At 69.8% G+C, this 57,054-nt stretch carries 46 protein-coding genes (1 of these 46 only partly in view); 14 read left to right on the top strand and 32 right to left on the bottom strand.

Features of this window, described 5'->3' with window-relative positions:
- Positions 1–749: the beginning of a TonB-dependent receptor gene (locus tag VDQ83_RS04675; protein ID WP_455434043.1), read on the bottom strand. The gene continues 2,137 nt to the left of window position 1, outside the view; the window shows 749 of its 2,886 coding nt (coding positions 1–749); its start codon is at positions 747–749; the stop codon falls past the left edge of the window.
- A 514-nt stretch (positions 750–1,263) separates the two neighbouring features.
- Here VDQ83_RS04675 and VDQ83_RS04670 point away from each other — a divergent pair.
- From VDQ83_RS04670 to VDQ83_RS04660, 3 genes are all read left to right on the top strand, one after another.
- Entirely contained in the window at positions 1,264–1,485 is a 222-nt protein-coding gene (locus VDQ83_RS04670; RefSeq protein WP_455434042.1) for a hypothetical protein, read from the top strand.
- A gap of 8 nt (positions 1,486–1,493) precedes the next feature.
- Entirely contained in the window at positions 1,494–3,461 is a 1,968-nt protein-coding gene (locus VDQ83_RS04665; protein WP_455434041.1) for a transglycosylase SLT domain-containing protein, read from the top strand.
- A gap of 85 nt (positions 3,462–3,546) precedes the next feature.
- The gene (locus VDQ83_RS04660; RefSeq protein WP_455434040.1) at positions 3,547–4,782 is read left to right on the top strand and encodes a multifunctional CCA addition/repair protein; all 1,236 of its coding nucleotides are present in this window, start codon (positions 3,547–3,549) and stop codon (positions 4,780–4,782) included.
- Positions 4,783–5,001: 219 nt separating this feature from the next.
- On the opposite strand, the gene VDQ83_RS04655 is transcribed toward VDQ83_RS04660, so the two are convergent.
- From VDQ83_RS04655 to VDQ83_RS04610, 10 genes are all read right to left on the bottom strand, one after another.
- Positions 5,002–5,808 carry a fructosamine kinase family protein gene (locus VDQ83_RS04655; RefSeq protein ID WP_455434039.1) on the bottom strand — a complete coding sequence of 269 codons (807 nt, stop codon included), beginning with the start codon at positions 5,806–5,808 and terminating at the stop codon, positions 5,002–5,004.
- 194 nt (positions 5,809–6,002) lie between these two features.
- Positions 6,003–7,148, bottom strand: a complete 1,146-nt coding sequence (nagA, locus tag VDQ83_RS04650) for an N-acetylglucosamine-6-phosphate deacetylase (RefSeq protein WP_263395726.1) — start codon at positions 7,146–7,148, stop codon at positions 6,003–6,005.
- A complete protein-coding gene (locus tag VDQ83_RS04645; protein ID WP_455434143.1) occupies positions 7,148–8,176 on the bottom strand; it encodes an SIS domain-containing protein in 1,029 nt (342 codons plus the stop codon). Before VDQ83_RS04645 ends, nagA begins: the two co-directional genes overlap by 1 nt.
- 8 nt (positions 8,177–8,184) lie before the next feature.
- Positions 8,185–9,252, bottom strand: coding sequence for a LacI family DNA-binding transcriptional regulator (locus tag VDQ83_RS04640; protein ID WP_263395727.1), 1,068 nt, complete (start codon positions 9,250–9,252; stop codon positions 8,185–8,187).
- A gap of 42 nt (positions 9,253–9,294) precedes the next feature.
- Entirely contained in the window at positions 9,295–10,575 is a 1,281-nt protein-coding gene (locus tag VDQ83_RS04635; RefSeq protein ID WP_309914043.1) for a sugar MFS transporter, read from the bottom strand.
- A gap of 40 nt (positions 10,576–10,615) precedes the next feature.
- The gene (locus VDQ83_RS04630) at positions 10,616–11,338 is read right to left on the bottom strand and encodes a GntR family transcriptional regulator (protein ID WP_263398522.1); all 723 of its coding nucleotides are present in this window, start codon (positions 11,336–11,338) and stop codon (positions 10,616–10,618) included.
- A gap of 104 nt (positions 11,339–11,442) precedes the next feature.
- Positions 11,443–12,597, bottom strand: coding sequence for an acyltransferase family protein (locus VDQ83_RS04625; protein ID WP_309914040.1), 1,155 nt, complete (start codon positions 12,595–12,597; stop codon positions 11,443–11,445).
- The gene (locus VDQ83_RS04620; RefSeq protein ID WP_455434038.1) at positions 12,594–14,900 is read right to left on the bottom strand and encodes an alpha-N-acetylglucosaminidase; all 2,307 of its coding nucleotides are present in this window, start codon (positions 14,898–14,900) and stop codon (positions 12,594–12,596) included. The genes VDQ83_RS04625 and VDQ83_RS04620 overlap by 4 nt, the downstream gene beginning before the upstream one ends.
- A gap of 64 nt (positions 14,901–14,964) precedes the next feature.
- Positions 14,965–17,844, bottom strand: a complete 2,880-nt coding sequence (gene galA / locus VDQ83_RS04615) for a beta-galactosidase GalA (RefSeq protein ID WP_455434037.1) — start codon at positions 17,842–17,844, stop codon at positions 14,965–14,967.
- A gap of 82 nt (positions 17,845–17,926) precedes the next feature.
- Positions 17,927–20,626 (bottom strand): TonB-dependent receptor, encoded by a 2,700-nt coding sequence (locus VDQ83_RS04610; protein ID WP_455434036.1) that lies wholly within the window; start codon positions 20,624–20,626, stop codon positions 17,927–17,929.
- A gap of 727 nt (positions 20,627–21,353) precedes the next feature.
- On the opposite strand from VDQ83_RS04610, the gene VDQ83_RS04605 reads away from it, so the two are divergent.
- The 3 genes from VDQ83_RS04605 to VDQ83_RS04595 all read left to right on the top strand — a co-directional run bounded on the left by VDQ83_RS04605 (position 21,354) and on the right by VDQ83_RS04595 (position 26,830).
- Positions 21,354–21,704 carry a hypothetical protein gene (locus VDQ83_RS04605; protein WP_455434035.1) on the top strand — a complete coding sequence of 117 codons (351 nt, stop codon included), beginning with the start codon at positions 21,354–21,356 and terminating at the stop codon, positions 21,702–21,704.
- Between the two features lie 79 nt (positions 21,705–21,783).
- A complete protein-coding gene (locus VDQ83_RS04600; protein WP_455434034.1) occupies positions 21,784–24,414 on the top strand; it encodes a TonB-dependent receptor in 2,631 nt (876 codons plus the stop codon).
- A gap of 97 nt (positions 24,415–24,511) precedes the next feature.
- The gene (locus VDQ83_RS04595) at positions 24,512–26,830 is read left to right on the top strand and encodes a beta-N-acetylhexosaminidase (RefSeq protein WP_455434033.1); all 2,319 of its coding nucleotides are present in this window, start codon (positions 24,512–24,514) and stop codon (positions 26,828–26,830) included.
- A 30-nt stretch (positions 26,831–26,860) separates the two neighbouring features.
- Here the strand turns inward: VDQ83_RS04595 and VDQ83_RS04590 are convergent, their stop codons facing one another.
- Both VDQ83_RS04590 and VDQ83_RS04585 read right to left on the bottom strand, forming a co-directional pair.
- On the bottom strand, positions 26,861–27,277 hold the full coding sequence (locus VDQ83_RS04590; protein ID WP_455434032.1) for a VanZ family protein: 417 nt from the start codon (positions 27,275–27,277) through the stop codon (positions 26,861–26,863).
- Positions 27,274–28,458, bottom strand: a complete 1,185-nt coding sequence (locus VDQ83_RS04585) for a class I SAM-dependent methyltransferase (protein ID WP_455434031.1) — start codon at positions 28,456–28,458, stop codon at positions 27,274–27,276. Before VDQ83_RS04585 ends, VDQ83_RS04590 begins: the two co-directional genes overlap by 4 nt.
- A 54-nt stretch (positions 28,459–28,512) precedes the next feature.
- Between VDQ83_RS04585 and VDQ83_RS04580 the strand changes: the two genes are divergently transcribed.
- Positions 28,513–29,247 carry a pteridine reductase gene (locus VDQ83_RS04580; RefSeq protein ID WP_455434030.1) on the top strand — a complete coding sequence of 245 codons (735 nt, stop codon included), beginning with the start codon at positions 28,513–28,515 and terminating at the stop codon, positions 29,245–29,247.
- 127 nt (positions 29,248–29,374) lie between these two features.
- On the opposite strand, the gene folK is transcribed toward VDQ83_RS04580, so the two are convergent.
- A complete protein-coding gene (folK, locus tag VDQ83_RS04575) occupies positions 29,375–29,917 on the bottom strand; it encodes a 2-amino-4-hydroxy-6-hydroxymethyldihydropteridine diphosphokinase (RefSeq protein WP_455434029.1) in 543 nt (180 codons plus the stop codon).
- 96 nt (positions 29,918–30,013) lie between these two features.
- Here folK and VDQ83_RS04570 point away from each other — a divergent pair, with 96 nt between their 5' ends.
- Positions 30,014–30,853, top strand: coding sequence for a 20S proteasome subunit A/B (locus tag VDQ83_RS04570; protein WP_263395740.1), 840 nt, complete (start codon positions 30,014–30,016; stop codon positions 30,851–30,853).
- A gap of 156 nt (positions 30,854–31,009) precedes the next feature.
- Here the strand turns inward: VDQ83_RS04570 and VDQ83_RS04565 are convergent, their stop codons facing one another.
- The 5 genes from VDQ83_RS04565 to VDQ83_RS04545 all read right to left on the bottom strand — a co-directional run bounded on the left by VDQ83_RS04565 (position 31,010) and on the right by VDQ83_RS04545 (position 35,935).
- Complete coding sequence (locus VDQ83_RS04565; protein ID WP_455434028.1) at positions 31,010–32,524, bottom strand: response regulator; 1,515 nt, start codon at positions 32,522–32,524, stop codon at positions 31,010–31,012.
- A 6-nt stretch (positions 32,525–32,530) separates the two neighbouring features.
- The gene (locus tag VDQ83_RS04560; protein ID WP_179567317.1) at positions 32,531–32,971 is read right to left on the bottom strand and encodes a response regulator; all 441 of its coding nucleotides are present in this window, start codon (positions 32,969–32,971) and stop codon (positions 32,531–32,533) included.
- Entirely contained in the window at positions 32,968–34,779 is a 1,812-nt protein-coding gene (locus VDQ83_RS04555) for a sensor histidine kinase (protein ID WP_455434027.1), read from the bottom strand. Before VDQ83_RS04555 ends, VDQ83_RS04560 begins: the two co-directional genes overlap by 4 nt.
- Before the next feature lie 197 nt (positions 34,780–34,976).
- Positions 34,977–35,351 carry a hypothetical protein gene (locus VDQ83_RS04550; protein WP_309914007.1) on the bottom strand — a complete coding sequence of 125 codons (375 nt, stop codon included), beginning with the start codon at positions 35,349–35,351 and terminating at the stop codon, positions 34,977–34,979.
- Positions 35,352–35,545: 194 nt separating this feature from the next.
- Positions 35,546–35,935 (bottom strand): BON domain-containing protein, encoded by a 390-nt coding sequence (locus VDQ83_RS04545; RefSeq protein ID WP_263395745.1) that lies wholly within the window; start codon positions 35,933–35,935, stop codon positions 35,546–35,548.
- Between the two features lie 158 nt (positions 35,936–36,093).
- Between VDQ83_RS04545 and VDQ83_RS04540 the strand changes: the two genes are divergently transcribed.
- Positions 36,094–37,137, top strand: a complete 1,044-nt coding sequence (locus VDQ83_RS04540; protein WP_455434026.1) for an oxidoreductase — start codon at positions 36,094–36,096, stop codon at positions 37,135–37,137.
- A 13-nt stretch (positions 37,138–37,150) separates the two neighbouring features.
- Here VDQ83_RS04540 and gnd read toward each other — a convergent pair whose 3' ends face one another.
- Together gnd and VDQ83_RS04530 are read right to left on the bottom strand one after the other, a co-directional pair.
- Positions 37,151–38,095: a phosphogluconate dehydrogenase (NAD(+)-dependent, decarboxylating) gene (gnd, locus tag VDQ83_RS04535; RefSeq protein WP_309913998.1), complete on the bottom strand. Its 945-nt coding sequence runs from the start codon at positions 38,093–38,095 to the stop codon at positions 37,151–37,153.
- A 69-nt stretch (positions 38,096–38,164) separates the two neighbouring features.
- Positions 38,165–39,478, bottom strand: coding sequence for a hypothetical protein (locus VDQ83_RS04530; RefSeq protein ID WP_455434025.1), 1,314 nt, complete (start codon positions 39,476–39,478; stop codon positions 38,165–38,167).
- 207 nt (positions 39,479–39,685) lie between these two features.
- On the opposite strand from VDQ83_RS04530, the gene VDQ83_RS04525 reads away from it, so the two are divergent.
- The gene (locus VDQ83_RS04525) at positions 39,686–40,573 is read left to right on the top strand and encodes a TIGR01777 family oxidoreductase (RefSeq protein WP_455434024.1); all 888 of its coding nucleotides are present in this window, start codon (positions 39,686–39,688) and stop codon (positions 40,571–40,573) included.
- Between the two features lie 245 nt (positions 40,574–40,818).
- Here VDQ83_RS04525 and VDQ83_RS04520 read toward each other — a convergent pair whose 3' ends face one another.
- The 6 genes from VDQ83_RS04520 to VDQ83_RS04495 form a co-directional block, all read right to left on the bottom strand.
- The gene (locus VDQ83_RS04520; protein ID WP_263395750.1) at positions 40,819–41,187 is read right to left on the bottom strand and encodes a glycine zipper 2TM domain-containing protein; all 369 of its coding nucleotides are present in this window, start codon (positions 41,185–41,187) and stop codon (positions 40,819–40,821) included.
- A gap of 142 nt (positions 41,188–41,329) precedes the next feature.
- Positions 41,330–42,061 carry a DUF2242 domain-containing protein gene (locus tag VDQ83_RS04515; RefSeq protein ID WP_455434023.1) on the bottom strand — a complete coding sequence of 244 codons (732 nt, stop codon included), beginning with the start codon at positions 42,059–42,061 and terminating at the stop codon, positions 41,330–41,332.
- A 78-nt stretch (positions 42,062–42,139) separates the two neighbouring features.
- Positions 42,140–43,204: a DNA methyltransferase gene (locus tag VDQ83_RS04510; protein ID WP_455434022.1), complete on the bottom strand. Its 1,065-nt coding sequence runs from the start codon at positions 43,202–43,204 to the stop codon at positions 42,140–42,142.
- Positions 43,197–44,273: a hypothetical protein gene (locus VDQ83_RS04505; protein WP_455434142.1), complete on the bottom strand. Its 1,077-nt coding sequence runs from the start codon at positions 44,271–44,273 to the stop codon at positions 43,197–43,199. The genes VDQ83_RS04510 and VDQ83_RS04505 overlap by 8 nt, the downstream gene beginning before the upstream one ends.
- A 38-nt stretch (positions 44,274–44,311) precedes the next feature.
- On the bottom strand, positions 44,312–45,736 hold the full coding sequence (locus VDQ83_RS04500; protein WP_309913982.1) for a nicotinate phosphoribosyltransferase: 1,425 nt from the start codon (positions 45,734–45,736) through the stop codon (positions 44,312–44,314).
- A 64-nt stretch (positions 45,737–45,800) separates the two neighbouring features.
- Complete coding sequence (locus VDQ83_RS04495; RefSeq protein WP_455434021.1) at positions 45,801–46,856, bottom strand: bifunctional nicotinamide-nucleotide adenylyltransferase/Nudix hydroxylase; 1,056 nt, start codon at positions 46,854–46,856, stop codon at positions 45,801–45,803.
- A 376-nt stretch (positions 46,857–47,232) separates the two neighbouring features.
- On the opposite strand from VDQ83_RS04495, the gene VDQ83_RS04490 reads away from it, so the two are divergent.
- Together VDQ83_RS04490 and VDQ83_RS04485 are read left to right on the top strand one after the other, a co-directional pair.
- Entirely contained in the window at positions 47,233–47,616 is a 384-nt protein-coding gene (locus tag VDQ83_RS04490) for a VOC family protein (RefSeq protein WP_455434020.1), read from the top strand.
- Positions 47,617–47,924: 308 nt separating this feature from the next.
- Positions 47,925–48,809, top strand: a complete 885-nt coding sequence (locus VDQ83_RS04485; protein WP_455434019.1) for an endonuclease/exonuclease/phosphatase family protein — start codon at positions 47,925–47,927, stop codon at positions 48,807–48,809.
- 22 nt (positions 48,810–48,831) lie between these two features.
- On the opposite strand, the gene VDQ83_RS04480 is transcribed toward VDQ83_RS04485, so the two are convergent.
- A complete protein-coding gene (locus VDQ83_RS04480) occupies positions 48,832–49,752 on the bottom strand; it encodes a LysR family transcriptional regulator (RefSeq protein WP_455434018.1) in 921 nt (306 codons plus the stop codon).
- 85 nt (positions 49,753–49,837) lie between these two features.
- Between VDQ83_RS04480 and VDQ83_RS04475 the strand changes: the two genes are divergently transcribed.
- Complete coding sequence (locus VDQ83_RS04475) at positions 49,838–50,581, top strand: sulfite exporter TauE/SafE family protein (RefSeq protein WP_455434017.1); 744 nt, start codon at positions 49,838–49,840, stop codon at positions 50,579–50,581.
- A gap of 611 nt (positions 50,582–51,192) precedes the next feature.
- Here the strand turns inward: VDQ83_RS04475 and VDQ83_RS04470 are convergent.
- From VDQ83_RS04470 to VDQ83_RS04455, 4 genes are all read right to left on the bottom strand, one after another.
- Positions 51,193–53,370, bottom strand: a complete 2,178-nt coding sequence (locus tag VDQ83_RS04470; protein ID WP_455434016.1) for a carboxy terminal-processing peptidase — start codon at positions 53,368–53,370, stop codon at positions 51,193–51,195.
- Between the two features lie 247 nt (positions 53,371–53,617).
- Complete coding sequence (gene lipA / locus VDQ83_RS04465; protein WP_263395761.1) at positions 53,618–54,634, bottom strand: lipoyl synthase; 1,017 nt, start codon at positions 54,632–54,634, stop codon at positions 53,618–53,620.
- 22 nt (positions 54,635–54,656) lie between these two features.
- Complete coding sequence (gene lipB / locus VDQ83_RS04460) at positions 54,657–55,343, bottom strand: lipoyl(octanoyl) transferase LipB (protein WP_286038054.1); 687 nt, start codon at positions 55,341–55,343, stop codon at positions 54,657–54,659.
- Positions 55,344–55,357: 14 nt separating this feature from the next.
- On the bottom strand, positions 55,358–55,636 hold the full coding sequence (locus VDQ83_RS04455) for a DUF493 family protein (RefSeq protein ID WP_263395762.1): 279 nt from the start codon (positions 55,634–55,636) through the stop codon (positions 55,358–55,360).
- Positions 55,637–55,913: 277 nt separating this feature from the next.
- Here VDQ83_RS04455 and VDQ83_RS04450 point away from each other — a divergent pair, with 277 nt between their 5' ends.
- Positions 55,914–56,972 carry a lipid A deacylase LpxR family protein gene (locus VDQ83_RS04450; protein WP_309913955.1) on the top strand — a complete coding sequence of 353 codons (1,059 nt, stop codon included), beginning with the start codon at positions 55,914–55,916 and terminating at the stop codon, positions 56,970–56,972.
- Positions 56,973–57,054 lie beyond the last annotated feature (82 nt).

The following is a 57,054-nucleotide window of genomic DNA, read 5'->3' as shown; positions in this document are numbered from 1 at the left end:
ACCGGATACAGCGACTGCTTGCGATCGCGCGCGTAGATCGGGTCCTGCTTGGTGTAGCTGGCGCCCAGGAACAGACTGGTGCGCTCGGTACTGTGGCCCCAGGCCAGGTCGAAGCCCTTGCTGGCGCCGTCGCCCTTGTCGTACTGGCCGTAGTTCAGCGTGACCTGGCCGCCGTCGAACTTGCGCCGGGTGATGATGTTGACCACGCCGGCGATGGCATCGGAGCCGTACAGCGACGAGGCGCCGTCCTCCAGCACTTCGATCCGCTCGACGATGGCCAACGGGATGGTGTTGAGGTCGGTGGACGAGCCCACGCCCGAGGCCGAGGACTCGTTGACCCAGCGCATGCCGTCGACCAGCACCAGCACCCGCTTGGAGCCCAGATGGCGCAGGTCCACCTGCGCAGAACCGGCGCCGACGCCGCTGCCGTCCGGCGGGAAGCCGAAGTTGCCGGAGGAGTTGAACTTGGCGTTCAACGCCGAGCCGGACGCGGTGAGCTCCTGCAGCACGTCGCCGATCGAGTTCAGCCCGGTGCGTTCGATGTCGGCGCGGCTCAGCGTCTGCACCGGCACCTGGCCTTCCAGCTCGGCCCTGCGGATGCGCGTGCCGGTGACCTGGACGCTGTCCAGGGTGGTGGCCGACTCGGGGGCAGCGGGCGCGGCCTGCTGGGCGATGGCCAGCCCGGGCGAACCGGCCAGCAAGGACAACGAAACGGCGAAAACCAAAGGATGGCGGTGCAGGAAATTCATCCGTCTCTCTCTCCAGAAAGGATGTGGGTCGGCCGCTGCGACCCCCTGCACCGCGACGGCGTGACCCACTTTGTAAACAAAACGTAAACGCTAAGCAAGCGCCAGGAGCCGGATTCGGACAGTCCCGGACCGACTGGACGACTTCGTAGACACGACGGCGGCGTGGCCGGGCGCGCCTGCAGGCAGCGCGGGACACGCCATGTCATGCGGACGCGCGCGGAAACATGCCGCAGCAGCGACATTCCCGCTGGTGGCGCGAGCGATCCGGCCGGGCGCTGTCCCCGGCAGTGTCGGTCGGGCCGCTGCGAGTCAAGGACGCGATCGGCCCATGGCGCAGCGACGCGGCGGCCGAGGCAGCAACGCCTGTTGCGCCTGTTGCCATGCACGGCGGAGGCGGGCCGATGCAGCACGAAGAGCGGCTTGCGGCGGACGGCGTCGCCGGGCATGGAACGCATTCCCGCATCTGCTCCACGCCCAATCGGTCCGGCGCGCGATGGCCGTGGCGGCATCGCCCATGCGCGCGCCACCCAGCACCGCGCAGGCTGCTGCCCACCGCAAGGCACAGCCGGCGCAAGGTCTCGATCCCGCGATTCCCGTCAACGTGTCTGTTCCGATCGACATCGCTGCACAGGCCGCCGCATGCCTCAGCGAACGCGCCAGCGCGGCGCGGTCCACCTACGCTGGCGAAGCCGCCGCGCTCTTTCCCGGCGCGTCGATTCATCGACGTTCGGTATAGTCCTGCGCATGAAATTGCGCACGTCTCTCCTGCTGCTCGCCGCCGCGTTATGCGGCACCGCTCCCGCCCTCGCCCAGAATCTGGATGCCCAGCGTCCGGCGCTGCGCGCGGCGATCGACGCCGCCGAGCGCGGCCAGTTCGATCCCGCCCAGGCAGCGGCATTCAGGCAGCATCCGCTGTACGGCTGGCTCGAATACGCCAACCTGCGCCGCAATATCGACCGCGTCTCCGACGCGCAGGCGCAGGATTTCCTCAAGCGCTACGCCGGGCAACCGGTGGCCGAGAGTTTCCGCACGCTGTGGCTGCCGGCGCTGGCGCGGCGCCAGGATTGGCCGGCGCTGCTGGCCAACTGGAAGCCCACCGACAACACCGGCCTGCGCTGTGCCCAGCTCAATGCGCGCCAGGCCACCGGCCGCGCCGATGCGCAATGGGTCGACGAGGCGCAGGCGTTGTGGCGCAGCAGCGGCAAGTCGCTGCCGGATGCCTGCGACTCGGTGTTCGCGGTGCTGCAGGCGCGCGGCGGCATGACCGACGCATTGCGCTGGACGCGCGTGGAAGCGGCGGCCGACGCGCAGCAGCCGGCGGTGATGCGCAGCGCCGCGCGCGGCCTGCCCGCCGCCGAGCTGGCCCTGGCCAACGACTACGCGGCGTTCCTGGACGCGGTGCATACGCGTGCGCTGACCTGGCCGAAGACCGAGCGCAGCCGCAAGGTGGCGGTGGACGGCCTGGAAAAACTGGCCAAGACCGATCCGGATGCGGCCGAGCGGCAGTTGCCGCAGTTCGCCCAGGCGCTGCAGCTGAGCGAGGCGCAACGCGGCGAGGTGCTGTACCAGATCGCGCTGTGGACCGTGGCGTCCTACGGCCCGGATTCGGCGCGCCGGCTCAACGCGGTGCCCGAGTCCGCCTACGACGAACGCCTGCACGAGTGGCGCGCGCGCGAGGCGATGTCGCGCGGCGACTGGCCCGCGGCGCTGGCGGCGATCCGCAAGATGGCGCCGGCGCAGCGCAGCGATTCGCGCTGGCAGTATTTCGAGGCGCGGCTGGCGGAGAAGACCGGCAATGCCGGCGAGGCGCAGCGGCTGTACCGCGAGGCGGCCAAGTCCGCCACCTTCCACGGCTTCATGGCCGCCGACCGGCTCAAGCAGCCGTACGCGCTGTGTCCGTGGGAGCCCAACGACAGCGCGCAGGCACAGGCCGCGGTCGCGCGCGATCCGGCATTGGTGCGCGCGCTGGAACTGTTCAAGATCGAGCGCGCGTCCTGGGCGGTGGCCGAATGGAACGACGCGCTGAGCCGCTTCGACGACACCCGGCGGCGCATCGCGGTGGAAGTGGCGCGCGACAACGGCTGGTTCGACCGCGCAGTGTTCTCGCTGGGCAAGTCGCCGGACGAGCAGCGCCTGTATTCGCTGCGCTTCCCGTTGCACCACGACGCCACCATCCGCCGCGAAGCCGGCAAGAACGCCATCGACCCGGCCTGGGTCGCCGCCGAAATCCGCGCCGAGAGCATCTTCAATCCGAACGCGCGTTCGCCGGCCAATGCGATGGGCCTGATGCAGGTGCTGCCGGCCACCGGCGCCAGCGTCGCCAGGAACCTCGGCCTGGCCGGATACGGCGGTGCCGCCAGCCTGTACGACCCGGACACCAACATCGCCATCGGCACCGCCTACCTGCGCCAGCTGCTGAATACCTACGGCCTGCCGTACCTGACCATCGCCGCCTACAACGCCGGCCCCGGCCCGGCGCAGCGCTGGCAGAGCCAACGCCCCGGCCACGACGCCGACTTCTGGATCGAGACGATCAGCTACAAGGAAACCCGTGAGTACGTCGCACGCATCCTCGCCTTCAGCGTGATCTACGACTGGCGCCTCAACGGCGACGCGCTGCCGGTCAGCGACCGCATGCTCGGCAAGCTGGACGCGCCGCGCAAGAAGTTCGTCTGCCCATCCACCGGCGCCAACGCCGGGACCGGACAATGAGTCCCCGCTCCGCTGCGCAGGAGCGGCGCGACACCTACGCAGCCGCTGTTCCGGGTCCCCGGGCCCCCGTCCCCGGTCCCGCCCGATGAAGACCTACCTCGTCGGCGGCGCCGTCCGCGATAGCCTGCTCAAGCAGCCGCCAGGTGACCGCGACTGGGTCGTGGTCGGCGCCACGCCGCAGCGGATGCTGGAACTGGGTTACAAGCAGGTCGGCCGCGATTTCCCGGTGTTCCTGCATCCGCACAACGGCGAGGAATACGCGCTGGCGCGCACCGAGCGCAAGTCCGGGCGCGGCTACCACGGCTTCGTCGTCGACGCCGACCCGTCGGTGACGTTGGAAGAAGACCTACAGCGGCGCGACTTCACCATCAACGCGATCGCCCGCGACGAGGACAGCGGTGCGCTGGTCGATCCCTACGGCGGCGTGCGCGACATCGAACAGCGCGTACTGCGCCATATCGGCCCCGCGTTCGGCGAAGACCCGCTGCGCGTGCTGCGCGCCGCGCGCTTCATGGCGCGGCTTGCCCCGCTGGGTTTCAGCGTGGCGCCGGAAACGCTGGCGCTGATGCGCCAGATGGCGGCCAGCGGCGAACTGGACACGCTGGTGCCCGAGCGCGTGTGGCAGGAACTGCGGCGCAGCCTGGCCGCGGCGCAGCCGTCGGCGTTCCTGCGCACGCTGCACGACGCCGACGCGCTGCGCAGCGTGCTGCCGGAACTGGACGCGTTGTACGGCGTGCCGCAGCGCGCCGAATACCATCCCGAGATCGATACCGGGCGCCATCAGGAACTGGTCAGCGACATGGCCGCGCGGCTCGCGCCGGGCGATGCGCTGATCGGTTTCGCCGCACTGACCCACGACCTGGGCAAGGCGCTGACGCCGGAAGCGGAATGGCCCCGCCACGTGATGCACGAACAGCGCGGCGTCACCCCGCTGCGCGCACTGTGCGAGCGCCTGAAGCTGCCGCAGGAACACCGCCAGCTGGCCGAGATCGCCTGCCGCGAGCACCTGAACGTACATCGCCTGGCCGAGCTGCGCGATCGCACCGTGCACGAACTGCTGCAGCGCTGCGACGGCTTCCGCAAGCCCGAGCGCATCGCGCAACTGGCGCTGGTGTGCGAGGCCGACAAGCGCGGCCGCCTCGGCAGCGAGGACGCCGACTACCCGCAGGGCCGCGAACTGCAGCGCCTGCACGCCGCCGCGCTGGCGATCAACGCCCGCGACCTGGCCGCGCAGGGCCTGAGCGGCCCGCAAATCGGCGAAGCATTGGCGAAGGCGCGGATCAAGGCGATCGCCGCAGCGCGCGCCGCGCTCGCGGACTGACGCGGCCAGGCCTCACGCCACATATCTCGCAGTTTGGCCCAGGCGCTTGTTCCGTGATTCTGGGAAACCCTGTAGGAGCGGCTTCAGCCGCGACAGGTCGTCGGCGATCTCGATCGGCAACAGGTCGCTCGGATATCTGTCGCGGCTGAAGCCGCTCCTACAACAAACCGCCGTCGCAGATGTCTTGGCCGAATTCGCCAGCCGCGCGCACCGCGGCCATCAATAGCGCGCCAGCACCGCACGCACCGCTCGCAGATAGCCGCTACCGAACAGGTTGAGGTGGTTGAGCAGGTGGTAGAGGTTGTACAGCGGCGCGCGTTCGCGCCAGTCCGCCGCCAGGGGCGCGTGCTCGGCATAGCCGAGGAACAGCTGCGGGTCGGGGTCGCCGAACAGCAGCAGCATCGCCAGCTCGGCCTCGGCCCAGCCGTAGTGCGCCGCGCCGGCATCGATCAGCGCCGGCAGTCCGTCACCGGCGCAATGCAGGTTGCCCTGCCATAGATCGCCGTGCAGCAGCGCCGGCGGCTGCGCCGGGATCAGCTGCGGCAGGCGTGCGTACAGCCGTTCGAGGCGCGTCATGTCGGCAGGTACCAGCGCTGCGTTGCGCAGCGCGCGCTCTGCCTGCGGGCGCAACCGTCGCTCGACGAAGAACCGATACCCATCGCTGTCGGTACGGTTGTCCTGTGGACCATCGCCGATATAACCGTCCTGGTCGAAACCGAAGCGCTCGCTGCGTACGCGGTGCTGGCGCGCCAGGCCCTCGCCGGCGAGTCGGGCGAAGTGCGGATGCGGCGCTGCCGCGCCCAGGTCTTCGAGCAACAGCCAGTCTTCGCCATACGCATAGATCTGCGGCACGCGCAGACCACCGGCAACGCGCAGTGCGTCCAGGCCGCGCACTTCAGCGGCGAAGAAGTCGGCCGGCATCGCGCGGCGGCGTTTGCAGATTGCGCGACGGCCGTCGCGCAACGTCAGCCGGTGCAGGCCGTCGCTGCGCGGCAGCGGGAACGGGACGCTCGTGGTCGATTGCATCGCACGAGGCTAGAGCGGCTTCGGTCAAGGCGATGTCGCGTGCGACATGCGACATCGGTCGCGGCGCGCGTCACCGGCAGGGCGGCGACGGCCGGCGCGCTCTACAACGCAGGCACGCAGTCTGCGCCCGCAGCGCAACGCGCGACGCCTGGCTGGCGTTGCCGCCGGGCGTCGGACATCGCCGATCTGCCGTTTTACTCCATCGCTCCGGCGATCCAGGTGTGCCGCACCTGCAGCGCGTCGTCGAGCAGCACCAGGTCGGCCTGGTAGCCCGCTGCGATGCGGCCGTAGCGGTCGTCCAGGCCCACGCATTGCGCCGGATACAGCGAGGCCATGCGCGCGGCTTCGTCGAGCGTCACGCCCAGCCACTGCACGCTGTTGCGCACCGCGCTGGCCATGTCCAGCGCCGAGCCGGCCAGCGTGCCGGCGGCGTTGCGCACCACGCCATCCACGGCGGTGATGGTTTCGCCGTACAGGTCGAAGCTGGGGCTGTCGGCGCCGACCATCGGCATCGCGTCGGTGACCAGGAACAGCGTGCCGCGCGGCTTGGCCGCCAGCGCCACGCGCAGGCTGGCCGGATGCACGTGCACGCCGTCGACGATCAGGCCGCACCAGGCGTGGCGGTCTTCCAGCGCCGCGCCCACCGCGCCGGGATCGCGCCCCTGCAGCGGCGACATCGCGTTGTACAGATGGGTGAAGCCGCAGATGCCCGCGTCCAGGCCGGCGCGAATCTCGTCGTAGCTGCCGGCGGTGTGCCCGGCGAACACGCGCGCGCCGGTCGCCGCCAGGGCGCGGATGCTGTCGGCCGGCAGGCGCTCCGGCGCCAGCGTGATCAGGGTGACGCCATTGTCCAGCGAGGTGGCCAGCGCCAGTTCCTCGGCATCGGGCACGCGGAACTTGTCGACGTTGTGGGTGCCCTTGCGCGCCGGCGCCAGGTACGGGCCTTCCAGGTGGATGCCGAGCACGCCCGGCACGCCGTCGGCGATCGCCTGGCGGGTCGCGGCGATCGCCGCGCGCATCACCGCCACGTCGTCGCTGATCAGCGTCGGCAGGTAGCCGGTGGTGCCGTAGCGGCGATGCGCCTGGCCGATGCGGCGCAGCGCGTCGGCGTCGGTGTGGTTGTTGAACAGCACGCCGCCGCCGCCGTTGACCTGCAGGTCGATGAAGCCCGGCAGCAGCGTGCCGCCGCCCAGGTCCAGCTGCTGCGCCGCCGCGGCCACGCGCGCGTCGCCGTCGTCGAGCACCGCGGCGATGCGTCCGCCGTCCAGCAGCACGCTCACGCCATCGAGGAATCCGTCCTCGCCGAGTACGCGCGCATTGCGCAGCGCCGTCGTCGTCATTACACCGTCTCCGTCACTTTGTTCAGATGCGGCGGCAGGTCCGGGTTGTAGCCGCGGCGCAGCGCCAGCGCGTTGATCGCGCGGTAGAAACTCTGGATGGTCAGCAGCGGCGCGCACACCGGGTGCGGCGCGGCGACCAGCGGCAGGTCGCCGTCGGCGCTGGCCAGCCACACCTGCGCGCCGCGGCCGCGGAACTCTTCGGCCAGGCTGCGGGTGCCGGGGCCGGTCTCGTCCGGCTGGGCGAAGGCCAGCACCGGGAAGCCGGGGCCGACCAGCGCCATCGGCCCGTGCTTCACTTCCGCCGAGCTGTACGCCTCGGCATGCAGGCCGCAGGTTTCCTTGAACTTCAGCGCCGCCTCCTGCGCGGCGGCCAGGCCCAGGCCGCGGCCGAGCACGAACAGGTTGTGCGCATCGGCCAGGCCGTCGGTGAGCGGGCGCCAGTCGGCCTGCCAGGCGGCGCGCAGCGCCTGCGGCAGCGCGTCCAGCTCGGCGAGCAGCGCCGGGTCGTTCTTCCAGTACGCGCCGAGCTGCAGGATCGCCGCCAGCGAGGCCAGGTAGCTCTTGGTCGCCGCCACGCTCTTCTCCGGGCCGGCGCCGAGCGGAATCACCGTGTCGGCCAGCTGTGCCAATGGCGAATCCTCGACGTTGACCAGCGCCACCACGCGCGCGCCGGCGGCCTTGGCCGCTTCCGCGTTGCGCAGCAGGTCCGGGCTCTTGCCGGACTGCGAGATCACCACGTACAGCGCGCCGCGCAACTGCAGCGGCGAGGCGTACACCGAGCCCACCGACGGCGAGGCCGAGGCGGTGACCACGCCGAGCTGGGTCTCGAACAGGTACTTGGCGTAGGTCGCGGCGTGGTCGGAACTGCCGCGCGCGCAGGTGACCACGAACGGCGGCGGATCGGCGCGCAGCGCCGCGGCCAGCGCGCTCACCACCGCATGGTTGCGCGCGAACTGCGCGGCGACGACGTCGGCGGTTTGCGCCGCTTCGCGGAACATCAGGGTTTCGGTTTCGGTGGGCAATGCCATGGGCAGGGTCATGTGGGATCGGGGGAAGGAGAGCGGCGGGAGTGCGGCTGCATCGGCGCGGTGGAGCCGCGCACCACCAGCTGCGGCACGAAACCCTGGTTGTGCATCGGCGCCGGATGCTCTTCGTAGGCATCGCTGCGCAGCTGGCTGATCAGCAGCCGCGCGGCATGGCGGGCGATGTCCTCGGTGGCCTGCTTGGCGGTAGTCAGCGCCGGCCACGACTGGCGCGAGAACGGGCTGTCCTCGAAGCCGGCGATGGACAGGTCGTAGGGCACGTTCATGCCGGCCGACTTGGCCGCGGCCAGCACGCCGGCGGCGATCTCGTCGTTGGAACCGAAGATCGCGGTCGGCGGTTCGCGCAGCGCCAGCAACCGCCGCGCGCCGCGGAAACCGTCGTCGAAGGTGTAGTCGCCGGGAATCACCAGGTGCTTGTCCAGGGTGATGCCGTAGTCCTTCAGCGCCGCTTCGTAGCCGGCATAGCGCTCGCCGCTGGAGCGGTGCGAGGTACCGCCCCACAGGAAACCGATGCGCTGGTGGCCGAGCTGGATCAGGTGCTCGGTGACCTCGTAGGCGGCGTCGCGGTCGTCGACGTAGACGCAGGGGCCGTCCTTGGGATCCTCGGTGGCGGCGATGATGCGCACGGTCTTGATCCCACGCGCGCTCAACGCCGCGACCAGTTCGGCGCGCTCGGACATCGGCGCGGTCAGCACCAGTCCGGCCAGGCGCGAGCGCTGGGTCCACTCGGCCAGTTCCTCGGCCAGCATCGGCGAGGTCGAGTCGCAGGGATGGATCTGCAGGCCGAAGCCGGTCTCGCGGCACGCCGCCAGCACGCCGTTCTGCACGCCGATGATGTGGTACGGATTGGGGTTGTCGTACACCAGCCCGATCACGAACGGGGTGCCGCTGCGCAGGTTGCGCGCCGACGGATCCGGCTCGTAGTCCAGCTCGGCGATGGCGTGCAGCACGCGTGCGCGCGTGGCCTGCATCACCGACGGTTCGTTGTTGATGACCCGCGACACGGTCTTCAGCGACACCCGCGCCCGTTCGGCGACGTCTTTGATGGTGGGTCTACGCATGCTGCGGTCCTGCACGTCGGGAAGTGTGCCCATGATGCGCGATCACGCGCCGGCCGAGGCCTGGCCGGCGCGGTGGCCGATCAGGGAATAGAACAGGATGTACAGATAGCAGGGCACCATCAGCAGCAGGAACACCAGCTGGAAGTCGAAGTGCTGCTTCAGCACCGCGAACAGCTGCGGGATGATCGCGCCGCCGGCGATGCCCATCACCAGCAGCGCCGAGCCGATCTCGGTGTGGCGGCCCAGGCCCTTGATCGCCAGCGGGAAGATCGCCGGCCACATCATCGCGTTGGCGAAGCCCAGCGCGGCGACGAAGGCCACCGACACGTAGCCATGGGTGACGTAGGCGCCGAGCGAGAACAGCACGCCCAGCAGCGCCGAGACGCTGAGGTAGCGCGCCTGCGAGATCACCTTCGGGATCAGCAGCAGGCCGGCGACGTAGCCGGCCAGCATCGCCGCCAGGGTGAACGAGGTGAACAGCTTGGTCTGGTCCAGCGGCAGGTGGAAGCCGTTGCCGTAGGTGCCGATCGCATCGCCGGCCATCACTTCCACGCCCACGTACACGAACAGGCACAGCACGCCCAGCCACAGGTGCGGGAACTGGAAGATGCTGGTCTTCTGCGCGGCATTGCCGGCGGCGGCCGGCGTGGCGTTGGCTTCGGACGCCTTCAGCTCCGGCAACGGCGAGAACAGCACGCCGATCGCCACCAGCACCAGCACTCCGGCCATCACCAGGTACGGCAGGTGGATCTTGGCGGCGAACGCATCGAGCAGCACGTCCTTGGCCACCGGGTCGGCGGCCTGCACCTGCATGGACAGGTCGCCGACGCCGTGCAGCACCAGCGTGCCGATCAGGAACGGCGCCAGGATGCCGGCGATCTTGTTGCAGATGCCCATCACCGCGATGCGCCGCGCCGCGCTCTCGATCGGGCCGAGGATGCTGATGTACGGATTGATCGCGGTCTGCAGCAGCGCCAGGCTGCTGCCGATCACGAACAGGCCGGCCAGCGCGCCGGGATAGAAACGCTGCGTGGCGAACTGGCCGAACGCCGCCGCGCCCACCGCCATCACCACCAGGCTCAGCGCCAGGCCCTTCTTCATGCCGGTGCGCTTGAGGATCCACGACGACGGCAGCGCCAGGAAGAAATACGACAGGTAGAACACCATCAGCACCAGGAACGCGTTGACCTCGTTGAGGTCGAACGCCAGCCGCACGAAGGTGATCAGCGGGCCGTTGATCCAGGTGAAGAAGCCGATGATGAAGAACAGCAACCCGACGATGGCGATCGAGGCGAAGGGACTGGCAGGCCGTGCGGTGGTCATGGGCGGGCGGGCTCCGGGAAGGCGCGTGGGTTCGGACGGATCAGCGTCGCAGTTCGGCGACGAAGTCGTAGTAGTCGTTGTGGCAATAGGTGTCGGTCAGTTCGATCGCACTGCCGTCGCGGGTGTAGCCGACCCGCACCACGTGCAGGATCGCCTCGCCTTCCTTCATCCCCAGGTGTCCGGCCAGCCGCGCCGGCAGGTTGATCGCGCGGAAGTACTGCAACGCGCGCACCACCGGGTGGCCGTGCTCGTCCAGGTGGGCGTACAGCGAATCGCCGATCGCCAGCGGATCGGGCACGACGCGCTGCGGCAGCACCGCCTTCTCGTAGGCCATGACCCGGCCGTCGGCGCTGCGCAGGCGGGTCAGCGACGCCACCACGGTGTCCGGCGACAGGCCCAGGCGCAGGATCTCCTCGCCGTGGGCCGGGCGGATGCGCCGCTCCAGCCAGCGCGTGCCCGGTTCCAGGCCCTTCATGCGCAGGGTCTCGCTGAAGCTGGCCAGGCCACTGAGCTGGTGCTGGATATGCGAGGTGATGAAGGTGCCGGCGCCCTGCCGGCGCGAAACCAGGCCCTGTTCGACCAGCGCATCCACCGCCTGGCGCAGGGTCACCCGCGACACCTGCAGTTGCTCGCACAACTGGCGTTCGGCCGGCAAGGCCTCGCCCGGCTTCCACTGCCCGCCCTTGATCGCCTCGACCAGCTTGCTCGCCAGTTGCAGGTACAGCGGGGTCGGGGCGCTCGGGTCCACCGCCAGGCCCGCCAGTCTGGGGTCGGCCTCCGGCTTGGGCTTGGTCATCGTGCTCGCTCCAGACCGCATGAATTCGTTAGGTCCAATATAGTACCAATCCGCGACCCGTGCACGCCGGGTCAGAGCCGCAGGTACAGCCGCCGGCGGTCCATCCACCAGCCCACCGCCCAGCACAGCAGGGTGTAGGCCAGCGCGCAGGCCAGGCTGCCCCAGGGCCCCGGCACCAGCCGCTGGAACACCGCGATACCGACCCACTGGTACAGGCCGTGCCCGCTGCTTCCGACCGGCAACAAGCCGAGGCTGATCACGAACAGCTCGGAGAACAGGTAGATCGCCAGCGGATTGCGCCCGAGCACGGTGAAGAAGCCGCTGCCGGCCTGCCAACGCCGCACTTCGATCGCCCACAGCAGCGCGCCCAGCAACAGCAGGTCCAGGCCCACGGTCAGCAGCACGAACGAACCGGTCCACAGCTTCTTGGACAGCGGGAACCACGGCTGCCAGGCCAGGGCCAGCACGACCAGCGCGACGCCTGCCAGCGACAGCCAGCCGGCCGTACGCGCCTGCTTGCCGACGCGGCGCACGTACAGGCCGGTCAGGTAGCCGGCGATGACGTTCACCGTGGCCGGCAATGTGCCGAGCAGGCCTTCCGGATCGAAGCCGCCGTCCTTGCGGTACAGCTGCGCCGGATCCAGCAGCCACAGGTCCAGGCGCGTGCCGGCGTTGCCGAGCTTGCTCAGTTCCGCGCCCGGCTGGCCCCACAGGTACAGCGCCGCCCAGTAGCCGAGCAGCAACGCGACGCAGGCGCCGAGCAGGCCGCGCGGCGGCAGCCAGCGGCACAGCAGCGCCGCCAGCGCGTAGCACAGCGCGATGCGCTGCAGCACGCCCGGCACCCGGGTCTGGTCGATCGCGGTGAAGGTCCAGCTGCCGTCGGCGCCGTGGTGCACGAACGGAAACCAGTACATCAGGAAGCCGAGCAGGAAGATCAGCGCGCTGCGCTTGCCGACCCGGCGCAGGAACGCGCCGAGCGGCTGGCCGCGATCCAGCGCGAAGCTCATCGCGTTGCCGACCGCGAACAGGAACGACGGGAACACCAGATCGGCGGCGGTGAAGCCGAACCATGGCGCATGCCGCAGCTGCGCGAACGCATCGGCGCCGGCGCCGGGCGTGTTGACCAGGATCATCAGGAAGATGGTCAGGCCGCGGAAAACGTCCAGCGACAGGAAGCGCTCGCGCGACGGCGCCGCGGCGGGAAGGGTCACTGACGCGGCGCTCATCGGGCATCCACCTCGTGCAGCAGGGTGCCTACCGCAGCGACCGGGTCGTCCGGCGTTTTACGCGTGTGTGGCGTCTCGCGCTTCACCCAGGCCTGCTCCCACGCGCGCAAGCGCTGCTGCAGCGCCGCCTCGTCCACGCTGCCGCCACCGACTGCCGCATCGCGCAGCGCCTGCATCGCCAGCGCCCAGCGCGGCAGATAGTAGTCGGCGTACATGCCTTGCCAGGCCTTGGACGCGTAGTCGCCGAGATTGCCCTCGCCGCCCCACACGCTGACCTGCGCCTTGGCGTCGCGCCGGTAATAGGCCGCGTCCTGCGGCGTCTTCGCATAGCCTTCGGCATCGCCGAGCCAGCTCGACAGGGTTTCCTGCTGGCCGCCGACCAGGCCGTCGAGTTGCCGCACCGCTGCCTGCACGCGGGCGAACGCGGCGTCGCCGGCGGCGACGTCGCCGCGCTTGTACGCGGCCACCGCCTGCTGCAGGTGCGCGTCGACGCGGCCGCTGGCGTAGTGGCGGGCGAAGTCGACCAGATCGTAGCGGTACAGCGGCGCGTCGGCGTACTCCGGCGCCAACGCCAGCAACTGGTCCAGCGCGCGGCGCAGGCGCGGCGGATCGCCGGGTGCGCCTTCGAATTCGCCGATGTCCAGCGTCGGCCGCTTGAACAGCAGGTACGCCCCGGCACGGCTGCGCCACCAGCGCGGCGTCCAGTAGCGGGTCGACAGCACCGAAGCCTGCAGGTCGTCCCAGGCCGCGCGCAACGCCGGCGAGGTATGCCCGTAGCGGGCGCGGGTGTAGTCGCCGAGCCATTCCTGCAGCGGACGCTCCTGCGCACCCCAGGCCAGCGCGTACATGTATTCGTAGACCACCGAGTTGTTGTGCAGGCCTTCCGGAAACGCGCCGAAGCCGACCAGCTGCCGCTTGTCCTTGTCGGCGAGCAGCGCGCGCAGGTCGTCGCGATAGAACGCCAGGTCGCCGTACACCGGGTTGCTGCCGCCGTAGTTGTGCACGTAGCCGTAGATCCACTGCTTGCCGTCGAACGCCTCGGACAGTTTCCAGGTGCCCGGGTAGCGATCGTTGCCGATGTCCAGCACCAGCAGCTTGTCGTTGGGCACCTCGCGCAGGAACGCGGCGATCGCCTGCGGCGTCCAGAAGTGGCGGTCGGCGCCGAACAGCCAGCCCTGCATCACCCACACCGCGTCGGGATTGGCGCGATGGATCGATGCGTAGAGCGCGCGGCCGTAGTCGGCCAGGCGCTTGTCGCGCTGCGCCGGCGATACCTCGGGCGTCGCGGGAGCGGTCTTGTCGGTATGGGCGGTGTTGGCGGTGCTGTCGCCATAGCTGGCCAGGCGCGCGTCGCTGCCGTCGGCGGCGATCGGCGGCAGCATCTCGTTGAACGCATCGGCCAGGTAGTAGGTGCCCTTGCCGTAGGTGCGGTCGTAGAGCTGGATGAAACGCTGCGCGATCTTGGCGAACAGCGGGTCGGCCGGATCCAGCCAATAGGTCTCGTGGAAGCCTTCCCAGGCACGCATGCGGTAGATGCGGGCCTGCGGGTGCGTCTGCGCGAACGCCTTCGGCACGTAGCCGGCGAAGGCCGGCAGCACCGGCTTCATGCCCAGCGCGCGCATGCGTTGCAGGATGCGCAGCTGCAGGGCGTGCTTGTCCTCGATCCACTGCTGCGGCAGCGGCGCGTCGTAGCCTTCGATGTTGCCCATGCGCTGCCACGGCGTGAACGCCGGGCCGGAAAAATACTGCGCCAGGTCCGCGTCGGCGACGCCGAACTCGCGCCACAGCGCCTGCCACACGTAGTCCTGGCCTTCCATCGCCAGCGGCATGTCGACGCCGTGCAGCGCCATCCAGTCGATCTCGCGTTCCCAACGCGCCCAGTCCCACCACGGCGTGGTGTAGCCGTAGGTGCAGACGTTGAGATAGGCGCGGTAGGCGAACGGAGTGACCACGCGCTGTCCGCGGAAGTCGGCGTAGGCGGCGGGCAGCGCGACGCGACTGCCTTCCCAGCTCACCGAGGCGGCGCCGATCGATTGCAGATAGCTGTACGCGCCATGCGCCAGCGCCACTTCCGAAGAACCGGACACGCGCAAGGTGCCGGCATCGGCGCCGACCTGGTACCAGTCGTTGCCGCCGCCGCGCGGCTGCCGCTGCAGGGCCAGCGCGGCCGCGCGCGGGCCGAGCGTGCGCAGCAGCACGCCGCGCGCGGCGTCGCCCGGTGCGTCGGGCGCGGGCGCCGCGAATGCCGCCGGCGCCAGCAACGCGCAGGCCAGCAGCAACGCGGCGCTTCCACGCCGCAGCATCGGCAGGGCATTTGCGATGGCACGCGAGTGCGGGAAGACACGGCGGAAAGCTCGTTTCATTCGGTCAATACTCCACTGTCGCTACGTCGTCGAAGCCGAAAGGCGTTCCGGCCGTCACCTGCATCACCACCGCCAGCACCCGTTCGCCGGCCGCGGCCGGCAGCGTCACCTGCGCATGCTGCCCGGCGGCGACGCTGGCGACCAGGCGCCGGTCCAGATACACCTGCGCCGCGCCGGTCGCGCGGCCGAGCCGCAGCCGGCCGCCGCGCTGCTGGATTCCGGCCCACGGCGTGAACGTCGCCCGGTACAGCACATAGCCATCGCGCTCGGCGCGCGTCTCCAGGTTGCCCGGCTGGCAGAAGCTCCAGCTGTTGTTGTCGTTGGGCGCGCGCGGCAGCGCCGGGTCCGGCGGCGCGGCGAACGGCAGCGTACGCCGCCATCCAGGCACCACCATCGCTGCGGCGGCGGGAGGCAGCGACAGCGGTGGCGCCGCCGCCTCCAGGTCGATCGTCGCCTGCGCGGCGCGCAGGCCCGGCGCGCGCGCCTGGATGCGCAGCCGGCGCTGGCCGCTGCCGGCCTCGACGATGGCCTGTGCCAGGCCGTTGAACAGCTGCACCTGCGGCACGTTGTCGGCGGCGTGCCGGTTGGGGTCGCCATTGCCGACGCCGAGCAGGCGCCCGCCGTCGACCTGCAGCGCGATCTGCGCATCGGCGAACGGCACGTGGCGGCCCTGCGCATCCACCGCCTCCAGGGTGATCGGCTGCGCGTCGCGGCCGTCGCCGCGCATCCGCGCGCGGTCCGCGGTCAGCCGCAGCGCGACCGGCGCGCCGACCGTCTGCACCCGCTGCCGCGCCACCTCGCGGCCGTCGCGATAGGCCACCGCCTCCAGCACGCCCGGCGCATACGGCACCTGCCAGGCATTCATCTCGACCCGGTCCACCGCCTGCCGCCCCTGCGACTGCCCGTTGAGCCACAGCTCCACCTGCTGCGCGTTGCAGAACGCCATCACCTTGATCGGCACGCCCTCGCGGCCCGGCCAGTTCCAGTGCGGCAGCAGCTGCAGTATCGGCGCGTCGTCGATCCACTGCGCCTGGCGCAGCCAGTACGCGCCCTTCGGGAAACCGCACAGGTCCATGATGCCGAAGAACGAGGACACCGACGGCCATTCGAACGGGGTCGGCTCGCCGCGGTAGTCGAAGCCGGTCCAGACGAAACTGCCGGCCAGATACGGGCGCTCGTTGACCAGCTTCCAGGACGTGCGATGGGTGTTGCCCCACGGCGCGGCGACCGAGTCGTCCTCGGCGATGACGTGCGCGTCCATGTCGGTGAACCAGGCGCCGCGGGTCTGGAAGGCGCTGGTGTCTTCGCTGGACAGCAGCGGCGTATGCGGCATCGCCGCGTGCACGCGGTCGTAGTTGAACTGGCGGTAGTTGAAGCCGACCACGTCCACCGCATGCGCCGCATTGCGCTGGGTCAGCATGCCGTCGTTCATCGCCGCGGTCACCGGGCGGCTGTCGTCCAGTTCGCGCACCAGCGCCACCGCGCGGCGCACCATCTGATAGCCGGCGGCGGTGCCCTGCATCGGCTCTTCGTTGAACACCGACCACAGGAACACGCAGGCACGGTTGCGGTCGCGGCGCACCAGCCAGCGCAGCTGCGCGGCGTAGTCCGGCGCCGGATTGAACACGCGGTTCTCGGCCATCACCAGCATGCCCAGGCGATCGCAGACGTCGAGCAGTTCGCTGGCCACCGCATGATGCAGGCGGATCGCATTGCAGCCCAGCGCCTTGAGCCGGCGGATGCGGAACTCGTGCACGCTGTCGGGCACCGCCACGCCGACCCCGGCATGGTCCTGGTGCAGGCAGGCGCCCTTGATCTTGAGCGGCCGTTCGTTGAGGAAGAAACCCTGTTGCGCGTCGAAGCGCAGCGTGCGAAAGCCGATCGCGCACTCGCGGCGGTCGCGCTCGCGGCCGGCGCCGCGCAGCACCGCCGCGACCCGGTACAGGTGCGGCGCGGCCACGTCCCAGCGCTGCGGCTGGCGCACCTGCAGTTCGACCTGCGCCAAGGCCTGCGCCAATGCGCCCACCTGCAGCGCGCTGCCGCCCTGCGCCACCACCGCGCCATGCGCGTCGTACAGCGTCACCTCGAGCAGCGCCGCTTCGGCCTGCTCGCCGGCATTGGCGACGCTGACCGCGACCGGCAGCGTCCAGCGCTGGTCATCGACCAAGCGCGGCACCGCATGCACCCCGTCGCCGACGATATGCAGCGCATCGCGCACAACAAGCCAGGTGTGCCGGTACAGACCGGCGCCTTCGTACCACCAGCCATCCATCGCCTCGGCGTCCACGCGCACGGCAATGCTATTGAGATCCTGCCCGTAGCGCGCGATCGCGCTCAGGTCGATGGCGACGCCGTCGTAGCCGCTCCAGCTGCGCGCCATCAGCAAACCGTTGATCCAGACTGTGGCGCGGCTGGAGATGCCGTCCAAGCGCAGTTCCAGCGCCTTGCCGCGCAGCGCCTCGTCCAGCCGCAGGCTGCGCCGGTACCAGGCGATGCCGCGGCGGCGATAGCCTTGCGCCACGTTGGCGCTGGCCTCGATCGGCTGCTCGATGGCGAAATCGTGCGGCAGGCGCAACGACCGCCACTGGCTGTCGTCGAAATCGCCCGCGGCCGCGCCCCAGGCCTTGCCGGCCTTGGCGTTGTCGTAGCTGGCGTCCTGCCCGGTGATCGGCGGAAACGCAATGTCGCCAGCGTGGAAACGCCAGCCGTCGTCCAGGCAGAACACGCCCGGATCGACCGCCAGCGTCAATGGCGACACCGCCGCTGCGCGGCCACCGGTACCGGCGAATCCGGCATCGGCCGCACTGCCCGCCCAGCTCCAGCGCGGCGCCGCCAGCAGCAGCCCGGCGCTGGCGCCGCCCACCAGGAATTGTCGTCGTTGCATGCGCCTGCCCTCGGATCGACCGCCCGGCGCCACCGCGGCGCCGGGCCTGATGCGGGTTATCCCGCAAGCGCCTGCACGGACCTCACAGGATGTCCCACTGCATCGACACGTAGAAGCTGCGTCCGGTGACGCCGGTCATCTGCCAGCGCTCGCTGATGTCCTTGTACGCCTCTTCCTTCTTGTCGGTCAGGTTGAGCCCGCCGAGCTGGAAGCTGAGCTTGTCGGTGGCCTGGTAGCCGAGCACCGCGTCGAACTGGGTGCGCGCCTTCATGGTGTGGCCTTCGCGGGCGAAGAAGCTGTCGCTGCTGTCCTGCTCGTACTCGCTGCGGTGGTTGAGCGACAGGCGCGCGGAGAACATCTCGTTCTCCCAGTAGCCGGTGGCGTTCCAGGTCTTCTCCGACAGGTTGCGGATCTTGAAGTCGGTGTCGCGCTGCGGGATCACCCGGGTGAAGTTGGCGGTCAGGCCGAAGCCCTGGATCGGCAGCCAGGCATCGAAGGGTTGCGTCCAGCCCAGTTCGTAGCCCTTGATCTTGACCTTGCTCGGATCGTTCTGGGTGGCGGTGATCTCGTAGATGTTGCCGCTGCCGTCCACGCAATCGCCGGCACTGTTGCCGGACAGCGCCGCGCCGTTGAACGTGGTCGGGCAGACGATGCTGTTGAAGGTGCCGTTCTTGACCTGCTTCCAGAAGCCGGCCAGGGTCAGGCCACCGCCTTGGCCGTAGTACCACTCCAGGCTGAGGTCGGCCTGGTTGGCGGTCAGCGCCCTCAGGTCGGTCTGGCCCAGCGACACGTCGTAGGTGGTGGTGCCGCCGGTGTTGCTGCCCGAGGAGATGGTGGTGGCGATGGCGGTGTTGCTGTCCAGGATCGGGCGCACCAGCGCCTTGCCGGCGGCGAAGCGCAGCAGCAGGTCCTCGCGCATGTCCAGCACCAGGTTCACGCTCGGCAACCAGTTGTGGTAGTCGTACGGCGCGCGCGCGGTGCCGACCACGTCGTTGGCGTCCTCGCTGAATTGCGAGGCGGTGGTCAGGTAGGTGTCGGTGGTGCGCTTGGTGTTCTCGTAGCGCACGCCGACGTTGCCGCGCAGGCGCATGCTGCCGATCTCGGTGTCGATCTTGGCCAGCGCGTAGGCGGAGAAGATGTCGTTGCGGATGTGGTAGCTGGCCTGCGGCGCGAACAGCACCGGCACGGTGATGCCCGAAGCGGCCAGCGCCTCGGCGTAGGCGTACACGTCCGGCGCCACCCAGCCGGTCTGCGAGGCCAGATTGCCGTCGAGGAAGTTGCTGACGTTGGAACTGGCCGCCGACAGCTCCGGGAACATCGCGTAGCCGGACACCGCGCCGGAGTTGACCAGGTACAGGAAATCGCGGCGCCAGACGTTGCGGTCGAAGGTCTCGCGGCGGAACTTGGTGCCGAACTTCACCGAGTCGAGGAAGCCGGCGCCGACGTAGCGCTCGGCGTCGAACTGCAGCGACCACTCCTTGTTGCTGAGCTTGGTGATCGCACCGTTGGGATACTCGTCGCGGACCAGGTTGGCCTGGTCCCAGGCGCTGGCGTCGTTGGCGTCGGCATCGGTGGTCAGCGAGATCGCGCCGGGGTTGGACATGTCGAACAGCGTCGCCGACGGCAGGCGGCCGAGGATCACCGCGCGCTCGTCCTCGTCGGTCTTGCCTTCGGTGTAGTTGGCCACGCCGCTGAAGGTCCACGCATCGCCCTTCCACTTCGCGTCCCAGGTCACCAGCTGCGAGGTGAGATCGTGGCGCTCGAGCTGGCGGTTGTTCTCCAGCCAGTAGTTGGACGCCGACACCTTGGTCGCGGTCAGGCCGTCGGTCTCCAGCACGCTCAGGAAATTGCGGTCGAAGGAATAGACCAACTGGTTCATGTCGTTGTCGGTCTTGTCCTGCGAGTACAACGCGGTCAGGTTCATTTCCAGCCGGTCGTTGGGCTTCCACTGCAGCCCGGCGGTGAGCATCTTGCGGTCGGTCTCGCGCTCGATCGAGCGGTAGCGCGGGCGGCGCGGGATGTACAAGGTGCCGTCGGCGGTGTCCTGGGTGTACCAGCGGTCGATCCACAGGTAGTCGGCGCGGTCCTTGAGCTTCTGGTAGCCGGCGTTGACGAACACGCCCAGTTCGCCGCCGTCGGCGAGCTGGAACTGGTCGATGTAGGTGAGCACCGCCTTCGGCGTCGGCGCGCCGCCGGCGAATTCGGAGTATTGCTCCTTGGCCGACAGCAGCAGCTTGCGCTCCTTGTAGTCCAGCGGCTTGGTGGTCTCGATGTTGACCGTGCCCGACAGCCCGCCGGCATCCATGTCCGCCGACGGCGACTTGATCACCTCGATCGCCGCGGCCACTTCCGGCTGGATGATGTCGTAGCGGAAGCCGTCGGTGAAATCGGCGCTCTTGATGGTCTGGCCGTTGATCGTGGTGGCCGAATACTGCGGGCCCAGGCCACGGATGCTGATGGTCGAACCGCGGCCGTTGATGGTGGAGATCTGCACGCCGGGAATGCGCTGGATCGCCTCGGCGATGTTCTCGGCCGGGAACTTGCCGATGTCCTCGGAAGAGATGCCGTCGGTCATGCGCGCGTCCTCGCGCTTGTTGTCCAGCGCGGTGATCAGGCTCTTCTGGTACGAGCTGGTCACGGTGACCGTATCGAGCTGGGAGACCGGTGCGGGCGCGGGCGCGTCCTGCGCCTGCGCGCCGCTGCTGAGCAGGCCGAGGGCGATGGCGGTGGCGAGGACGGACAGGGAACAGCAGTGCGGACGGGAGCGAGCGACATGTGGCATTGGGCTATCCTGGTTGATGGCTGATCGGCACGACGACGTCTGACATCCAGCGGCTGCGAGCGGACAGCGCGCTCCATCCCGCCCGGCGCGATGCGCAGGGCGGTGCCGTCCGTTCGGGCACGGAATCGATGAAGCGTTCTGTCTGTTTCCTGCGCCCCGTGGTGCGAGAGGCGCGTCCCCATCCCTTCCCCGGATGGGTGATGTGCATGCGGCTGCTGGACTGATCGATCCCGAATTGGCAGAGACCAATTCCAGGCAGCTCGATTCTTATGGTCTTAGAAAGATTATGTCAACGCCGCGACACGGGCGGGCGCCAAATGGCGTCTGGACTTGACCTGGAAATCAGAATAAACCCTTAAAAATCAATCGAATTTAAGTCGAAAATATTTTTCGTGCAGCTGCTTTCACGCATCGTTGTCACGATACCTTTGACGCACCAATTCTACGAATGAGACCAATTTTGTGCGCCACAACATAACTGCGCACCGTTCTCATCTGCAGGCTGTCGCCCAGGCGCTGCGCATCTTCACAAGTCATTGAAAATAAAAACCTTTAGGCAAGGCGATCAAGTGTCGCCCGGTCCAAGCACGCGTTTCGGCCGACCGAACCAGCACCAGACAAATTTTCCGACGAGGACTTGACATCGTTGTCATGGCCTCGTAAGAATCGGTCCGCACAGGGGTGGGGCCGCGCATTCGCGGTGCACAGCGGGGCATGGGAGAGGCATGTGATCGCACTGATCCGTACACGCGTTTCGCGTGCCGCATTCGGCACGCCAATGGAATGCCTGGAACTGCGCTGCAGCCTGATCGGCAGTGCGGCCGGCGCGCTGGCGCCGTCCGCCGCAGCGGGCGGCAGCGTCGCAGCGCCGGTTGCTGCGCCTGGGTGCGGCCACCTCGCCGTGCCCGGCAGCGTCCTGCCGCACCTCCAGCCTGTCCTGATCGACCGCTCACGCCCGCCAACGCAGCAGACACCGAGCGCTGCGCTGCGGCGCATCCCGCCGATGCACGCAATGCCGAACCGCCGTCGCCGCCATCCGCTGGCCGCGCACCGGAGGACGCCACCCATTCACCCGTAGTAAGACCACAGGCAGATTCGGCGTGCGCAAACGCGCGTGCGCTGCGTCATCCACCGATTGAATGATGAGGAGAGACATCATGCAATACCGCCATTCCGTCTTGTCGGCCGCCATCGTCGCCACCCTCGCCTTCGGCGCGCAGGCGCAGCAGGCGACCACCGCCGCCACCGACCTGGACACCGTCCAGGTCGTCGGCATCCGCGCCAGCCTCGAGAAGTCGCTGGACACCAAGCGCAACAACGTCACCATTTCCGAGGCGATCACCGCCGAGGACATCGGCAAGTTTCCGAGCACCAACGTGGCCGAGGCGTTCTCGCAGATTCCCGGCGTGACCCTCGACCGCCGCTTCGGCCAGGGCGAGCGCGTCAGCATCGACGGCACCGATCCCAGCCTGAACCTGTCGTTCCTGGACGGGCACCCGGTGGCGCAGGCGATCTGGCTGTATGGCGAACAGCCCAACCGCGGCTTCGACTACACCTTGCTGTCGCCGCAGATCCTCGGCCGCGCCGAGATCATCAAGTCGTCCGAAGCGCGCCTGACCGAAGGCAGCCTCGGCGGCACCGTGCTGATGCACAGCCGCCAGCCGCTGGACCTGAAGGCCAACGAGATCGCCGGCTCGGTGGGCTACAGCTACAGCCAGCAGGCCAGCGAGGGCAAGCCGAACGCCTCGCTGCTGTACAGCTGGAAGAACCCGGAGGAGACCTTCGGCATCGCCGTGTCCGCGCAGCACTACGAAGAGCGCGTCGATCGCCAGGGCATGGAGGTGTTCGGCTACGCCAAGGCGTCCACCTTCACCAACGCCACGGGCGTGCCGGCCGATGCCGACGTGCCGAACTCGGTCAACGCGGCGTGGTTCCAGCAGGACCGCAAGCGCGACAGCGCGGTGGTCAACCTGCAGCTCAAGCCCAGCGATGCGCTGGAGTTCAACCTCAGCGGCCTGTACATCAAGGAGAACTTCGACAACTACAACCAGTCGATGTACAGCTTCCTGACCTGGAACCAGGGCACGGTCGACGCCGTGGACGCGCTCGGCAACGTGCGCAACGGCGTGGTCCGCAGCGGCCATTCCAGCGCCAATGCCAACCCCGACGGCGGCACCGTGATCTACGACAACAACGTGCGCCAGTCCGAGGTCACCACCAAGGGCCTGGACCTGCGCGGCGCCTTCCGCGGCGAAGGCTGGGGCGTGAGCGGCCAGGTCGGGCAGAGCAAGTCGGAGAACAAGAACCTGGCGCAGTACTTCATCGAGCCGTTCTACAACGGCGGCTTCAGCTGGGACCTGGACCGCGGCATCCGCTTCGACGATGCGGCCGGCGCACGCGATCCGGCCAACTGGGGCTCGGCCGGCGGCTGGTTCGGCAACAACGGCATCTTCGCCACCGAGAGCAAGGACACCTACGGCCAGCTCGACTTCAACGTGCAGTTCGACGGCGTGTTCAACCAGTTGCTGTTCGGCGTGCGCCAGGGCAAGCACAAGGAGAACTTCGAACTCAACGTGTACGGCGGCGTCACCCCGGGCACGCTGGCCGACGTCGGCACCCTCGGCCTGACCGACATCCAGGGCTTCTATCCCGACCACGGCCGGCACGTGCAGGCCGGGCGCGGCAACGTGATGGACTGGATCCGCAACAGCCCGGTGGACTACGGCAATCCCGATCCGGCCAGCTTCCTCAACAACAGCTGGGCGCTGGAGCAGACCAACAACGCCGCCTATGCGCAGCTGAACTTCTCCGAAGGCGGCCTGCGCGGCAACCTCGGCGTGCGCTACGTGGACTCCAAGACCGAGGGCAGCGGCTTCGTCTACAGCGGCACGCCGACCCTGGACGACCTGGACAGCAAGTGGCAGACCCGCACCCAGAAGGAGAACTTCGTGCTGCCGTCGTTGAACCTGGTCTACGACACCAGCAGCGACTGGGCCTTCCGCTTCGCCGCGGCCAAGGTCATCGCGTGGGCGCCGTACAACCAGATGGTCAACAACACTTTCTTGAACGACACCACCCTCACCGGCAGCGGCGGCAACGCCGAGCTGTCGCCGTACGAGTCGTGGAACTTCAACCTGTCGGCCGAGTACTACTTCGCCGAGCAGTCGGTGGTGGCCTGGTCGATCTTCTACAAGAAGATCGACAACTACATCGACACCTCGGCCACCATCGAGCGCCAGTACAACTCGATCCGCGACACCTCGCCGCAGACCTGGGCGCAGATGCTCGGCAGCAACGGCTGCACCGCCGACGGCTACTGCGACTACAGCATCCAGCGTCCGCGCAACGCCGGCGACGGCAAGGTCAAGGGCTTCACCATCGCCTACCAGCAACCGTTCGGCGACAGCGGCTTCGGGCTCACCGCCAACTACACCTACGCCAACGGCGAGAACAACACCGGCGACGCCCTGCCCTACCAGTCGCGCAACGCCGTCGCCTTCAGCCCGTACTACGAGAAGGGACCGCTGAACGCGCGCATCACCTACAACTGGCGCGACAGCTACCTCGCCGGCGGCTACGTGGCTGGCGCGGCGCCGGCCAGCGTCGACGACTACGCCGACCTGGGCGCGAGCATCGGCTATGCGATCAACGAGCAGTGGTCGCTGCAGGTGGACGCGCAGAACCTGCTGGACGAGGACTACTTCCAGTACCTGGGCGATACCGATCACCCGGTCGGGCGCTACAAGAACGGGCGCCGCTACATGGCCACCGTGCACTTCAAGTTCTGATCGCTACAGCGCGTGCGCGCCGTCTAGACCCGCAGCGGGCCCGGATTCGTCCGGGCCCGTTCTGCGTGCGGCCGGGCATGCCGACAGGAGACGCCGAATGACCCGTTCCACTCGCAACACCTTCTTCCCGTTGGCGCGCTGGACCGCGGCCATGCTGATCGCGTTGGCCGCCGCGCCGATGGCCGCCGTCGCCGCGACGCCGTTGCCGTTGATCCCCGCGCCACAGCAGGCGCGCGTCGGCGGCGAAGGATTCGCGCTCGACGCCAGCGTGCGCGTGTACGCCGACGACCCGCGCGCGGCCGCGACCGCCCGGCAGTTCATCGATGGCCTGGCGCGCGGCAGCGGCGTGAAGCTGCAACTCGCGCCGCCCGCCAGCCGACCCGGCGCGCGCAGCATCGTGTTCGCGCTCGACCCCAAGGCCAGCGCGTCGCCGGAAGGCTACGTGCTCGACATCGGTGCCGACGGCGTGCGCGTCCGCGCCGCCGATCCGCGCGGCCTGTTCTATGCGGCGACGACGCTTTGGCAGCTCGCGCCGGCCGCCGGCCAGGCGCGCGCCGCGGTGCTGCCGGGCGCGCACATCGTCGATGCGCCGCGCTTCGGCTGGCGCGGGCTGATGCTGGACTCGGCGCGGCAGTTCCAGAGCGTGGAGCAGATCGAGCAACTGCTCGACGCGATGGCGTTGCACAAGCTCAACACCCTGCACTGGCATCTCACCGACGACCAGGGCTGGCGCATCGAGATCCCGAAGTACCCGAAGCTGACCCAGATCGGCGGCTGCCGGGTCGCGGCCGGCGACGCCGGCGTCGGCGCCGACGGCCGCCCGCTGCGCAGCTGCGGCTTCTACAGCCAGGCGCAGATCCGCGCGCTGGTGGCCTACGCCGCCGCGCGCCACATCACCATCGTGCCGGAGTTCGACCTGCCCGGGCACGCCACCGCCGCGCTCGCCGCGTACCCGCAGTTCGGCTCGATCGACACGCCGCTGCAGGTCTCCAACGAATGGGGCGTGCACGCCAACCTGTTCAACGCCAGCGAGCAGACCCTGGCGTTCTTCGAGGACGTGCTCGGAGAGATGATTGCGCTGTTCCCCGGCACCTACATCCACGTCGGCGGCGACGAGGCGGTCAAGGACCAGTGGAAGGCCTCGCCCGCGGCGCAGGCGCGGATCAGGGAGTTGGGCCTGGCCAACGAAGAGCAGTTGCAGGGCTGGATCATCAAGCGCCTGGAGCGCTATCTCGATGCGCACGGACGGCGCCTGATCGGCTGGGACGAGATCCTCGCCGGCGGCCTGCCCGAGCGCGCCACGGTGATGTCGTGGCAGGGCATCGAAGGCGGCATCACCGCCGCGCGGCAGGGCCACGACGTGGTGATGGCGCCGGTCACCGACCTGTATCTGGACTACCTGCAGACCGCCTCGCCCGACGAGCCGCCGGGACGCCCGGCGCTGAACGACCTGCGCAAGGTGTACGCGTTCGATCCGGTTCCGGCGGTGCTGGACGCGGCCCAGCGCAAGCACGTGCTCGGCCTGCAGGCCACCGCGTTCTCCGAGCACATGCGCAGCTGGGCGCGGCTGCAGCATGCGGTGTTCCCGCGCATCGCCGCGGTCGCCGAGACCGGCTGGACGCCGGCGCAAGGCAAGGACTACGACGGCTTCCTGCAGCGCCTGCCGGACCTGCTGGCGCACTACCGCGCGCTCGGCATCGCCTACGCGGCCACGCCGTTCCAGCCGCAGTTCGAGGTGCGCGGCGACGGCGCCGCGGCGCAGGCCACGGTAGCCCTGGCCACCCCGCTCGGCTATCGCGACATCCGCTATACCACCGACGGCAGCGCGCCGAGCGCCACCTCGGCGCGCTACACCGAACCGCTCACGGTCGCGCTGCCGGCCACGATCGCCGCGCAGGCCTTCGCCGACGGCATGCCGCTCGCCGACGCGGTGCGCCGCCGCGTTGACCTGGCCGCGCTGCGCAGCCGCCGCGACGAAGACCTGGCGATGTGCAGCGGCAAGCTGACGCTGCGGCTGGAGGACGACGGCCCGCGCGACGGCGAGCGCGCGATCTTCGACGTGGACATCTTCGATCCGTGCTGGACGTGGCGGCAGGCCACGCTGGACGGCATTGGCACGCTGCAGGTCCGCGCCGGCCGCCTGCCGTACTACTTCCAGCTCGCCCACGACGAGCCGCACCGGCGCTTCCGCCCCGCGCGCGCGCCGCACGGCGAACTGGTGGTACGCGACGGTTGCGACGGCCGCACCCTGGCCAGCGTCGCACTGCCCGCACGACCGGACGCGGACGGCTTCGTGACCCTGCGCGCGCCGCTGCCGAAGGACGCGCCGCGCGCCGCCGACCTGTGCGTCTACTTCACCGGCGACACGCGCCCGGCGATGTGGGTGCTGGACCGGCTGACGCTGCAGCCGCGCTAGGCGCGCAGGCCATCGGGGCTGCCGCGTCGCTCAGGGGGGCGCGCGGCGGCCGAACAGGCACCGATCCAGCCACAGCATGCAGTTGCGCAGCGGCGTGGGCAGCAGCGCCATGCCTGCCGCCACGCCCACGCTGTTGGCCAGCGCGTCGCGCGGGTCGGCCATGCGGTCCGTGGTCAGCGCGCCCTGCGCGAACTCGATGCCGATCCCCAGCGCGACCAGGCCCAGCGCCGCCAGCAGCAGCGCGCGTGGCCGTGCGAACAGCTGCACCGCGCCCCACGCGAGCAGGAAGTAGGCCAGGAAATGCTCGATCTTGTCGCTGCCCGAGGGCAGTTCCGGGATCTGCGGCGGCGGTCCCAGGCAGACCGCGATCACCGCGGCGATCGCCAGCAGCCACAGGCCCAGCCAGGGCACCGGCCGCCGGAAATCGCGCAACGCGCGCGCGCTCACAGGCGCCAGGTCAGGTCGCCGACCAGGAACGCCGGCGCCAGCGACACGTCGCGCTCGAAGCCCATCACCTGGAAGCGCTCGCCCATCTCGCTGGGCAGGGTCAGCCGCTTCACCTGCTCGCGCAGGCGCAGGCAGCCGCGTTCGTCGCTGCGCGCCTCGGCCTCGGCCAGCAGCGCGTCCATGCCGTTGCCGAGCAGGAAGCTGGCCTGGGTGCAGTAGCCGCCCAACTCGAACCCGGCGCCGGTGCCGGCCTCGGCCAGCGCGGTGAAATCCACCGACGCGGTCAGGTCCTGCAGGCCCGGCCAGCGGTACAGATCGGCATGGGTGCGGTGCCGGTAGAACGCGCGCAGGGTGCCGTCGTCGCGCTGCGGCAGGTAGAACTCGCCGCGCGGATAGCCGTAGTCGACGAACAGCATCGCGCCGCTGCGCAGGCCGCCGGCCACCGCCTGGATCCAGTACGGCAGCTGTGGCAACAGTTCGGAACGATAGCCGTCGGCGAACGGCGCCTGCAGGTAGCGTTCGACGTGGCGCACCGCCGCCGCCAGCAGCGGATCGGCCGGCTGCTCGCCGCGGCGGAAGCGGCCTTCGCCGTCCAGGGTCACGGTTTCCTCGAACACCTCGCCCTCGCGCAGCACGAAACGCGGCGTCGGCAGCGCATCGATCACCTCGTTGGCGAACAGCACCCCGTTCCAGTCGTCCTCGAACGGCCGGTCCAGCCACTCCACCAGGTCGAACACCGGCGGGATCAGCGCGCGTTGCAGGCGCTCGCGCTGGCGCGCGCGCAGGTCGGCGCTGGGTTCGAGGATGGCGTAGCGCTCGGGCAGCGCGTCCAGCGCCAGCAGGCGCTTGAGCATCACCTCGGCGAACGCGCCGCTGCCGCCGCCGACCTCCAGCATCCGCGCCTGCGGCCCGAGCTGCTGCAGCACCGGCGCCAGCGCGTTGGAGACGGTGGCGGCGAACAGCGGCCCCAGCTCCGGCGCGGTGACGAAATCGCCTTCCTCGCCGAACTTGCTGCTGCCGGCGCTGTAGTAGCCCAGGCCCGGCGCGTACAGCGCCAGCTCCATGAACCGCGAGAACGGGATCGCACCGCCGCCGCTGGCGATCTCGGCGCGCAGGTGCGCGGCCAGGCGTTCGCTGTGGGCGAGCGCGTCGGCGTCGGGCGTGGGAAAGTCGATAGGCATACGGCGCTGGATTACGTGGACAATGCACAGCATAGCCGAGCACGGAAGACCTACATGACCGAGACCAAAGTCGTCCTGATCACCGGCAGCGCACGGCGCATCGGCGCCGGCATTGCGCGGCGTCTGCACGCGGTGGGCTACCGCGTGGCGCTGCACGCGCACACCTCGCGGGCCGACCTGCAGGCGCTGACGCAGGAACTGGAAGGCGTGCGCGCCGGCAGCACCCTGACCCTGCACGCCGACCTGCGCGACGCCGTGCAGCTGCCGGCGCTGGTGGCGCACTGCGTGCAGCGTTTCGGCCGGCTCGACGCGCTGGTCAACAACGCCTCCAACTTCTACCCCAGCCCGCTGGCCGAGGCCACGCCGGCGCAGTGGGACGACCTGTTCGCGGTCAACGCGCGCGCGCCGCTGTTCCTGGCCCAGGCCGCGGCCGCGCAGCTGCGCGAACACCATGGCGCGATCGTCAACATCACCGACCTGCACGCCGAACAGCCGCTGCGCGCGCACCCGCTGTACTGCGCGGCGAAGGCGGCGCTGGCGATGCTGACCCGCTCGCTGGCGCTGGAACTGGCGCCGCAGGTTCGGGTCAACGCCGTCGCCCCGGGCGCGATCCTGTGGCCGGAGGCCGGCAAGGACAGCGCCGCGCAGCAGGCCCTGCTGGCACGCACCCCGCTGGCACGCATCGGCCAGGTCGAGGAGATCGCCGAAGCGGTGCGCTGGCTGCTCGACGACGCCGGCTTCGTCACCGGGCAGACGTTGCGGGTGGATGGGGGAAGGGGATTGAGTTGAGAGTCGGGACCGGGGACCGGGGACCAGGGACCCGGAGGTCAAAGCACGGTGAGAGAAAGAACGTGGCACGTGCCGCACGCGTCGCGACGCGCGCCGGGGTTTCGCTTTGGAGATCCCCAATGGGGTGTTAGAAGCTCCCCGCCGACAATGCCCCGGGTCCCGGGTCCCCGGTCCCCGGTCCCGGCTCTCCAAGCTCCACCACCTCGAACGCCTCCCCGAACTGCGCATGCGCCCGCCACAGTTCGCCCAGGCGACGGCCGCTGACCGGGTCGACGAAGTCGGCGGCGATGTCGGCCAGCGGCTTGAGCACGAAGGCGTGACGCAGTTCCGGGCGCGGGATGCGCAGGTGGCCGGGGCCTTCGACGATGCGATCGCCGTAGAACACCACGTCGATGTCCAGGGTCCGGTCGCTGAAGCGCGGCCCGCTGCGGTCGCGCCCGTGGGCGTCTTCCAGCGCATGCAGCCATGCATCCAGCGGCGCCAGCTCCCAGTCGGTGTGCAGCGACACGGCATTGTTCAGGAACGCCGGACCGTCGAATCCGACCGCCGCGGTGCGGTAGGTCGGCGACACCGCGATCGGGCCGAAACGCTGCCGCAGCGCACCTATCGCGGCATGCAGGTGATGTTGCGGGCGCAGATTGCTGCCCAGGCTGAGGAGCACGGTGGTCATGGGATATTCGCGCATGCCGCGGCCGCGAGCGTCAACCGGTAGCCAAGCCCGTCCCCCCCGCATAGAATCGAAACGCACTGATCTTCCGGCAGCGACATGACTTATTGCGTAGGCATCGAAGTGGACGAAGGCCTGATCTTCGCCGCAGACACGCGCACCAACGCTTCGCTGGACGACGTACGCGTGCATCGCAAGCTGCATGTGTTCGAGTATCCGGGCCAGGCGGTGTTCGTGCTGATGTCGGCTGGCAACCTGGCCACCACCCAGCTGGCGATCTCCAAGCTGCAGCGCGACGCCGACGATCCGGACGCGCCGCGCAGCCTGCGCTCGTTCCGGCACCTGTTCGAGGTCGCCGAGTACGTCGGCGAGGTGCTGGTCTCCAGCCAGGTCAAGCTGTCCGACCAGTCCCAGCACAGCGGGGTCAGCGTGCAGTCCACGCTGATCCTGGGCGGGCAGATCGCCGGCGAGCGGCCCGGGCTATACATGATCTATCCGCTGGGCAACGCGATCGCCACCTCGCCGGAGACGCCGTATCTGCAGATTGGCGAGTCCAAGTACGGCAAGCCGATCCTGGACCGCATCATCCGTCCGGAGATGCAGCTGGAGGACGCCGCGCGCACCGCGCTGGTGTCGCTGGATTCCACCATCCGCTCCAACCTGTCGGTCGGCATGCCGATCGACCTGGCGCTGATCCGCCGCAACGACCTGCGCGTGACCCAGCGCCTGCGCCTGGAAGCGGACACCCCGCTGTACTCGGAAATCCACGACACCTGGTCGCGCAAGCTGGAGAACGCGGTACGCACGCTGCCGCGCTTCCCCTGGGAGCCGGCGCTGACCACCGAAAGCGAAACCGACAACCGCGGCGCCCTGCCGCCGCTGCCCCCGCGCCGCGTACCGGCCAGGCGCGACCCGGAAGACCAGTCGTCCCAGCAGTGAAGCTGGGATTGGGAATTCGGGATTGGGGATTCGCAAAAGCGGCGTCCAGGCGTCTGATCGCCCGCGCTGAAGTGCTTTACCTTGCGTGCAACGGTGGTGTCGTTGTCGCTGTTGCCTGAAACGAATCCCGACTCCCCAATCCCGAATCCCGGCTCTTCAGCCACTCTCCAACGCATGCGCCACCGCGCGGAACACGCGCTGCATCTCCAGCGGCTTGCGCAGCACGTGCACGGCGATGTCCTGCGGGAAGTGGTCGCGCTGCAGCGCGGTGCCGGCGTCCTCCAGCACGATCGCCGGGCCGCGGTAGTCCATGTCCTGCAGCGCCAGCAGCAGGCTCACCGCCGACAGCAGGATGATGTCGCTGTCCACGATCACCAGGTCCGGCATGCCGTGTTCGCGCACCTCGCGCAGCGCTGCGGCGCCGTCGGAGGCCGGCTGCGGCCGGTAGCCCTGGCTGGACAAGGCGTTGCCGAGCAGCGACAGGCGCGTGGCCTCGCCGTCGACCAGCAGCACGCGCTGGCCCTTGCCCATCGGGATCGTCGGTTCCGGCTCGGCCGACGGCGCATGGCCGCGCACCGGGATCAGCAACTCGAAGCAGGTGCCCTCGCCCGGGGTGCTGTCCACGGCGATGCTGCCGCCGTAGCTCTCGACGATGCGCTTGCACGAGATCAGGCCCAGGCCGGTGCCGTCGGGCTTGGTGGTGAAGAACGGGCTGAACAGGCGCGCCTGGGTCTCCGCATCCATGCCCTGGCCGTCGTCGCGAACCAGGAGCCGTACCTGCTCGCTGCCGTCGGCGCCGATCGCCGGCGCCGCCGAAAACACCAGCGTGCCGCCGCCGGGCATCGCCTGGATCGCGTTCAGGCCGAGGTTGAGCAGGCATTGCTGCAGCTCGGTGTAGTTGGCCTCGATCGACAGCTCGGCGTCGGCCACCTCCACCTGCAGGCTCACCCGCTCGGGCAGGCTGCTCTTGAGCAGCATCTGCACCGCCTGGAACAGGCCGGCGATGGACACGCGCTCGCTGGGCTTGCGCGAGCCGCGCACGAACGACAGCATCGACTCAGCCATCTCGTGGCCGCGCCGGCCGCACTCGGCGATTACCTCAGCCAGGTGCCGCAGCTGCGGATCGTCGCTGCGCCCGATGATCAGTTCCGGCACGATCAGCAGCGGCTGCAGGATGTTGCGCAGGTCGTGGCTGAGGCCGGCGGCCAGCATCGCCAGGCTCTCCAGCCGCTGCGCGCGCATCAGCTCGCCTTCCACCCGCTGCCGCTCGCGCTCGGTGCGCGCCTCGCGGATCGCACGCGCCACCGCCGACGGCAGCCGGGTCGGGTTGTGCTTGATGATGTAGTCGTTGGCGCCGTCGCGCAGCGCCTCCACCGCGGTCTCCTCGCCGATCGTGCCGGAGACGAAGATGAAGGGCACCGCGTTGCCGTGCTCGCGCAGCACCCGCAACGCCTGGTGCCCGGAGAATCCCGGCATGCTCAGGTCTGACAGCACGATGTCCGGCGCGAACTCGTGCAGCGCCTCGCGCAGCGCGGACTCGCCTTCCACGCGGCGGAAAGTCGCCTCCAGGCCTGCGTCCAGCAGTTGGTCGGACAGCAGCTCGGCATCTTCCGGCGAATCCTCGACCATCAGGATCCGGATCGGTCCGAGCTTGGTGCCGGTCATGGGCATGTGCGCTTACTCTTTGTCCGGCGCCTGGTTGATCACCGCCCAGAACGTGCCCAGGGTCTTCACCGCGGTGAAGAACTGGTCCACGTCCACCGGCTTGACCACGTAGGCATTGACGCCCAGATCCCAGCTGCGCGCCAGGTCGCTTTCCTCGCGCGAGGACGACAGGATCACCACCGGCAGGCGCTTGAGCGACTCGTCGGTGCGCACCAGCTTCAGCACTTCCAGCCCGTCCATGCGCGGCATCTTGATGTCCAGCAGCAGCACCGCCGGCAGGCCTTCCTCGCGGTCGGCGTAGGCGCCGCGGCGCAGCAGGTAGTCCATCGCCTCCACGCCGTCCTCGACATGGACGATGGGGTTGGCCAGGCGCGCGTCGCGCAGCGCATCGACCGCCATCTCGGCATCGGCGGGGCTGTCTTCGGCAAGCAGGATGGTGCGGATGGCGGTCATGCGGTCAACTCGTTGGTGGGCGCTTCGAGCGCGGGGGGTAAGACGAAATGGAAGGTCGCGCCCTGCTCCGGCGCCGCATCGGCCCAGATATGGCCGCCATGGCGGCTCAGCACGCGGCGCACGCTGGCCAGGCCGATGCCGGTGCCGCTGTACTCGCTGGCCTTGTGCAGGCGCTGGAACACGCCGAACAGCTTGGCGGCGTAGGCCATGTCGAAGCCGGCGCCATTGTCGCGCACGCTGAAGTGGTGGCTGCCGTCGGGCTGCAGCTGGTAGCCGACCTCGATCACCGCGACCTCGCGCTTGGCGCTGTACTTGACCGCGTTGCCGAGCAGGTTCAACCACAGCTGGCGCATCATGTTCTCGTCGGCGACCAGGATCGGCAACGGGCTCACGTTCCACTCGATGCGGTGGCCGCTGCCGGCGTTGTCGGACTGGAAGTTGGAATCCAGCACCGCGCGCGTCTCCGCCACCAGCGACTGCATGTCCACCGCCTGCAGGCGCAGCGCGCTGCGGCCCAGCCGCGAGTAGACCAGCAGGTCGTCGATCAGCGAGGCCATGCGCCGCGCCGAGGTGCCGATCACTTCCAGGTAGTGGCGGCTCTTCTCGTCGGCGGCGTCGCCGAGGTGGCGCGCCAGCTTGTCGGCGAAGCCGGCGACATGCCGCAGCGGCGCGCGCAGATCGTGCGAGACCGAGTAGCTGAAGGCCTCCAGCTCGCGGTTGACCTCCGAGATCTGCTCCACCTTGCCCTCGAGCTGCCGGTTCAGGATCTGGATGCGCTGCTGGCTGGCCTTCTGCAGGCTGATGTCGCTGACCGTCATCAGCACGACTTCGTCGTCGCTGTCCGGCAGCGGCATGCGCCGCGCGTTCAGCAGCATGGTGCGGACGACGCCGTCGGCGCCGGCCTGCTCGTGTTCGAAGTCCCACAGCTCGCGTCCGCGCAACAGCACGTCGGCCAGGCGCTGGCGCACGATGGGGTCCTGCCAGGCGCCATCGCCGACGTCGTCGAGCATCTTCGGCGCCCGCTCCGGGTCCAGCCCGTACAGTTCGCCGAAGGCCGCGTTGTACATCATCATGCGCTGCGTGCCGTCGAGCAGCACGATCGGCTCGCGCACCGTCTGCAGCACCGCGGCGGCGCGGGCATTGGCGCGCAACAGGTGCCGCTCCGCGTCCAGGCGCCGGCCGATCTGCCGCTGCAGCAGCCAGATCACCAGGGCCAGCAGCAGCAGCTGCACGCTCAGCGAGACCCAACTGATCACCGAGGTGAGCGTGCGCCGCCCTTCGGCATCGGCGGTGCGTTCGGCCAGCAGCGCGTCCTCGCGCTGCTGCAGTTCGGCGATCAGGCCACGGACCGGATTGTCCGCGGTCATCTCCTGGATCAATGCGCGCGCCTGCTCCGGGTCGCGGTTCTGCGCGATGCGCACGGCCAGCAGGCTGCGGCGTTCCAGGGTGCTCTGCAAGCGGCCGATGCGCACCTGCTGATCGGGGTTGTCACGGGTCAGGTCGACCAGGCGCGCGATGGTCGGCGCGATCGCGGCACGCGACTCGGCGAAGCGCACGCGCAGGATCGGCGACTCGACCGCGTGCGACATCGCCATCGCCGCCGACTCCATGTCGCGCATGTGCGCCTCCAGACCGCGCAGCGTCGCCGTGACTTCCTGGCTGTGGCCGACCCAATCGGCCGCGCGCAGGGTGCTGTCGCTCATCTGCCGCAACAGCAACGAAGGCAGGATCACGATCAACACCACCGCCAACGCCAGCAGCGGCAAACGCCAGCGGTCCCATGCATCATGTTTTGCGGTGATCTGCATACCTGTTCGTGCGAAATTGGAAACGACAGCGGCACCGAGGGGCGGCAACGTCGCCGCTTCCAACGGTCCCGGATGAATGGCTCAGGCGTCGCGTCGTGCCCCACCGCGCGCCTGAATACGACTTTATTCTAATGCCCGGAAACAAAAAACGGGCGGCTGCGAGCCGCCCGTGGTCGACGCCGATGTGCCGCAGGCAATCAGGGTCGACGCGCCGCGGCCGGCAGCGCGCGGGCGCTGGCCCCGGTGGTCGCGCCGATCAGCGTCCACGACGACATCCCGGCCCGCACCAGCAGGAAATCGGCATGGCTGCGCAGGCGCGCGCGCTCGGCCTGGGTCAGTTCGGTCTCCAGGCCCTGCATCAGCCTGGTGAAAGCCGGCCAGAATCCGGCATCGTCGTGGAAGGTGGCCAGCAGCATGCCGAGCTGCGATTCCAGCTGGCGCGTGGCCAAGGTCAATGAGGACGGCCGCAGCGGCAGCTCGGCCGAGGAAGGCACGTCCACCGCGCCGACGGCTGCGGTCTGCGACGCCGCGTGCGCGTGACTGGGCGCGGCATGGGAGTAAGCATCCAACATAGCGATTCGCCTGGTAGCCGACATGGCTTGATGATCGCTGAATGCATGTCAATACGATGCGAAACGGTGCAAATAATAGAGGCCATGCACCGGCGTGGCGCAAAAAAGAACGCACCCCGAAGGGTGCGTTTCTCCTACTGCGGCAGCCGGGCGCGCCTCGTCTCGCGCCCCGCATGCGCGGTGATCGCGACGGATCAGTGCTTGGCGGCGCCAGTCACTTTCAGGCCGGAAGCGTCGACCTTCTTGACCCCGTCGATCATCTTGGTGACCGACACCGCCTTGTCGCGCTGGGTCTTGTTCTCGACCGCACCGGACAGCTTGACCGTGCCGTTCATCGTCTCGACCTTGATGTCGGTACCGGAGACGTCCTTGGTCGCGAGCAGATCGGCCTTCACCTTGGTGGTGATCCAGGTGTCGGTGACCGGCTCCTTGGAATCGTGCTTCATGCCGTCGCCATGGGCCATGGCGTCATGGTCCTTGCTGGCGGCGGTCGGCGGATCGACGGCGAGCGCCTGGCCCGCGGCCAGGGTCAGACCGAATGCGAGTGCAGCGCTGAGCAGCGTGGGTGACGTGAACTTTTTCATGATGTCCTCCTCCCTTGAAGGTGTGTGGCGCAGTCTCTGCAAGACCGCGTACAGGCGACGTGACCGGCGAATGCCGACAGCGTGAAAGGCGTGCACGCGACGTGAAGGCGGTTGCCCGGATACTGGCGCCCTCTTCGTTACGGGTACCTGCCGCTGTCATGGACCAGCCCTTCAATCTCGCCCTGCTCGGCTACGGCTTCGTCGGCCGCGTGTTCCATGCGCCGCTGATCGCGCACACGCCCGGCCTGCGCCTGCACACCATCGTGTCCAGCCGCCATGACGAAGCCGCCGCGGCCTATCCGCAGGCGCGCATCGTCGCCGACGCGCAGCAGGCCTTCGCCGACCCGCAGATCGATGCTGTGGTGGTCGCCACGCCCAACCAGACCCATGCGCCGCTGGCGCTCGCGGCGCTGGCCCAGGGCAAGCACGTGCTGGTGGACAAGCCGTTCACCCTGGACGTGGACCAGGCGCAGCAGGTGCTCGCGCAGGCGCAGCGCGCCGGGCGCATCGTCAGCGTGTTCCAGAACCGGCGCTGGGACGGCGACTTCCTCACCGTGCGCGGGCTATTGGATGCGGGCACGCTGGGCGAGGTCGCCGAATTCCATTCGCACTTCGATCGCCACCGCCCGCAGGTCGGCGACCGCTGGCGCGAGCATGCGCTGCCCGGTTCGGGGCTGTGGTTCGACCTGGGGCCGCATCTGCTCGACCAGGCCCTGCAGCTGTTCGGCCTGCCCGAGGCGATCCAGGCCGACCTTGCGCAGCAGCGCCATGGCGCGCAGGCCACCGACTACTTCCACGTCGTGCTGCGCTACCCGCGGCTGCGCGCGGTGCTGCATGCCGGCTCGCTGGTCGCGGCGAACGGGCCGCGCTTCGCCGTGCATGGCGAGCGCGGCAGCTACGTCAAGCACGGCCTGGACACGCAGGAGGCGCAGCTGCGCGCCGGACTCACCCCGGCCGCGCCGCAGTGGGGCGAAGACCCGGTCGCCGGCCAGCTGACCCTGGTCGGCGCCGACGGCAACGCCAGCGCGCAGGCGCTGCCGACGCAGCGCGGCGACTACCGCCACTGCTATGCCGGCTTCCGCGAGGCGATGGCCGGGCGCGCGCCCGCGCCCGTGGATGCGGCGCAGGCGCTGGCGGTGATGCGTTTGCTGGAACTCGGCCAGCGCAGCGCCGCCGAAGGCCGCACGCTGGCGCTGGACTGACGCGCGCGGCGACCTATTGCGCGGCGACCGGACCGGACGGCGGCACGCTGGGCGTTTCGTGCTTGATCGCGTGCCCGCCGAACTGGTTGCGCATCGCCGCCAGCAGCTTGTCGGTGAACGAATCGGTATCGCGCGAACGCAGCCGCTCCAGCAACGACAGGGTGATCACCGGCGCGGGCACGTTGAGGTCGATCGCTTCGGCCACGGTCCAGCGGCCTTCGCCGGAATCCTCCACGTACGGAGCGATGCCGGCCAGGTCCGGGTTGCTGCCCAGCGCGTCCGAACACAGGTCCAGCAGCCACGAACGCACCACGCTGCCCTGGCGCCAGACCTCGGCGACCTGGTGCAAATCCAGGTCGAATTCCTGCTTGCGCCCCATCAGCGCGAAGCCTTCGGCGTAGGCCTGCATCATTCCGTACTCGATGCCGTTGTGGACCATCTTGGTGAAGTGGCCGGCGCCGCTGGGACCGACCCGTCCCCAACCGGCGTCGGCGGCCGGCGCCAGCGTGGCGAACACCGGGTCGAGCCGGCTCACCGCCGCTTCGTCGCCGCCGATCATCAGGCTGTAGCCTTCCTTCAGGCCCCACACGCCACCGCTGGTGCCGCAATCGACGTAGCCGATGCCGTGCGCGGCCAGCTCGGCGGCGCGGCGCATCGAATCCTTGTAGTACGAGTTGCCGCCGTCCACGATCACGTCGCCCTTGCCCAGCAACGGCAGCAGCACGGCCAGGGTGTCGTCGACGATCTTGCCCGCCGGCACCATCAGCCACACCGCGCGCGGCGCCGGCAATGCCGCGATCAGCGCGGCCATCGTCTCCACGGTCTCCACGCCGCGCTGCTGCGCCGCACTGCGCGCCGCCTCGCCCAGGTCGAAACCGACCACCCGGTGGCCGCCGCGCACCAACCGCTCGGCCATGTTGGCGCCCATGCGGCCCAACCCTAAAAGTCCCAGATCCATGCGTCGTTCCTAGCTCGAAGTGAGGGCCATTAGGGTCGCACGAAGCGGCGCCGGCGGCGTGACGCGCAGCTAAGGAATGCGCCCGGATGAAGCGTCCTGCGCCGCTTGCGCACAGACCTGCAACTGCTGGTCGCGCCAGCGCCGGTACAGGGTGGTATGCAGGTTGTGCAGGGCCAGGTCGATCGCGAACGGCGTGCGCGGATTGCGGTCCAGCAGGCGCGCCACGTGGTAGCCGATCGGCTTGACGCCCTTGGGGTGCACGTACACGTCGAAGCCGCGATAGAACGGGTCGTCGAGCAGCGCGTCGATCTGCGCCAGGACACTGCGTTGCGCCGGCGACAACGCCGCGCGCAAGACCGGGTCGCGCTCGAACAGCAGTTTCTCGAAGCGTTCGCGGCCGGGTCCGCGCAGCGTCTGCGCCAGTTCCCAGATGCGCCGGTTGCTGCGGTCGTAATGGGCAAAGCCGCCATGCACGCGCAACGCCGCGGCCGCCTCGGCGCTGACCGCCACCACCACGAAGTTCTCGGCCTGGTTGTTGATGTCGTCCAGGTAGCGGCGTTCGAACACGTGGGCGATGAAGCCGGGCGCGCCGAGGAAGGCGGCGCGACCCAGTTGCGACGTCTTGGCCGCCTTGCCGTCGGCAAAGAACTCGCCGGCCTGCGCGCCGAGCAGGATGCTGTCGGTATCGTGCAGGGTGAGGAAGGTGCCGATCGACAGTTCCCCGGCGCTGAACGCGCGATCGAAACCGGCGTCGCCGTGCAGTTCGCGCTGCGTGGCCAGCTGCGCGATCTGCCGGCCGACACCGCATTCCGAGCGCACCCGGCCGCTGTAGAACGCCTCGATCGCGCGCGCATTGCCCTGCACCGGACGGTAGCCGCGGCCGAAGCTGCGGAAGCGCTGCCAACCCTGCCGGCGCGCGCCGCCCGGGCCGAACCCGATCCAGCCCAGTTGCAGCGCGGAGAAGCGGTAGCCGGGATTGTCCTGCAGGCGCGTCGCCGCACGCTCGGTGGCCGCGCCGAGCAGCAGGAAATAGCCGCAGTGCGTAGCCGGGGTCTCCAGCAGCGCGCGCAGGGCGTCGCGCCGTTGCGCTTCGCCCCACTGCGCGGGCAGCGCCGCCTGCAGGTCGCCGTGCGCCTGCGCGTCGGCCAGCGACGCGCGCGTGCAGGGCGCGCCCGGCAGCAGCCGCGGCTGCGCGGCGGGCGTGCTGTCGATGCGCCAGCCGAGCTGGCGCAGCAACGCGGCCAGGCAGTCGGCGCTGGCCTGGTCCGCCGGATCCGGCGGCGCGGCGAGTGCGCCGCCGGTGGCCAATGCCAGCGCCAGCAGCAGGCGCGCGGCGAAACGCCGTCGGCGTGGCGGTGGCTGGAGCGCAGTGAGGACAGTCATGGCGCGAGCATGGCAGATGCGGAACAGCAGACAGGGTAGAGGGGTCGGCGCGCCAGGGGCGCGGACGCGGAGCGTGCCGCGCGCGTCGTGCACGCACCGCGAAGCCGCGCGCCGCACCGTGCGCGAAGCGCGCCTGCGCGCGCGTTCACCCGGCTGCAATGCCGGCCCGCCCTACACTGCCGCTCCCCGCTCGCGGAAAACAGCGTCATGCATGTGCTCGTCACCGGCGGCACCGGATTCATCGGCCGCGCACTGTGCCCCGCCCTGCTCCAGGCCGGGCACCGGGTCAGCGTCCTGACCCGCGATGCGGCGCGCGCGGCGCGTGCGCTTCCGGGCGTACAGCCGCTGCAGGACCTTCACGACGCAGCGCCTGCGGACGCGGTGATCAATCTGGCCGGCGAGTCCTTGAGCGAGGGCCGTTGGAACGAGACCCGCAAACGCCGCTTCCGCACCTCGCGCATCGGCACCACCCGCGCGCTGATCGACTGGATCGCGCAGTTGGACGCAGCGCAACGCCCCGCCTGTCTGCTGTCCGGCTCGGCGATCGGCTACTACGGCGACCGCGGCAGCGACCTGCTCGACGAACGCAGCGCGGCCGGTGCGGATTTTTCCGCGCAGCTGTGCCGCGACTGGGAAGCCGAGGCGCTGCGCGCGCAGGCACTGGGCGTGCGGACCACGCTGGTGCGCACCGGGGTCGTGCTGGGCAACGATGGCGGTGCGCTGGCGCGGATGCTGCCGCCGTTTCGGCTCGGCCTGGGCGGACGCATGGGCGACGGCCGCCAATGGATGAGCTGGATCCATCGCGACGATCACGTCGGGCTGTTGCTGTGGCTGCTGCAGCACGGTGGCGACTGCGCCTACAACGCCACTGCGCCGACGCCGGTGACCAATGCGGATTTCGCCGCGCAGCTCGGCCGCACGCTGCACCGGCCGGCGCTGCTGCCGGCGCCGGCCGCGGCGCTGCGCCTGGCCTTCGGTGAGATGGCCGACCTGCTGCTGGGCAGCCAGCGGGTGCTGCCGACGCGCGCGCAACAGGAAGGCTATGGGTTCCGCTATCCGGAACTGGGGGCCGCGCTGAGCGCCGCGGTCGGCTAGCGCGGCCATTGCGACGCTTTTGTAGGAGCGGCTTCAGCCGCGACCGGGCGTTACCGGTGACGCCCGGTCGCGGCTGAAGCCGCTCCTACAAAAAAGCGTGTCATGGGCCGACGTTCACGGCCTGGCTGCATTCATTCGCTCGCACGCTGCCGCAGCGCCCCAGCAACGCAAAACGCCCCGGCGGAGGCTGTCCGCCGGGGCGTTGCTGTGTCGAGTGCGCCGCGAGGGCCGATCGCGGCGGCGGCTCAATAGCGCGTGCAGACGGTCTCGACCTGGCGGTTGCCGTTGGCCTGCTGGCGCTGGCCCTGGATGTAGCGCCCGGTGGCGCCACCGGCGACCGCGCCGCCGACCGTGGCCAGCTTCTTGCCGTTGCCCTTGCCGACCTGGTTGCCGAGCAAGCCACCGATCGCCGCGCCCGCCAGGGTGCCGCCGATGCGATTCGGGTCGGTGCTGTTCTTCTGCACCGCGACCTTCTTGCAGTGCACGCGGGTGCCGTCGTTGAAGCGGCGCCCGGCGTCTTCCGGCCCGTAGTGGCGCTGCGCCTGCGCCAGCGGCGCGGCAGCAGTGGCGACGGCGAGGACGGTGAGACACAACGCGGATTTGAAAGTGTTCATGCTGCTTGCTCCTGGGTGGCGGAGCCGATGCGCTTGCACGCACCGCACTCCCGACAGGCGCCACCTTTGCACCGCGATTGCGAATGGATCGTGAAGCGAAATCCCGCTATTCAGCTTCCACAGCGGCGAGTGAACAGTGGGCTCACTGTGGCGTGGTTGCGTCGCCGGCCGGCGCGACAGGTGTGACCGGCGCAGGTGCGGCATCGGCCGTGGTCGGTGTAGATGCTGCTGGTGCTGGTGCTGGTGCTGCTGGTGTCGGTGCTGGTGCCGGTATGGATGCAGGCGGCATCGCGGCGGCAGGCTCGGCCTTTGGTTCCGCGGCCGGCGGCGGCTCGGCCGGGGCCGGCTTGGCCTTCGGCAGGTACTGCGCAATGCGCTCGAAGAAGCGCTTGTAGAAATCGCCGTCCTGCACCGTGCTGCTGGCCACGCGCACCAGCGAGTCGTCGCTGCTGCCGACCGGCAGCGACACCGAGCCGAGCACGCCAACGCCGACGCTGGCCGAAGTGGCGCTCTTCTTCAACGCATAGCGGTCCTGCAACGCGCTGACGAACACCCAGGACTCGTCCTGGCCGTGCGCCACGCACGACACGCGCAACTCCAGCTGCTCGTGCGAATCCTGGTTGGGCTGGAAGTTCTTGGTGCCTTCGACCGCATCGGCGGTGGCCTTGGCGACCACGTAACCCTGGCTCAGCAAGGCGCGCCGTGCCGATTCGCAGGCCTGCCCCGGCTGTACCGGATAGCTGCGCGAATAGGTGTTGTCGGAATTGAAGGTCTCCTTCACCAGGTTGTCCTGCTTGCGGTTGAAGCAGCCGCTCAGGCCGATCGCGACCAGCACGAGCGCAGGAAGGGCGAGGACGTTGGAGGAAGCGGACATGGCCGTGGACCGAAAGGAAGGAACCGGCCAAGGATAGCCGCAAGCGTGTCGAGACGGCCTTGATGCCGCCGCCCGCGCTCATCCCACAGTTAGCGCATCCGCTGCCGGCTGCAGCGACAGGTCCACCCGCAGCAGGCCGCCGCCGCGGTCGCGGCGTTCGGCGCGCAGGTAGTGGTGGGCGTCGAGCACGGCCAGCGTCGGCGGCGACGCCAGCGGCTCGCCCCACAGGCTGAGCGCGAAGCCGCGCGCACGCAACCAGTCCAGCAGCCGCTGCAGCTGGCCGGGATCGCGCGGCAACAGCAGGTCAACGTCGCCGGGCAGGCGCGCGGCCGCGGCCGGGTCGGCGAGCCAGGCCGGGTAGCTGCCGTACAGCGCGTAGTCGAACCCGTCCTCACGCAGCGCGGCGAGCAGTTGCGCGGTGCCGGGCAGGTCGATCGGCTCGCGCCGTTTCTGGAAGATCAGCGCGTATTCGTGGCTGCGATCGCTGCGGGTGTCGCCGGGCGCCAACGCCTGCGCACTGTCGCGGGGGTAGCACAGCACGCGCTCGGCGCAGGGCACGAACAGGCTGCCGAGCAGCCGCGCCAGGTCCCAGGCCTGCGCCACGCACACGCCGCCGATCTCCACGTTCTCCACCATCGCGATGCAGAAGCCACCGTCGCGCAGGCCGCGGCGCACCGCATGGAACACCGCACGCAAGCCGTGCAGATAGGCCGCGTAGTCGGTGCTGGCGTAGAGCTGGCCCGGCGTCGCCGCACCCGGCCAGTCGCAACCGAAGTACGGCACGTTGGTCAGGCACAGGTCGACCGGCGCCTCCAGCGCGAGCTGCGGCAGCGCGCCGACCCGCACCTGCGCGTGCAGCCCGAGCCGCTGCAGCCGCTCGCGCGCCAGCCCCGCGCGCGCCGCGTCGATCTCCAGCCCCAGCCCGCGCCGGCCTTCCAGCTCCGCGGCGAGCAAGGTGCTGCCGAAGCCGCAGAACGGATCCAGCACACAACCGCCCGGCGCGCTGAACTGGCGCACGAACGGGCGCATCTGGCTGACCCAACCGCAGTCCCGTGCGCCCAGCGGATCGCGCTGGCGCAGGTCCTCGGGCAGCCGGTGCTCGGGCGGGTCCGGCGGCGGCGTCCACCAGCTGCGGCTATCCATGCGCGGCCTGCCACAGCAGATCGCGGTCCGGCTGCCAACCCGCGCACAGGCGGCCGTCGGCGAAGAACACCAGCTTGTAGATGTCGCCGCTGTCGTGGCGCGTGTGCATCGCGGTGTAGTCGGAACTCTCGAACACCACCTCCATGCCGTCGGCGCCGGCCATGCGCAGGTTCCAGAAGTAATAGCCTTCGGTGATCTGCAGTGGCCGCAGCGTGCGCCACCATGGCGTGGCCATGCACGCGGCCACGACCTGCTCCACGCTGACCCGGGCCTGCGCCAGGTAGCGCTGGGTGCCGGTGGCGCGATAGCCGTCGCCCAGTCGCGAGAACTCGCGGAAGATCACCGTGCGCGCGCCGCACTCCTGCGCCCAGCGCAGATAGCCGGCCACGCCGTCGGCATCGGCGATGCCGCCGTGCTGCAGGATGCACACCAGGCGCAGCGGCACCGCCTCGGCGATGCGCCGCGCGGTGGCGGCGAACACCTGCGCATCGGCGATCGCCTCGCCGTCGCGGAAGCGCATGATCGCGTCGTTGCCGGCCTGCTGCGGATGGTGCCGCGACAGTTCCACCCACGTCAGCCCGAAGCGCTGCAAGGCCTGCAGCAGCGCATCGCCGCGGCCGCGGGCGAAACCGGCGCCGTTGCTGTACAGCACGCGCTGTTCGACCAGCAGTCCATCGCGTTCGGCCGCGCCCAGCGTGTCCAGCAGTTGCAGGAACCAGGCTTCGTCGTCGGTCATCTCCAGCCCCGACAGCGACTGCGACAGCGGCAGCCCGGACAACTGCGCCAGGCCCTGGCGCAGCATCGCGAAGTACTCCGGCGGCGGCCGCAGGCTGGCCGCGGCGGTGCCGCCGGCATGCGGGCGCAGCGTCTCCGAACAGAAACGGCAGCGCGCCGAACACGGCCGCACCGACGCGTACGGGGTGAAGGTGACCGGCTGCGCGACGCGGTAGTCGCGGCCGCCGATGCGCTGCACGCGCCAGCGCGCGGCATCGTCGGCGGCCGGCACCCGCCATTCCAGGTGCGGCATGCCGGCGCGCAACGCGGCGAACAGCGGCGAGGCGCCGCTCAGCGGCGGCGCCAACTCCATGCGAGCGTCCATTGCCGCACCTACAGACGCGCCGCGTTCGCGCGCTCGCGCACCTGCGCGAACGTCCAGTCGTGCAGCAGGCGGCCGTTCTCCCACACCGTGACCATCGCGTCGTCGTAGCCGGCGGGCCGCGCGACCGCGTCCAGCGACGCCGCGCTGGCCGGCACCGGCTCGGTACGATAGCCGCCGTACTCGCGATGGCGCAGCAGGCTCATGCGCCCACGCTTGCTGAGCTTGCCCTTGTCAGTGACTGGATCCTTGTAGACGTCGATCCACTCGCCGTCCACGCGCGCGGCCGAACACTTCAGCGCGAACTTCTGGGTATCGCGGTCCAGCCGCTGCAGCAGCGCGCCGCCCATGCCGAAGGCGACGTTGTCGGTGGCGTAGCCGGCGCTGGTGACGCGCTCCAGGATCGCGCGGATGCTGGTCGGGTTCACCCCGTCGCCCTGGATCACGCGCACGTGGTTGAGCACCTTGTAGCCCTTGCCGTTGACGCTGTGGCCGAAGGCCTCGTCGAGCAGTTCCAGGCACTGGTGCACCACCGCGACCGGATCGCCGGAGTCGGGACGGATCACCACGGTGGCGCCGGAGGCGATCACCTCCTCGCGCAGCGTGGTGCCCCAATGCTCGCGGATCGCATGGAAGATGTCGTAGCTGTCGGACACCACCGCGACGATGCCGCCGGGCTTGCCGAACTGCCTGAGCATGTTGCGGTACGCGTCCACCTCACGCTCGCGGCCCCAGCTGGTGATGGTGCTGTGCTCGGCGGCGGGAATCGAGTAGCCGGCCATCGGCTCGTGGTAGTGGGCGCGCGCCAGCAGCAGCCCGGACACGGTGTCGGTGCCGAGGAAGTTGACCAGGTGCGACGCGCCGCCGATCGCCGCCGACTCCAGGCTGGACACGCCGCGCGCGCCGAAGTCGTGCAGCTTGAACGGCAGCTGCCCTTCCGGATCGTCGCTGGTGCGTTCCAGGAACTGGCGCAGGGTCTGCTTGGCGTGCCAGCTGACCGTGGCCACGGTGACCGGATACCAGATGCGCAGCAGCAGCGTTTCCAGATACGACGGCACCCAGTAGGCCTGCGCGTCGGTGGACTCGATGGTCATCAGCGCGTTGTGGGTCGGCACCACGCTGCCCTCGGGCACGGCGCGGATGCGGATCGGCAGCTGCCCGCCGAGACGATCGACGATGTCGCGCCAGCCGGCCTCGTTGAACGGCTCGCCGTGCGCGGCGAACAGGTCGCGCGCCTCGTCGACGTCGGCATGGGTGATGGCGCGGCCCAGCGCCTCCTTGAGAATCGACTGCAGGCCGAAGAACACGGTGCGGTCGTAGACGCCGCCGCGCGATTCCACGTAGAAGAACGTGGCATCGGTGCCGGCCGGATATTGCAGCCAGTGGCTGGCCTTGTAGCTATCGGTGTTGAGCAGCAGGTTGTTCAGGCATTGCATGACGGGAAGCTCCTTCGCGTCGGGGAAAGCCAGCGGTCTGTCCGCCGGCCGGGGCAGGCCGCGGTCAACCGCGGCCCAGGAAAAATTCGAGCAGGTGCAGGTGGTCTTCGAACAGTTTCGGACCCATGCCCAGTACTTCGCTGACCGGGATCCAGCGCGCCTTGTCGGCATCGTCGCCGCCGCGCACCTCGGGCAGTTCGCCGAAGGTGAACTCGAAGTGGAACGCATGGGTGATGGTGCGCCCGCGCAGGCTGCGCTCGGGATGGTCGAACACGTGGCGGTTCTTCAGCGAGCCCTTCAGCACCGGCACCGGGATCTTCAGCCGGGTTTCCTCGCGCAGCTCGCGCAGACAGGCCTCGAAGATGCTCTCGTGCTGGCCGACGAAACCGCCCGGCAACGCCCACAGGCCCTTGCCCGGCGCGGCGCGGCGCCGCACCAGCAGCACGTGCCCGGAATGCACCACCACCGCGTCGGCGGTGACGAAGGTCGGCGGATACGGCGCCTCCTTCCAGGCCGCGCGGTACTGCTCGATGAACTGGTATTCGGCGAGCAGTTCCGCGTACGACGGCGAGTTCTTGCGGAACGCCTCGAGCATGTCGAACACCGGCGCCGGCACGTTGCCGCGCAACATCAGCAGCGCGCCGTGGAAATCGATGCTGCCGGCCTCGAACAGGTAGCGGCGCAATTCGGTCGCCGACAGCGTCTCGGTGTGCTGCACGTCGACCAGCGGCCACTGTGGGAATTCGCGCAGGTAGTAGCTACTGGCGTCCTTGTCCATGCCGACCAGGCCGATGCGCACCTCGGCGCCGCCGCCGTCGGCGCGCACCGCCTCGGCCACCGCCGACTGCACCGCGGCGATCCACTGGCTCTCGTTATAGAGATGGTCGCGCAGCGGGCGCAGGATCAGGCGTTCGCCGGCGCCGTCGAGCGCGGCCTGGATCATCACGCTGCGTTCGGCCACGGTCCACGGATTGCGGATGGTGCGCGGGGTCTCGGCGGAGCCGATCAGGAAGATGAGTTTCTGCGAGCGCGCCAGTGCATGGCGGGCGACGGCGGCGTGGCCGTTATGGAAGGGCTCGAAGCGCCCGATGAACACAAGATAGTCGTATTCCATGAGCATCCCTCACGGTGATTGGGTTCGCCGCGGGTCTGTCCCTTGGCGTGATGCAAATGCTACGCCGATGCGCGAAGGCGTCAAGTCTTGCGTGCGATCGGCGGTGCGAGGCGGGGCACTGCGCGTGCGATTCGTGCCGCATGCGTGGCGCAACCACTGCTGCGTTGTCGCCGAGTCACGGAACCGGCTGCGGACGGCGAAGGCAAGGGCAGCACCGTCGTGCAAGAAGTACGGCATTTTTCCCGGCGTCGCAGCTGCGACGCATGCCTGCGCAAGCGCCGCATTTGCCGCACGCGCAGGCAGCGTACGGCGCTGCGCTGCAGCGCGCGCAGCGCACACGATCGCGCTAGCCTTTTCGCACCCCGAACAGGAGCACGCGACCATGTCCCATCACAGCCGTCTTGCCGGATTCATCATCGATTGCCAGGACACCGACGCCGAGGTGGGCGCGCGCTTCTGGAGCGCGGCGCTCGGTTATCCAGCTGCGCCGAGCTACTCCGAACTCGGCGCCGAATACGCCGAACTGCAGGGCGCCCCGGCAGGACTGCACGTGGAAGTGCAGCGTGTCGACCATCCGTCGCGGGTGCACCTAGACATCGAGAGCGACGACATCGACGCCGAGGTCGCGCGCCTGGAGCGCCTCGGCGCGCGCCGCATCGGCTTCGTCAAACGCTGGTGGGTGATGGAAGCGCCGACCGGACACCGTTTCTGCGTGGTCAAGATGGGCGATCCCGCCACCGGCGCGCAGCCCAACACCTGGGACTGACACGACCGGGAGTGCGCAGCGACACCGCGTTCCCGATCATGCATCGCCTGCGCCCGCAGCGGATCCCTACAGATATGCGCACGCCTGCGCCGGCATGCGTGCGGTGTCGATTCGCGCGCCTGCGCAAGCGCATGTCGCGCACCGCCCGGCATCGTGCCGGACATTGCGCGCCGGTTCCGTTGCAACAACGCAACATGTCTGGCGTAGCGTGCAGATGCGAAAACCTGCACACCGGCGCTGGCCCATGCCGCGCCGTGCATGCCACCATTGCGCCCGCGCTTCCCGCTGTCATCCAAGAGATGTTTCCGATGCCGACTTCCTCGCCCTTTCCCAGCGTACGCGCCGTGGCGCTTGCGTTCGTCCTGTCGCTGTTCGCCCTCCTCGCCGCGCCGCTGGCGGGCGCCGCGCCCGCGCCGGCGCCGGCGCCGCTCAAGGTGATGAGCTTCAACGTGCGCGTGCCGGTCGACAAGGATGGCGACAAGCGCTGGGAGATCCGCCGCAGCGCGATGGCGGCGCTGATCCGCACGCAGCATCCGGACCTGTTCGGCACCCAGGAACTGGTCAAGCTGCAGGCCGACTACCTGGCCGCGCAGTTGCCCGACTACCGCTGGTTCGGCCGCAGCCGCGACGGCAGCGAGGACGGCGAGCGCATGGGCGTGTTCTACGACAGCCGCCGGCTGAAGCTGGTGGAATCGGGCGACTTCTGGCTGTCGGACACCCCGGCGGTGGTCGGCAGCATCAGTTGGGGCCACCCGCTGCCACGGATGGTCAACTGGGGGCTGTTCGAACGCATCGCCGACGGCCGCCGTTTCTATCTGTTCGATACGCATCTTCCGTATCGCGACGAGGACGAGGCGGCGCGCGCCAAGGGCGCCGCGCTGATCCTCGCCCGCCTGCAGGCCTTGCCGGCGGACGTGCCGGTGGTGCTCACCGGCGACTTCAACACCGCGCCGGACTCGCCCACCTACCGCACGCTGGTTCCCGCGCTGGCCGACGCGCGCGCGCAGGCGCCGCAGCCGCAAGGGCCGGAAGCGACCTTCCACGACTTCACCGGCCATCCCGACCGGCGCATCGACTGGATCCTGTCGCGCGGGCTGCGCGCCACCCGCTTCTCCACGCTGGACGCGCGGCCGCAGGGGCATTGGCCGTCGGACCACTTCCCGGTGATGGCCGAGTTCGCCTGGCCGCACTGAACCGCTCCGTCGGCGTGCCGCGTCATTGCGCCGACACCTGCGTCGGCGCGGCGCCATCGGCGTGCGCGCATAGCCAGTCCACCACCTGACGCACCGCCGGCACCGGTGCTGGCGCCGGCCGCCACACGATCGACAGCTGCCGCGCCGCCCACGCTTCGTGCAGCGGTACCGCGACCAGCTGCGCGCGCACGCTGACCCGGGCCAGCGCCGCCTGCGGCAGGATCGCCACGCCGGCGCCGCGCGCCAGCATCCGGCACAGCGGCTCGATGCCGTGCACGTGGGCGCGGATGCGCAACTGGCCGCCGGCACGCGCGGCCTGCGTGCGCAGGTGCCGCTGCAACGCACTGTCGTCGGCCAGGCCGAGGAATTCCGCCTGCCACAGCTGCGCCAGGCGCAGCTGCGGCGCTTGCGCCAATGGATGCGAGGCCGCCGCCACCAGCACCAGCCGGTCCTGCCGGAACGCCTGCGCGTGCAGGCCGGCGAGGTCGGCATGGTCGGCAATCACCGCCAGGTCGGCGCGTTCCTCGCGCACCGCATCGGCGGCGGCGGTGCTGCCCAGCTCGCGCAAGGCCAGGTCGATACGCGGATGCGCGACCAGGAACTCGGCCAGCAGTTCGGGCAGCCATTCGTACAGCGCCGCGGTATTGGCCAGCAGCCGCACCGTGGCTTGATTGGCGCCAGCGTGTTCGCCCAGTTCGGCGCGCATCGCCTCGGCCTGGCGCAGCAGCTGCCGCGCATGCCGCAACAGCGCCGCGCCGGCCGCGGTCAGGGTCACGCCGCGGCGGCCGCGCGCGAACAGCGCCGTGCCCGCCTGCAGTTCCAGCGCGCGGATGCGGGCGCTGGCCGCGGCCAGCGACAGCGCCGCACGTTCCGCGCCGGCGGTGATGCTGCCGGCCTCGGCCACCGCGGCGAACAAGCGCAGGTCGATGAAATCCAGATGCATCGCCACTCCAGCCTTCGTCGTTGCCGAAGTCTGCCTGAAGCGATCGCGCATTGTCCGCCGCCGCCGGACGCCCGATGCTGCAGGCATGCAATCGCTGATCCCGCATCTGCTGCCGATCGCCGCGGTGTTCTGCCTGGCCGGCTTCGTCAAGGGCGTCGCCGGCACCGGCCTGCCGACGGTGGCGATGGGCCTGCTCGGACTGTGGCTGGCGCCGCCCGAGGCGGCCGCGCTGCTGGTGCTGCCGTCGCTGCTGACCAACCTGCAGCAGGCCTGGGGCGACGGTGCGGCGGTGCTGCTGCGCCGCTTGTGGCCGCTGCTGGCGACGATCGTGCTCGGTACCTGGCTCAGCGCAGGCATCCTGGTCGGCGCCGATCCGGCGCTGGCCCGCGGTGGGCTTGGCGCGCTGCTGGCGCTGTACGCCCTGCTCGGCCTGAGCCGCTGGCAGGGCCGACTGGCGCCGCGGCACGAACCCTGGGCCGGCCCGGCGGCCGGGCTGGCGACCGGCCTGCTGACCGGCGCCACCGGCGTGTTCGTGCTGCCGTCCCTGCCCTACCTGGTGGCGCTGGGCCTGCCACGCGACACGCTGCTGCGCGCGCTGGGCTGCTGCTTCGGCACCGCCACCCTGGCGCTGGCCGCGGCGCTGGCCTGGCATGGCGCGTTCGCGCGCGCGGCGCTGGGGCCGTCGCTGCTGGCGCTGCTGCCGACCGTGGCGGGAATGTGGCTCGGCGCGCGGGTCCGCCAGCGCATCTCCGCCGAGGCGTTCCGTCGCGTGTTCTTCCTGACCTTGCTGGCGCTGGGCCTGCATCAGTTGTGGCAGGCGTGGGGCTAGGCACTTCGATATCGAATCGATGTCCACCTGTCGAAGTGCCGGTGGCTTGGATCGCTGGTCGTGGCGGCGTTCTCGGGAAAGCTCGTCGCGACTGAAGTCGCTCCCACAAAAGGGCCGGTCGGCGCGACTGCGTCGCGGTGTTTCGGTTTCAGCCCATAGAGAGCGAATGCGGTGACGAATGTGGCGGCGCGGCGGGCTCGGGTCGCGGCTGAAGCCGCTCCTACAGTGCACCCAGCGGGCGCGTCGCAGGTCCCTGCAGGAGCGGCTTCAGCCGCGACGAACGAAGCAGCGGACTTCCAAGCTCCGCTCGCTGTCGGGGCCGAAGTCCTCCTACAGCGCACTGCGCTGCCATCGCGGGCCTTGAAGCCGTGCGGAGCGCCTCGCGCCAGCGCAATCACGACGAACGCGGCAGCGCGCGCTCCAGCGGCGATGCGATCGGCACCTGGAGCATTCGCCAGAGGGATCGGCGAATGCCGCGCTGGCCGCCGCGGGATCGCTCGGCACTCAGGACGAACGCAGGCGGCTGCGCGCAGCCGCGCGAACGCACAACGAAAAACGCGCCACCGCTAGGCGATGGCGCGTCTGTTTTCGCGCGGCAGTGGAGGCTGGACTCAGTCGGCCCAGCGCCCCGGGCCGGTGGACTGCGGCAGCACCTGCACCGACAGCGGACGGTCCTTTTCCAGCAGGTTCAACGCGTCGGCCAGGATCGCCGCCGACTCGCGCAGCAGCGGATCCGGGCGCTTGTCGACCAGCTTTTCGCGCGCGGCGTCCTTGACGATGTCGCGCTCGTTGCCGGTCAGACCGTCGTCGCTGCTGTCGTCGGCGAGCGGGTCCAGCGGCAGGCCGAGCTGCTTGCGCATCTCCTGGCGCTGCTTGCGCTGCACGTCCTGCTTCTCGCGCTCGGCGCGGCGCTCGGCCTCGTTGAGCACCACGTACTTCTTCGCCGCTTCGGTGCGGAACTGCTGCACGTCCTCTTCCCACCACTGGAATTCCTTGTCGCTGGCGATGCGGCCGGCATGCAGCGTCTCCAGCCTCGGCAGCAGCGGCGCGAAGTTGCCGTACTGGGTGTGCGGCACCGCGGCAATGCGGGTCCACGGCAGGGCGTTGTCGTAGGTGCTCTCGCCGAACTCGGTGGCGTCGACGCTGGCCGGGAACGCAATGTCCGGCACCACGCCCTTGTGCTGGGTGCTGCTGCCGCTGACCCGGAAGAACTGCGCAATGGTCAGCTTGACCTGGCCGAAGCGGTCGGTCTCGTTGGCCGGCCAGCGGTCCAGGTCGACGATGTTCTGCACCGTGCCCTTGCCGAAGCTGGTCTCGCCGATGATCAGGCCGCGGCCGTAGTCCTGGATGGCGCCGGCGAAGATCTCCGAGGCCGAGGCCGAGCCGCGATTGATCAGCACCGCCAGCGGGCCGTCCCAGGCCACGCCCGGCTTGTCGTCGCTGTTGACGGTGACGCGGCCGCCGGATTCGCGCACCTGCACCACCGGGCCCTGCTCAATGAACAGGCCGGTGAGTTCGATCGCCTCGTCCAGCGAACCGCCGCCGTTGTTGCGCAGGTCCAGCACCACGCCGTCGAGCTTGTCGGTCTTGAAGCCGGCCAGCAGCTTGGCCACGTCGCGGGTCGCCGAGGCGTAGTCGCTGGCGTTGCGGCGACGGCCCTCGAAGTCCTGGTAGAACGCCGGCAGCTTGATCACGCCGACGCGCCGCGCCGGTTCGCCATCCTTGGCCGGCAGGGTGATGGTCTCGCCCTTGGCGGCCTGCTCGGCCAGGCGCACCTTCTGCCGGGTCAGCAGCAACTGGCGGTGCTTGCCGTCCACGCCGGTCTCGGCCGGGATGTATTCCAGCCGCACCTGGGTGTCCTTGTCGCCGCGGATCTTGGCCACGACGTCGTCGATGCGCCAGCCGATCACGTCCTCGACCTGGCCGGACTTGCCCTGGCCGACGCCGACGATGCGGTCGCCCGCCTTCAGCGTGCCGTCCACCGCGGCCGGGCCGCCGGGAATGACCTCGCGGATCACCACCATGTCGTCCTGCTTCTGCAGCTGCGCGCCGATGCCTTCCAGCGACAGCGACATCTGCTGGTTGAAGTTCTCGGCGGTGCGCGGGGTGAAGTAGTCGGTGTGCGGGTCGACGGTGTTGGTGTAGGCGTTCATGAAGAACTGGAACACGTCCTCGCTCTTCAGCTCCTTCACCGAATCGGCGAGGTTGGCGTAGCGCTTGTCCAGGGTCTTGCGGATGTCCTCGGGCTTCTTGCCGGCGAGCTTGAGCCGCAGCCAGTCGTTCATCACCGACTTGCGCCACAGTTCGTCCAGCTCCTGGTTGTCCTTGGGCCACGGCACGTCCTTGCGGTCGTACTCGAACTTCTCGCTGCCGTTGAAATCGAAGTCCTGCTTGAGCAGCTTGCGCGCGTAGCCGATGCGCTCGTCCACGCGCTGCCGGTACACGGCGAACACCTGGAACGCCGGCTCCAGCTGGCCGGAGGCGATATTGGCGCCGAGGTTGGCCTGGAACGGGGCGAACTTGTCGACGTCGGCCTGGGTGAAGAACTGCTTGCTGCCGTCCAGCGTCTCCAGGTACTTCTTGAAGACTTCCTTGGAGGTCGCCTCGTCGAGCGCGCGCGGCCGGTAGGCGTAGCGGCTGTCGGACAGCAGCCCGTAGACCAGCTTGGCAGTGGTGGACTGGTCGGCGGTCGAGGCCGCGGGCAGCGCCGGCGCGTCGGTGCGGGCGAACAGCGCCAGCGGCGCGGTCAGCGCGAACGCCAGCATGAAGACGGAAGCTTTGAATTTCATCTACGTACTCTCGGCACCAGGCCGTCAGGGGGGCTGCAGATCGCGTGAGACAACACGACAGTGCCGCAAGTTGCAGGCCGTGTCACCTTTCCTGAACCAGACTAGCGGCGGCCCGGTAGCGAAGTGTGAATGGCGCCGGTGCAGGCGCCACGGGCCCGCGCGAAGGCCCGTGCGGCGGGCATGCGGCCAGCGCCAGGCCAAGCGCCGGACGCGGCGATCGAAGGCGGAATCGGTGCCGCCGCGCCGCTCAGGCGGCGACGCCGGCGCCGGCGGCCTGGCGGTCGGCGTGGTAGGACGAACGCACCATCGGCCCGGAGGCGACGTGGCTGAAGCCCAGCGCGTTGCCGTACTCCTCCAGCGCCTTGTACTCCTCCGGCGTCCAGTAGCGCATCACCGGGTGGTGGTGCGCGGTGGGCTGCAGGTATTGGCCGATGGTGACCATGTCCACGTCGTGCGCGCGCAGGTCGCGCAGCGTGGCCTGCACCTGCTCCATGGTCTCGCCCAGGCCGAGCATGATCCCGGACTTGGTGGCGATGGCCGGGTGCTGCGCCTTGAACTTCTGCAGCAGGGTCAGCGACCACTGGTAGTCGGCGCCGGGGCGCACGTTCGGGTACAGGTCCGGCACGGTCTCGATGTTGTGGTTGAACACGTCCGGCGGATTGGTCGCCAGGATCTCCAGCGCGCGGTCCATGCGGCCCTTGCCGCGGAAGTCCGGGGTCAGGATCTCGATGCGGGTGGCCGGCGCCTTGGCGCGGATCGCGCCGATGCAGTCGGCGAAGTGCTGGGCGCCGCCGTCGCGCAGGTCGTCGCGGTCGACGCTGGTCACCACCACGTAGCGCAGACCCATGTCGGCCACGGTCTGCGCCAGGCTGGCCGGCTCGCCGGCGTCCGGCGGCTTGGGCCGGCCGTGGGCGACGTCGCAGAACGAGCAGCGGCGGGTGCAGACCTCGCCCAGGATCATGAAGGTGGCGGTGCCGTGGCTGAAGCACTCGTGGATGTTGGGGCAGCTGGCTTCCTCGCAGACCGTGACCAGGCGGTTCTCGCGCAGCTTGGCCTTGAGGTTCTGCACCGCGTTGCCGGACGGGATCCGCACCCGGATCCACGACGGCTTGCGCAGCACCGGCGCGTCGGCGAACTGCACCGGCGAGCGGTTGATCTTGTCTCCGCCCAGTTGCTTGACGCCGGCCTGCAACGGCGCGGGCGCGGGCGCGCTGTCGCCGGAAAGGACCTGCAAGGGGATGGTGCGTGCGCTGGGCTGGGTCATGGCGTCGTCGGCGGGCAGGCGGTCAGGCCGCGTGCGTGAGCGTGAGGTCGGGCAAGGCGTCGAGCGGCTGCAGGGTCAGCCCGAACTGGCGCGCCAGTTGGGCCAGCAGCACCGGTTTGACGGCCTGCATGCCGGAGGGACCGCCCAAGTCTAGCACCGAGGTCACCTGCAGGCCCTGGTAGCCGCAGGGGTTGATCCGGTGGAACGGCTCCAGGTCCATCGCCACGTTGAACGACAGGCCGTGGAAAGTGCAGCCGCGGCGCACGCGGATACCGAGCGCGGCGACCTTGGCTGCGCCAACGTAGACGCCGGGCGCGCCATCGCGGCGCTGGCCGAGGATGTTCCATTCGTCCAGCGTGTCGATGATCGCCTGCTCGATGCGGCACACGTAGTCGCGCACGCCGATCTTCAGCCGGCGCAGGTCCAGCAGCGGGTACACCACCAGCTGGCCGGGGCCGTGGTAGGTGACCTGGCCGCCGCGGTCCACGTGCAGCACCGGGATCTCGCCGGGCGCCAGCACGTGTTCGGGCTTGCCGGCCTGGCCGAGGGTGAACACCGGTTCGTGCTCGACCACCCACAGCTCGTCGGCGCTGGCCTCCTCGCGCGCATCGGTGAAGCGCTGCATCGCGCGCCACACCGGCGCGTAGGGCTGGCGGCCGAGATCGCGGACCAGGCACGGCGGCAACGCTGGGGCCGGCTGCGGCGCCACTGCCGCGGCACCGGCTACAGCGTCCACTTCACTTCCGGATGCTCGCGCAGCGCCAGGTGCGCGGCGTCGTACTGGGCGCGGTCGGCGGCGCGGAAGGCGATCCGCACCGACACGTACTTGCCGTTGGACGAATGCTTCCAGCTGATGCGCTCTTCCAGCACGTCCACGCCGGCCTTGGCCAGCAGGCGCGGCAGTTCGGTCTCCAGCCCGGTGTTGGCGTTGCCCATCGCGCTGAGCTCGAAGACGCCGGGGAACTGGAAGCCGTGTTCGGGGTTGTCGGAGGTGATGTCCATGGCTGCATTATCGGGCCAGGGCCGGGCAAACCCAAGGCCGCGCGCCCGCTGCGCACGGGCATGCAGCGGCGGTCCCGCAGCGTCAGCATGCGGGCCGGGTTGGCAAGCGACGCCGGTGGGACGAAGCGATACGGCCACATGGCTTTCGCCCGGCCCGGACCGCGCCCTATGCTGCCGTTCAGCCTCTTCCGCGGACCGGCTTTCACGGCATCCGCGCAGCCGGCCCGCTAGCGTCGCGCCACACCCTCCCCCCCTTCCTCCGTACAGGGAACGTGCCATGCCGTCATCGCGCCTGCCTCTCGCCGCTGCTGTCGTTCTCGCCATCGCCTCGTTGCCCGCCGCTGCCGCCGATCGCTGCACCGGCAGCGCGCTGCAGGACACGCCGCCGACGGTGAACTTCCGCATCGACAACGACCTGTTCGGCGGCGCCGACCAGGACCAGGGCTATACCAACGGTTTCGGCGTGACCCTGGTCTCGCCGAACCTGGTCGACTTCACCGACGACCCCTGCCTGCCGCGGCTGGCGCGGGCGGTCAACCGCTACCTGGAGCGCCTGCACCCGGGCGAGTTCGAGCAGCAGAACATGGTCTTCAGTTTCGGCCAGGCCATCTTCACCCCGACCGACAAGACCCGCCGCGACCTGATCAGGGACGACCGCCCCTACGCCGCCGTGCTGGCGGTGAACTTCGGCTACAACGCGCGCAACCAGGACCGCCTGCGCACCACCCAGCTGACCCTGGGCATGGTCGGCCCGTCGGCGCAGGGCAAGCAGGTGCAGGACGCGGTGCACGACGCGCTAGGCGACGAGAAGTTCCTCGGCTGGGACAACCAGTTGCACGACGAACCGGTGTTCCGCTTGCTGCACGAACGCATGCGCCGCTGGCCCGGCGACGCGGCGGCCAACGCCGACGGCTGGGGCTGGGATGCGATCAGCCACTGGGGCGGCGCGCTCGGCACCCTGGAGACCCACGCCAACGCCGGCGCCGAGGTGCGCTTCGGCTGGAAGCTGCCGGACGACTTCGGCAGCTCGCCGCTGCGCCCGGCCGGCGAGAACACCGCCCCGCCCCGCTACGGCATGGGCCGCGGCTGGTCGGCGCACCTGTTCCTGACCAGCGACGCACGCTGGGTGGTGCGCGACATCACCCTGGACGGCAACACCTTCCGCGACAGCCACAGCGTCAACAAACGCCCCTTCGTCGGCGAAGCCGGCTTCGGCCTGGCGGTGATGCGCGGCAACTGGAAGTTCGCCCTGGCGCGCTACTGGAGCACCCGCGAATTCGACCTGCAGAAACAGACGCCGGTGTTCGGCAGCTTCACGATCAGTCGGCGGCTTTGAAGGGCCGGGACTCGGGACTCGGGACTCGGGACTCGGGACTCGGGACTCGGGACTCGGGACTCGGGACTCGGGACTCGGGACT

This window comes from Xanthomonas sp. WHRI 7945 (genome assembly GCF_035026585.1).
This window is presented reverse-complemented; position numbering and strand designations above follow the sequence as displayed.

Bases quoted from the DNA above. Each gene is read 5' to 3' on its own strand.
- VDQ83_RS04670 (WP_455434042.1), top strand. From the start codon at position 1,264: ATGCGCGCGCCACCCAGCACCGCGCAGGCTGCTGCCCACCGCAAGGCA.
- VDQ83_RS04665 (WP_455434041.1), top strand. From the start codon at position 1,494: ATGAAATTGCGCACGTCTCTCCTGCTGCTCGCCGCCGCGTTATGCGGC.
- VDQ83_RS04660 (WP_455434040.1), top strand. From the start codon at position 3,547: ATGAAGACCTACCTCGTCGGCGGCGCCGTCCGCGATAGCCTGCTCAAG.
- VDQ83_RS04655 (WP_455434039.1), bottom strand. From the start codon at position 5,808: ATGCAATCGACCACGAGCGTCCCGTTCCCGCTGCCGCGCAGCGACGGC.
- nagA (WP_263395726.1), bottom strand. From the start codon at position 7,148: ATGACGACGACGGCGCTGCGCAATGCGCGCGTACTCGGCGAGGACGGA.
- VDQ83_RS04645 (WP_455434143.1), bottom strand. From the start codon at position 8,176: ATGGCATTGCCCACCGAAACCGAAACCCTGATGTTCCGCGAAGCGGCG.
- VDQ83_RS04640 (WP_263395727.1), bottom strand. From the start codon at position 9,252: ATGCGTAGACCCACCATCAAAGACGTCGCCGAACGGGCGCGGGTGTCG.
- VDQ83_RS04635 (WP_309914043.1), bottom strand. From the start codon at position 10,575: ATGACCACCGCACGGCCTGCCAGTCCCTTCGCCTCGATCGCCATCGTC.
- VDQ83_RS04625 (WP_309914040.1), bottom strand. From the start codon at position 12,597: ATGAGCGCCGCGTCAGTGACCCTTCCCGCCGCGGCGCCGTCGCGCGAG.
- VDQ83_RS04620 (WP_455434038.1), bottom strand. From the start codon at position 14,900: ATGCTGCGGCGTGGAAGCGCCGCGTTGCTGCTGGCCTGCGCGTTGCTG.
- galA (WP_455434037.1), bottom strand. From the start codon at position 17,844: ATGCAACGACGACAATTCCTGGTGGGCGGCGCCAGCGCCGGGCTGCTG.
- VDQ83_RS04610 (WP_455434036.1), bottom strand. From the start codon at position 20,626: ATGCCACATGTCGCTCGCTCCCGTCCGCACTGCTGTTCCCTGTCCGTC.
- VDQ83_RS04600 (WP_455434034.1), top strand. From the start codon at position 21,784: ATGCAATACCGCCATTCCGTCTTGTCGGCCGCCATCGTCGCCACCCTC.
- VDQ83_RS04595 (WP_455434033.1), top strand. From the start codon at position 24,512: ATGACCCGTTCCACTCGCAACACCTTCTTCCCGTTGGCGCGCTGGACC.
- VDQ83_RS04585 (WP_455434031.1), bottom strand. From the start codon at position 28,458: ATGCCTATCGACTTTCCCACGCCCGACGCCGACGCGCTCGCCCACAGC.
- VDQ83_RS04580 (WP_455434030.1), top strand. From the start codon at position 28,513: ATGACCGAGACCAAAGTCGTCCTGATCACCGGCAGCGCACGGCGCATC.
- folK (WP_455434029.1), bottom strand. From the start codon at position 29,917: ATGACCACCGTGCTCCTCAGCCTGGGCAGCAATCTGCGCCCGCAACAT.
- VDQ83_RS04570 (WP_263395740.1), top strand. From the start codon at position 30,014: ATGACTTATTGCGTAGGCATCGAAGTGGACGAAGGCCTGATCTTCGCC.
- VDQ83_RS04565 (WP_455434028.1), bottom strand. From the start codon at position 32,524: ATGCCCATGACCGGCACCAAGCTCGGACCGATCCGGATCCTGATGGTC.
- VDQ83_RS04560 (WP_179567317.1), bottom strand. From the start codon at position 32,971: ATGACCGCCATCCGCACCATCCTGCTTGCCGAAGACAGCCCCGCCGAT.
- VDQ83_RS04555 (WP_455434027.1), bottom strand. From the start codon at position 34,779: ATGCAGATCACCGCAAAACATGATGCATGGGACCGCTGGCGTTTGCCG.
- VDQ83_RS04550 (WP_309914007.1), bottom strand. From the start codon at position 35,351: ATGTTGGATGCTTACTCCCATGCCGCGCCCAGTCACGCGCACGCGGCG.
- VDQ83_RS04545 (WP_263395745.1), bottom strand. From the start codon at position 35,935: ATGAAAAAGTTCACGTCACCCACGCTGCTCAGCGCTGCACTCGCATTC.
- VDQ83_RS04540 (WP_455434026.1), top strand. From the start codon at position 36,094: ATGGACCAGCCCTTCAATCTCGCCCTGCTCGGCTACGGCTTCGTCGGC.
- gnd (WP_309913998.1), bottom strand. From the start codon at position 38,095: ATGGATCTGGGACTTTTAGGGTTGGGCCGCATGGGCGCCAACATGGCC.
- VDQ83_RS04530 (WP_455434025.1), bottom strand. From the start codon at position 39,478: ATGACTGTCCTCACTGCGCTCCAGCCACCGCCACGCCGACGGCGTTTC.
- VDQ83_RS04525 (WP_455434024.1), top strand. From the start codon at position 39,686: ATGCATGTGCTCGTCACCGGCGGCACCGGATTCATCGGCCGCGCACTG.
- VDQ83_RS04520 (WP_263395750.1), bottom strand. From the start codon at position 41,187: ATGAACACTTTCAAATCCGCGTTGTGTCTCACCGTCCTCGCCGTCGCC.
- VDQ83_RS04515 (WP_455434023.1), bottom strand. From the start codon at position 42,061: ATGTCCGCTTCCTCCAACGTCCTCGCCCTTCCTGCGCTCGTGCTGGTC.
- VDQ83_RS04510 (WP_455434022.1), bottom strand. From the start codon at position 43,204: ATGGATAGCCGCAGCTGGTGGACGCCGCCGCCGGACCCGCCCGAGCAC.
- VDQ83_RS04500 (WP_309913982.1), bottom strand. From the start codon at position 45,736: ATGCAATGCCTGAACAACCTGCTGCTCAACACCGATAGCTACAAGGCC.
- VDQ83_RS04495 (WP_455434021.1), bottom strand. From the start codon at position 46,856: ATGCTCATGGAATACGACTATCTTGTGTTCATCGGGCGCTTCGAGCCC.
- VDQ83_RS04490 (WP_455434020.1), top strand. From the start codon at position 47,233: ATGTCCCATCACAGCCGTCTTGCCGGATTCATCATCGATTGCCAGGAC.
- VDQ83_RS04485 (WP_455434019.1), top strand. From the start codon at position 47,925: ATGCCGACTTCCTCGCCCTTTCCCAGCGTACGCGCCGTGGCGCTTGCG.
- VDQ83_RS04480 (WP_455434018.1), bottom strand. From the start codon at position 49,752: ATGCATCTGGATTTCATCGACCTGCGCTTGTTCGCCGCGGTGGCCGAG.
- VDQ83_RS04475 (WP_455434017.1), top strand. From the start codon at position 49,838: ATGCAATCGCTGATCCCGCATCTGCTGCCGATCGCCGCGGTGTTCTGC.
- VDQ83_RS04470 (WP_455434016.1), bottom strand. From the start codon at position 53,370: ATGAAATTCAAAGCTTCCGTCTTCATGCTGGCGTTCGCGCTGACCGCG.
- lipA (WP_263395761.1), bottom strand. From the start codon at position 54,634: ATGACCCAGCCCAGCGCACGCACCATCCCCTTGCAGGTCCTTTCCGGC.
- VDQ83_RS04455 (WP_263395762.1), bottom strand. From the start codon at position 55,636: ATGGACATCACCTCCGACAACCCCGAACACGGCTTCCAGTTCCCCGGC.
- VDQ83_RS04450 (WP_309913955.1), top strand. From the start codon at position 55,914: ATGCCGTCATCGCGCCTGCCTCTCGCCGCTGCTGTCGTTCTCGCCATC.